At 67.5% G+C, this 57,671-nt stretch carries 49 protein-coding genes (1 of these 49 running past the window's edge); 21 read left to right on the top strand and 28 right to left on the bottom strand.

The window, feature by feature from the left end; translation table 11 throughout:
• Positions 1-1,129 carry the 3' portion of an acyl-CoA dehydrogenase family protein gene (locus GONAM_RS21905; protein ID WP_006868940.1) on the top strand. 554 nt of this gene lie to the left of the window's left edge, so 1,129 of the gene's 1,683 nt are visible here — the last part of the coding sequence; the start codon falls outside the window, past its left edge; it ends in the stop codon at positions 1,127-1,129.
• 19 nt (positions 1,130-1,148) lie between these two features.
• Here GONAM_RS21905 and GONAM_RS21900 read toward each other — a convergent pair whose 3' ends face one another.
• On the bottom strand, positions 1,149-2,060 hold the full coding sequence (locus tag GONAM_RS21900; RefSeq protein WP_006868939.1) for a LysR family transcriptional regulator: 912 nt from the start codon (positions 2,058-2,060) through the stop codon (positions 1,149-1,151).
• A 294-nt stretch (positions 2,061-2,354) separates the two neighbouring features.
• Here GONAM_RS21900 and GONAM_RS21895 point away from each other — a divergent pair, with 294 nt between their 5' ends.
• Entirely contained in the window at positions 2,355-3,563 is a 1,209-nt protein-coding gene (locus GONAM_RS21895; RefSeq protein WP_006868938.1) for a GGDEF domain-containing protein, read from the top strand.
• On the opposite strand, the gene GONAM_RS21890 is transcribed toward GONAM_RS21895, so the two are convergent.
• Positions 3,541-4,905, bottom strand: a complete 1,365-nt coding sequence (locus GONAM_RS21890) for an FAD-binding oxidoreductase (protein ID WP_006868937.1) — start codon at positions 4,903-4,905, stop codon at positions 3,541-3,543. The genes GONAM_RS21895 and GONAM_RS21890 overlap by 23 nt on opposite strands.
• 87 nt (positions 4,906-4,992) lie before the next feature.
• Between GONAM_RS21890 and GONAM_RS21885 the strand changes: the two genes are divergently transcribed.
• Complete coding sequence (locus tag GONAM_RS21885; RefSeq protein ID WP_006868936.1) at positions 4,993-5,418, top strand: nitroreductase/quinone reductase family protein; 426 nt, start codon at positions 4,993-4,995, stop codon at positions 5,416-5,418.
• An 86-nt stretch (positions 5,419-5,504) separates the two neighbouring features.
• A complete protein-coding gene (locus GONAM_RS21880; RefSeq protein ID WP_040537194.1) occupies positions 5,505-6,449 on the top strand; it encodes a serine/threonine-protein kinase in 945 nt (314 codons plus the stop codon).
• A 15-nt stretch (positions 6,450-6,464) separates the two neighbouring features.
• On the opposite strand, the gene GONAM_RS21875 is transcribed toward GONAM_RS21880, so the two are convergent.
• A complete protein-coding gene (locus GONAM_RS21875; RefSeq protein WP_040537204.1) occupies positions 6,465-7,592 on the bottom strand; it encodes an amidohydrolase family protein in 1,128 nt (375 codons plus the stop codon).
• A gap of 131 nt (positions 7,593-7,723) precedes the next feature.
• Here GONAM_RS21875 and GONAM_RS21870 point away from each other — a divergent pair, with 131 nt between their 5' ends.
• Positions 7,724-8,875, top strand: coding sequence for an FAD-binding oxidoreductase (locus GONAM_RS21870; protein ID WP_006868933.1), 1,152 nt, complete (start codon positions 7,724-7,726; stop codon positions 8,873-8,875).
• A 13-nt stretch (positions 8,876-8,888) separates the two neighbouring features.
• Here the strand turns inward: GONAM_RS21870 and GONAM_RS21865 are convergent, their stop codons facing one another.
• From GONAM_RS21865 to dnaK, 8 genes are all read right to left on the bottom strand, one after another.
• Positions 8,889-9,965, bottom strand: a complete 1,077-nt coding sequence (locus GONAM_RS21865) for a hypothetical protein (protein ID WP_006868932.1) — start codon at positions 9,963-9,965, stop codon at positions 8,889-8,891.
• Positions 9,966-10,048: 83 nt separating this feature from the next.
• Positions 10,049-11,143 (bottom strand): hypothetical protein, encoded by a 1,095-nt coding sequence (locus GONAM_RS21860; RefSeq protein WP_006868931.1) that lies wholly within the window; start codon positions 11,141-11,143, stop codon positions 10,049-10,051.
• A gap of 39 nt (positions 11,144-11,182) precedes the next feature.
• Complete coding sequence (locus tag GONAM_RS21855; protein WP_006868930.1) at positions 11,183-11,485, bottom strand: antibiotic biosynthesis monooxygenase family protein; 303 nt, start codon at positions 11,483-11,485, stop codon at positions 11,183-11,185.
• A gap of 75 nt (positions 11,486-11,560) precedes the next feature.
• A complete protein-coding gene (locus tag GONAM_RS21850) occupies positions 11,561-12,028 on the bottom strand; it encodes an SRPBCC family protein (RefSeq protein ID WP_005195170.1) in 468 nt (155 codons plus the stop codon).
• A gap of 54 nt (positions 12,029-12,082) precedes the next feature.
• Positions 12,083-12,481, bottom strand: coding sequence for a heat shock protein transcriptional repressor HspR (locus tag GONAM_RS21845; RefSeq protein WP_005195171.1), 399 nt, complete (start codon positions 12,479-12,481; stop codon positions 12,083-12,085).
• A 3-nt stretch (positions 12,482-12,484) separates the two neighbouring features.
• Positions 12,485-13,681 (bottom strand): molecular chaperone DnaJ, encoded by a 1,197-nt coding sequence (gene dnaJ / locus GONAM_RS21840; RefSeq protein ID WP_006868929.1) that lies wholly within the window; start codon positions 13,679-13,681, stop codon positions 12,485-12,487.
• A gap of 242 nt (positions 13,682-13,923) precedes the next feature.
• Complete coding sequence (grpE, locus tag GONAM_RS21835) at positions 13,924-14,547, bottom strand: nucleotide exchange factor GrpE (RefSeq protein ID WP_005195173.1); 624 nt, start codon at positions 14,545-14,547, stop codon at positions 13,924-13,926.
• Positions 14,544-16,391 carry a molecular chaperone DnaK gene (gene dnaK, locus GONAM_RS21830; protein ID WP_005195174.1) on the bottom strand — a complete coding sequence of 616 codons (1,848 nt, stop codon included), beginning with the start codon at positions 16,389-16,391 and terminating at the stop codon, positions 14,544-14,546. The genes grpE and dnaK overlap by 4 nt, the downstream gene beginning before the upstream one ends.
• Positions 16,392-16,742: 351 nt before the next feature.
• On the opposite strand from dnaK, the gene GONAM_RS21825 reads away from it, so the two are divergent.
• The 4 genes from GONAM_RS21825 (at position 16,743) to GONAM_RS21810 (ending at position 21,228) form a co-directional block, all read left to right on the top strand.
• On the top strand, positions 16,743-17,927 hold the full coding sequence (locus GONAM_RS21825) for a hypothetical protein (protein WP_245548657.1): 1,185 nt from the start codon (positions 16,743-16,745) through the stop codon (positions 17,925-17,927).
• Positions 17,924-19,009: a DUF1214 domain-containing protein gene (locus GONAM_RS21820; RefSeq protein ID WP_006868927.1), complete on the top strand. Its 1,086-nt coding sequence runs from the start codon at positions 17,924-17,926 to the stop codon at positions 19,007-19,009. The genes GONAM_RS21825 and GONAM_RS21820 overlap by 4 nt, the downstream gene beginning before the upstream one ends.
• Positions 19,009-20,274 carry a sulfotransferase gene (locus tag GONAM_RS21815; protein WP_040537203.1) on the top strand — a complete coding sequence of 422 codons (1,266 nt, stop codon included), beginning with the start codon at positions 19,009-19,011 and terminating at the stop codon, positions 20,272-20,274. Before GONAM_RS21820 ends, GONAM_RS21815 begins: the two co-directional genes overlap by 1 nt.
• A gap of 117 nt (positions 20,275-20,391) precedes the next feature.
• Entirely contained in the window at positions 20,392-21,228 is an 837-nt protein-coding gene (locus GONAM_RS21810) for a DUF1353 domain-containing protein (RefSeq protein ID WP_006868925.1), read from the top strand.
• Positions 21,229-21,289: 61 nt separating this feature from the next.
• Here GONAM_RS21810 and lon read toward each other — a convergent pair whose 3' ends face one another.
• From lon to GONAM_RS22800, 3 genes are all read right to left on the bottom strand, one after another.
• Positions 21,290-23,617, bottom strand: coding sequence for an endopeptidase La (gene lon, locus GONAM_RS21805; protein WP_006868924.1), 2,328 nt, complete (start codon positions 23,615-23,617; stop codon positions 21,290-21,292).
• A gap of 155 nt (positions 23,618-23,772) precedes the next feature.
• Positions 23,773-24,384, bottom strand: coding sequence for a VOC family protein (locus GONAM_RS21800; RefSeq protein ID WP_006868923.1), 612 nt, complete (start codon positions 24,382-24,384; stop codon positions 23,773-23,775).
• 191 nt (positions 24,385-24,575) lie between these two features.
• Positions 24,576-24,719 (bottom strand): hypothetical protein, encoded by a 144-nt coding sequence (locus GONAM_RS22800; RefSeq protein WP_167330284.1) that lies wholly within the window; start codon positions 24,717-24,719, stop codon positions 24,576-24,578.
• Between the two features lie 280 nt (positions 24,720-24,999).
• On the opposite strand from GONAM_RS22800, the gene GONAM_RS21795 reads away from it, so the two are divergent.
• Positions 25,000-25,419, top strand: a complete 420-nt coding sequence (locus tag GONAM_RS21795) for a DoxX family protein (protein WP_006868922.1) — start codon at positions 25,000-25,002, stop codon at positions 25,417-25,419.
• Between the two features lie 38 nt (positions 25,420-25,457).
• Here the strand turns inward: GONAM_RS21795 and GONAM_RS21790 are convergent, their stop codons facing one another.
• The 5 genes from GONAM_RS21790 to GONAM_RS21770 form a co-directional block, all read right to left on the bottom strand.
• Positions 25,458-26,945, bottom strand: a complete 1,488-nt coding sequence (locus GONAM_RS21790; protein WP_040537193.1) for a DHA2 family efflux MFS transporter permease subunit — start codon at positions 26,943-26,945, stop codon at positions 25,458-25,460.
• A gap of 143 nt (positions 26,946-27,088) precedes the next feature.
• On the bottom strand, positions 27,089-27,607 hold the full coding sequence (locus GONAM_RS21785; RefSeq protein ID WP_006868920.1) for an alpha/beta hydrolase family protein: 519 nt from the start codon (positions 27,605-27,607) through the stop codon (positions 27,089-27,091).
• Positions 27,608-27,991: 384 nt separating this feature from the next.
• Positions 27,992-29,302 (bottom strand): lipase family protein, encoded by a 1,311-nt coding sequence (locus tag GONAM_RS21780; RefSeq protein WP_245548660.1) that lies wholly within the window; start codon positions 29,300-29,302, stop codon positions 27,992-27,994.
• Between the two features lie 53 nt (positions 29,303-29,355).
• Positions 29,356-30,633 (bottom strand): hypothetical protein, encoded by a 1,278-nt coding sequence (locus GONAM_RS21775; RefSeq protein WP_085949565.1) that lies wholly within the window; start codon positions 30,631-30,633, stop codon positions 29,356-29,358.
• A 241-nt stretch (positions 30,634-30,874) separates the two neighbouring features.
• Positions 30,875-31,258 carry an SRPBCC family protein gene (locus GONAM_RS21770; RefSeq protein ID WP_174310991.1) on the bottom strand — a complete coding sequence of 128 codons (384 nt, stop codon included), beginning with the start codon at positions 31,256-31,258 and terminating at the stop codon, positions 30,875-30,877.
• 247 nt (positions 31,259-31,505) lie between these two features.
• On the opposite strand from GONAM_RS21770, the gene GONAM_RS21765 reads away from it, so the two are divergent.
• Positions 31,506-32,291, top strand: a complete 786-nt coding sequence (locus GONAM_RS21765; RefSeq protein WP_006868915.1) for a cutinase family protein — start codon at positions 31,506-31,508, stop codon at positions 32,289-32,291.
• Positions 32,292-32,303: 12 nt separating this feature from the next.
• On the opposite strand, the gene GONAM_RS21760 is transcribed toward GONAM_RS21765, so the two are convergent.
• From GONAM_RS21760 to GONAM_RS21745, 4 genes are all read right to left on the bottom strand, one after another.
• On the bottom strand, positions 32,304-33,653 hold the full coding sequence (locus GONAM_RS21760) for a cytochrome P450 (protein WP_006868914.1): 1,350 nt from the start codon (positions 33,651-33,653) through the stop codon (positions 32,304-32,306).
• A gap of 89 nt (positions 33,654-33,742) precedes the next feature.
• A complete protein-coding gene (locus tag GONAM_RS21755; RefSeq protein WP_006868913.1) occupies positions 33,743-34,387 on the bottom strand; it encodes a TetR/AcrR family transcriptional regulator in 645 nt (214 codons plus the stop codon).
• Positions 34,388-34,413: 26 nt separating this feature from the next.
• Positions 34,414-35,295: an LLM class flavin-dependent oxidoreductase gene (locus tag GONAM_RS21750; protein WP_006868912.1), complete on the bottom strand. Its 882-nt coding sequence runs from the start codon at positions 35,293-35,295 to the stop codon at positions 34,414-34,416.
• Entirely contained in the window at positions 35,292-35,717 is a 426-nt protein-coding gene (locus GONAM_RS21745; RefSeq protein ID WP_006868911.1) for a winged helix-turn-helix transcriptional regulator, read from the bottom strand. Before GONAM_RS21745 ends, GONAM_RS21750 begins: the two co-directional genes overlap by 4 nt.
• 106 nt (positions 35,718-35,823) lie before the next feature.
• Here GONAM_RS21745 and GONAM_RS21740 point away from each other — a divergent pair, with 106 nt between their 5' ends.
• The gene (locus tag GONAM_RS21740) at positions 35,824-36,882 is read left to right on the top strand and encodes a pirin family protein (RefSeq protein ID WP_006868910.1); all 1,059 of its coding nucleotides are present in this window, start codon (positions 35,824-35,826) and stop codon (positions 36,880-36,882) included.
• A 13-nt stretch (positions 36,883-36,895) separates the two neighbouring features.
• On the opposite strand, the gene GONAM_RS21735 is transcribed toward GONAM_RS21740, so the two are convergent.
• Positions 36,896-37,948, bottom strand: coding sequence for an alpha/beta fold hydrolase (locus GONAM_RS21735; RefSeq protein ID WP_006868909.1), 1,053 nt, complete (start codon positions 37,946-37,948; stop codon positions 36,896-36,898).
• Between the two features lie 213 nt (positions 37,949-38,161).
• Here GONAM_RS21735 and GONAM_RS21730 point away from each other — a divergent pair, with 213 nt between their 5' ends.
• Together GONAM_RS21730 and GONAM_RS21725 are read left to right on the top strand one after the other, a co-directional pair.
• Positions 38,162-39,289 (top strand): Rieske 2Fe-2S domain-containing protein, encoded by a 1,128-nt coding sequence (locus tag GONAM_RS21730; RefSeq protein WP_006868908.1) that lies wholly within the window; start codon positions 38,162-38,164, stop codon positions 39,287-39,289.
• A 36-nt stretch (positions 39,290-39,325) separates the two neighbouring features.
• The gene (locus GONAM_RS21725; RefSeq protein ID WP_006868907.1) at positions 39,326-40,411 is read left to right on the top strand and encodes an NAD(P)H-dependent amine dehydrogenase family protein; all 1,086 of its coding nucleotides are present in this window, start codon (positions 39,326-39,328) and stop codon (positions 40,409-40,411) included.
• An 82-nt stretch (positions 40,412-40,493) separates the two neighbouring features.
• Here GONAM_RS21725 and GONAM_RS21720 read toward each other — a convergent pair whose 3' ends face one another.
• From GONAM_RS21720 to GONAM_RS21705, 3 genes are all read right to left on the bottom strand, one after another.
• Entirely contained in the window at positions 40,494-41,426 is a 933-nt protein-coding gene (locus GONAM_RS21720; protein WP_006868906.1) for an oxidoreductase, read from the bottom strand.
• 155 nt (positions 41,427-41,581) lie between these two features.
• Entirely contained in the window at positions 41,582-42,940 is a 1,359-nt protein-coding gene (locus GONAM_RS21715; RefSeq protein WP_006868905.1) for a styrene monooxygenase/indole monooxygenase family protein, read from the bottom strand.
• Positions 42,941-43,200: 260 nt separating this feature from the next.
• On the bottom strand, positions 43,201-43,764 hold the full coding sequence (locus GONAM_RS21705) for a dihydrofolate reductase family protein (protein ID WP_006868903.1): 564 nt from the start codon (positions 43,762-43,764) through the stop codon (positions 43,201-43,203).
• A gap of 156 nt (positions 43,765-43,920) precedes the next feature.
• Here GONAM_RS21705 and GONAM_RS21700 point away from each other — a divergent pair, with 156 nt between their 5' ends.
• The gene (locus GONAM_RS21700) at positions 43,921-46,125 is read left to right on the top strand and encodes an acyltransferase family protein (RefSeq protein WP_006868902.1); all 2,205 of its coding nucleotides are present in this window, start codon (positions 43,921-43,923) and stop codon (positions 46,123-46,125) included.
• Positions 46,126-46,216: 91 nt separating this feature from the next.
• Here GONAM_RS21700 and GONAM_RS21695 read toward each other — a convergent pair whose 3' ends face one another.
• On the bottom strand, positions 46,217-46,729 hold the full coding sequence (locus GONAM_RS21695; RefSeq protein ID WP_051992645.1) for a SanA/YdcF family protein: 513 nt from the start codon (positions 46,727-46,729) through the stop codon (positions 46,217-46,219).
• Between the two features lie 246 nt (positions 46,730-46,975).
• Between GONAM_RS21695 and GONAM_RS21690 the strand changes: the two genes are divergently transcribed.
• The 6 genes from GONAM_RS21690 (at position 46,976) to GONAM_RS21665 (ending at position 57,643) form a co-directional block, all read left to right on the top strand.
• Positions 46,976-48,349 (top strand): WS/DGAT/MGAT family O-acyltransferase, encoded by a 1,374-nt coding sequence (locus GONAM_RS21690; RefSeq protein WP_006868900.1) that lies wholly within the window; start codon positions 46,976-46,978, stop codon positions 48,347-48,349.
• Positions 48,350-48,589: 240 nt separating this feature from the next.
• Positions 48,590-52,204: a (Fe-S)-binding protein gene (locus tag GONAM_RS21685; RefSeq protein WP_006868899.1), complete on the top strand. Its 3,615-nt coding sequence runs from the start codon at positions 48,590-48,592 to the stop codon at positions 52,202-52,204.
• A gap of 120 nt (positions 52,205-52,324) precedes the next feature.
• The gene (locus GONAM_RS21680) at positions 52,325-53,578 is read left to right on the top strand and encodes a pyridoxal phosphate-dependent aminotransferase (protein WP_006868898.1); all 1,254 of its coding nucleotides are present in this window, start codon (positions 52,325-52,327) and stop codon (positions 53,576-53,578) included.
• Between the two features lie 238 nt (positions 53,579-53,816).
• Positions 53,817-55,598 (top strand): SDR family oxidoreductase, encoded by a 1,782-nt coding sequence (locus tag GONAM_RS21675; protein WP_006868897.1) that lies wholly within the window; start codon positions 53,817-53,819, stop codon positions 55,596-55,598.
• On the top strand, positions 55,595-56,506 hold the full coding sequence (locus GONAM_RS21670) for a metal-dependent hydrolase (protein ID WP_006868896.1): 912 nt from the start codon (positions 55,595-55,597) through the stop codon (positions 56,504-56,506). The genes GONAM_RS21675 and GONAM_RS21670 overlap by 4 nt, the downstream gene beginning before the upstream one ends.
• A gap of 9 nt (positions 56,507-56,515) precedes the next feature.
• A complete protein-coding gene (locus GONAM_RS21665) occupies positions 56,516-57,643 on the top strand; it encodes a PDR/VanB family oxidoreductase (RefSeq protein WP_006868895.1) in 1,128 nt (375 codons plus the stop codon).
• The last annotated feature ends 28 nt before the right edge of the window (positions 57,644-57,671 follow it).

The following is a 57,671-nucleotide window of genomic DNA, read 5'->3' as shown; positions in this document are numbered from 1 at the left end:
CTTCGGGATGTCGATGACCGAGAAGCAGGGCGGCTCCGACGTCCGCGCCAACACCACCGTCGCCGTTCCCGCGGGGACCGGTGGGCCGGGGGCCGAGTACCTTCTCACCGGACACAAGTGGTTCTGTTCCGCGCCCATGTCTGACGCCTTCCTCGTTCTCGCCCAGGCGCAAGGCGCAGGAGGCGAAGGACTTTCGTGCTTCCTGCTCCCCCGCATCCTGCCCGACGGCACCCGCAACGTCTTCCGCATCCAGCGCCTCAAGGACAAGCTCGGCAACAAGTCCAATGCCTCGAGCGAGATCGAACTCGACGGCACCGTCGCCGTCATGATCGGCGAACCCGGACGGGGCGTGCGCACGATCATCGAGATGGTCGCGCAGACCCGCCTCGATTGCGTCCTCGGTTCCGCGGCGGGCATGCGCCAGGCTGTCGCCGAAGCAGCGTGGCACGCCCGGCACCGTGCGGCTTTCGGAGCAACGCTGGCCGACCAGCCAGCAATGACCGCCGTACTGGCCGATCTCGCACTGGAATCCGAGGCCGCGACCACCACGGCGATCCGTCTGGCCCGCGCCCACGACGAGGATGCCGACCCGCAGGAGCGCGCCTTCCGCCGACTTGCGACCGCGGTCGCCAAGTACTGGATCTGCAAGCGCGGACCGCACCACGCCTACGAGGCACTGGAGTGCCTGGGCGGCAACGGATACACCGAGGACTTCCCCCTCGCCATGCGCTACCGCGAGCAGCCGGTGATGGCCGTGTGGGAGGGCTCGGGCAACGTCATCGCCCTCGACGTCCTGCGTGCGATGACCCGCGAACCCGAATCGGTCGCCGCCTTCGACGCCGAGGTCTCCCTCGCCCGCGGCGCCGACCGGACTCTCGACGCGCACCTCGACCGACTCCGGGAGCAGCTCGGCGAACTGTCGCGACTCACCCCGGCCGACGCCCAGCGTCGGGCTCGGTCGACCGTCGAGTCGATGGCCCTGGCTCTCGAGGCGTCATTGCTGGTGCGGCACAGCCCGTCGGCCGTCGCCGACGCGTTCATCGCGAGCCGACTGGGCCCCGACCGCAGCTTCGAGTACGGCGCACTCCCCGGCGGCGCCGACCTCGCCGCGATCCTCGAGCGGCACTGAGACACCCGGTCTTCCGGCCTCACACCACCCCTTCCGCCGCGGCCAGGATCTGCCGGCGCAGCGTCGAGGCGGTGTTGGGCAGCCACATCGCCCGGACGGGCGCGAAGGGCGGGTCGGTGAACTCGACGATGCGGATGGAATTCGCGTAGATCCAGCCGGGCTCGTTGGTGACGAAGGCGCACGCCTTGGGATGGGCGATCACCGCTGTGTGCGGCGGTGTGCCGAGCAGCGTCGACAGGATGATGCGTGGCTCGAAACCGGCTCGCCGGCACAGCCCGACGAGGATGTCGGTGTACTCGTACTCGTGCTCGGGGCCCCACACGACGATCTCGTAATCGGCGAGGGCGGCCATGTCGACGCGGGCATGGGCGGCGAGCGGATGGTCGCTGCGGACCGCGAGGCGGAGTTCGTGTTCGGTGGCGATCGTGGTCGCCATGTCCGGTGGCGCCGACACACCGCGTCCCAACGCGAGGTCGATCGACCCCGACAGCAACTCCTCGCGCATGAAGTCGGCGAACACCGGGCGCACCGTGATCGGCACCGACGGGTCGGCCAGGACCACGGGTTCGATGATGCGGAAGACCTCCGACGACGCGAGGTCGGGTGCGTGCCCGATGACGAACGGCGCGGGAGCCCCCGCGTTCACACGTCTGACCTGCGTGGCGAGCTGCTCACCACCGGCCAGCAGCGGTACCGCGCCGCGGTAGAGGGCCTCCCCGGCCGGCGTCGGCGTCAGGCTGCGTCGCGAGCGGGAGAAGAGCTCGACACCCAGCTGCCGTTCGAGTTCACGGATCGCCGACGAGAGCGCCTGCTGGCTGATGAACAGGTCGTCGGCGGCGACGCGGAGACTCGGAGCCTCCATGACGACGACGAACATGCGGAGCCGACGCAGGTCGATATCGCGGAGTCCGGCGTCCCCAGAACCATTCATCAACCATCCCCTGTCAGTTATCCAGATTGATGTGATTGTAGGTTGACCTTCGAGGCAATATGCTCATTTTTGCATGGCATCGTATTCAGATGTCATTCGCGTTTTGGGCTACCTGCTGAGGTCCCCCCGCGGAGGGGACGGGAGGACCTCGGCAGGTGCTTCTTTCTACTCCTTTTCCCGTTTTCGCTGCCGCGCCCGGGTCTCGTCGGATATCACTTGCTCTGATGAAGCATCGCTAATGCTCGTCAAGACTTCGCATTGTCCGCCCCAACCCGATTTCCGGAGCTCGACCAGGTGGAAGAAACGATCGGCCGGCCGCCGAGTTCAACTCCGTTCAGCGGGTTCGCTCGCGACTCGATCACTGCGGAGATCGCACGACGCAGTGGGCTCTACGACGAAACACTCGACGTTCTCCGGCAGCTGCGTCTGCGCGAACGCCATATCCGGTACACCATCGCCGGGCTGGTGCTGATCTTCGGTGTCGTCGCGGCGCTCGGGTTGTTCACCCCGAGCGGAGGGCAGGGTTCGCTGTGGCGATCGCTGGTCCTCGGTACCGCCGCCGCCACCACCGTGCCCACCGCGATCGCGGTGAGCCGGGTCCATCTGGGCGTGATGTGGTGGACCAAGAAGTCACACGTCCGCGGTTTCAACAACGCCTTCGTGGCCTACGCGGACATCGGAGTGGCGGCGTGCCTGTTCGCCGTCACCGATCCACGCCTTGCACTGTACTTCTCGGCTTTGTTCGCCGTGATCGGCTCCTACAGCGCGCATTTCGTACGTGCCCGCGTCGTGTACGTACACCTGGCACTGGCGAGCGCGGTGACCTGCACCCTCGGCGTTCTCGCCTGGCTGGACGGCACTGCACCCGTGCCCGTCCTCGCCGCGACCCTGGCTCTACTCGTCGCCGTCAGCGGAACCGTCACCCTTCACCAGGGATACACATCCGATCTCCAGCGCACCCTGAAACACCAACTGCGGATGGCCAACACCGATCCGCTCACCGGCCTGTTGAACCGCCGCGGGTTCATCCTCGCGACGACCACGCTGCTGCGCCGGGGACACGGCGACCGGTTCGCACTCGTCATCGCCGACGTCGACCGCTTCAAACGGATCAACGACGACCACGGTCACGCCGTCGGCGACGCCGTGCTGCAGCAGGTCGCCGAGATCCTCCGGAGCGCCGTGACCGAACCGGCGGTCGTCGCCCGACTCGGCGGCGACGAGTTCGCGATCGCGATGCGGCTCGACGAACAGGCGGCGCGGGCCGTCGCCGAGGACATCCGCGGCCGGCCGGTCGACACCGGTGACGGCGAGTGGGCGACCGTCAGTCTCGGCATCGCCGTGGGCTCGCTGTACAGCGAGCACATGACCGATGAGGATGCCACCGAACGCATCCAACGCGACTTCGCCCTCGCCGACGGCGCCCTGTTCGAAGCCAAGGCGAACCGGCGCGGCACCTACGCCGTCGTGCCGACCACTCCTACAGGATCACGCCCGGATTGAGGAGCCCCTCCGGGTCGAGAGCGTTCTTGATGAGCGCCGTCAGCTCCATCACGTCCGGACCCACCTGATCGGGCAGCCAGCCCTTCTTGAGCCGGCCCACGCCGTGCTCGCCGGTGATGGTGCCGCCGAGCTCGATGGCGAGGTCCATGATCTGACCGAACGCCGTCTGCGCACGGTCGGCCTCCGCGGTGTCGGCCGGATCGAAGACGATCAGCGGGTGTGTGTTGCCGTCTCCGGCATGCGCGATCACCGAGATCATCACCTGGTTGTCCGCGGCGATCTTCGCGACGCCGTCGATGAGATCGGGTAGCGAGGGCAACGGGACCCCGACGTCCTCCAGCAGTAGCGATCCCAGCTTCTCCACCGCCGGGATCGCCGCACGTCGGGCAGCGGTGAACGCCTCGCCCTCGGTGGGGTCGTCGGTGGTGAAGACCTCCCCCGCGCCGTTCGACTCGAAGGCGTTCCGGATGAGTTCGACCTCCTGGGCACCGGCCGCCCCGGGCGCGTCGGACTGGGCGACGAGCAGTGCGCCCGCCTCCCGGTCGAGCCCCATGCGCAGCATGTCCTCGACCGCGTTGATCGCCACCGAGTCCATGAATTCCAGCATCGCCGGTCGGATCTCGCCCGTGACGGCCAGGACGGCACGACTGGCGTCGTGCACCGAGTCGAAGACTCCGACCACCGTGCTCGCCGGCCCCTGCGGCGGTAGCAGCCGCAGGGTCACCTCGGTGATGATGCCGAGGAGCCCCTCACTGCCGACGAAGAGTTTGGTCAGGGGGAGGCCTGCGGAGTCCTTGAGCTGCTTGCCGCCCACCCGAACCGCACGACCATCAGCGAGCACCACCTGCAGTCCGAGCACGTAATCGGTGGTGACCCCGTACTTCACGCAGCACAACCCGCCCGCATTGGTGGCGACGTTGCCGCCGATCGAACAGATCTCGAACGACGACGGGTCCGGCGGGTACCAGAGGCCCGCGGCCGCCGCCGCGGCCTTGACCTCGGCGTTGAACAGCCCGGGCTGGACGACGGCGGTGCGCGTCGCGGGATCGACGGCGATCTCGCGCATCTTCTCGGTGGAGATCATGATGGCGCCGTCCACCGCGGTCGAGCCGCCGGACAGGCTGGTGCCCGCGCCGCGCGTGATGATCGGGACCCGGTTCTCGGCACACCACCGAACCGTCGTCTGGACCTGCTCGGTCGAGGTCGGGCGGACGAGCGCGAGCGGGGTACCGGCGGCCGGGTCGAAGGCGCGGTCCTGGCGATACCCGGCGAGGATGTCGGGGTCGGTGATCACCATTCCGTCGGGAAGGCCGGCGGCCAGCGAACTCGTATCGGCACTCATGCGTTCAGCGTATTCTTCGACGCCCGGACCGCGGTTTCACTTTGACACACCTGCCGGTCAGGGCTCCGCAGGCGTATCAAGGAGATCGTGACCGACTTCAATTCGACCATCATCAACGAGTTCCGCGCCAACAACGGACATGTCGAGACCGCGGGTTTCGGGAAGAACCTCGTCCTGCTGCACACCCTCGGCGCCAAGTCCGGCGAGCCGCGCATCAGTCCCCTGTTCGGGCTCGCCGACGGCGGGTCGTGGCTCGTCATCGGATCTTTCGCGGGTTCACCGACGACGCCGGCCTGGGTGCACAACCTCCGCGCGCACCCCGACGCGGTTGCCGTCGAGGCCCCCGCTCCCGAGGGCATCGAGCGTCACGAGACGCAGGTCATCGAGATGACCGACGCCGACTGGGATGCCGCCTGGGCGAAGTTCACGGCGTTCACCGATCAGTTCATCAAGTACACCGAGACCGCCCAGGGACGGAAGTTCCCGATCTTCCGGCTGACACCGAGATCCTGACGGTCGAACCCGATTCCGCCGCCCCGGCCTCGACACCCTCGTCCGGCACCGCACCCGCGGATCGTCGTCAATCTATTCTGGGCAGGGTGTTCGAGGTTGGCGACCGTGTGGACGGGTTCACCATCGATGAATTCGTCGGCGGCGGTGCGAGCGCTGACGTCTTCCGCGCCCATCGTGATGACGGCGACGGGCCGGTCGCGCTCAAGGTGCTGCACCCGAACGCCGCCGATCATGCCCGGGTCCGCGAACGGTTCGAGCGCGAGTTCGGGATCGCGTCGCTTCTCGACCATCCGCACATCGTCCGGATGCGCGCCCACGGTGAGATCGCCGCGGCGCCCGGCTCTCTCGGCCCGCGCCACCAGCCGTCGATGTGGCTGGCGATGCAGTACGCCGCCGGCCCCGCGGCCACCGCACTCGTCCCCGGCGACGACGCCGAACCCGATGTGGCCACGATCCTGCGGGTCGCCGGGCAGATCGCCGACGCCCTGGACTATGCACACGGCCAGGAGATCCTCCACCGCGACGTCAAACCGGCCAACATCCTGCTCACCCGACCGCTCGGGCCGGACGCGGACGACTCCACCCCGGTGGACGCCTATCTCTCCGACTTCGGGATCGCCCAATTCCTCGACGACACAAGGCCGCTCGCGCGGAACGGTCGAGTTCAGGGCTCCATCGGGTACGCCTCGCCGGAACTGCTTCAAGCACATCGTCTTTCGCCGGCCAGCGACAACTACTCGTTCGCGTGCAGCCTCGTCGAGCTGTTCACCGGCACACCGCCATACCCGCGCCACACGTCGTTCGCGATCACCCACGCACACATCAACGACGACCCGCCGCGCCTGACCCGGCGCCGTCCGTGGCTGCCGTCGGCGATGGATTCGATCTTCGCCAAAGCGCTCGCCAAGTCACCGCAGGACCGCTATCCGACGTGCACGGATCTCGTCGACATCCTGGTCCGTCTCATGCGTGACGTGCCCGTCCCCGAACCGACCCGCTCGCGATGGTGGGGACGCCCGCGTCACCCGTGACGGACCGTCGGCAGGTCAGGTCTCGTCGAGCCCGTAGACGCGCACCGCCGTGTCGCGGAAGATGCGCCGCAGGGCCTCATCTCCCCACTGGGACACACAGTCGACGAGCGCGCCGATGAGGACGTCGACCGCCGCGTTGGGGCGGTCGATCGGGTAGTTCGAGCCGAACATGATGCGGTCCGAACCGAAGTGGGTGACGACGTGTTCGACGAACGGGCCGATCATTTCGCACAGCGTCGCCTGTCCCCCGATGTTGCCCCACCGTTCGTGGCCGTAACCGAGCACCGGCATGGCCAGCCCGGAAAGCTTCACCACCACATTGCGATACGACGCCAGGGTCGTCATCCGTTCCCGCCACAACCGCCAGATGTCCGCCCGCGCCGCGGCCGTCGCTCCCGTGCGCGTCCCGATGGGGCCGAACACCCCGGCCGGTATCCCGAAGTGGTTCAGGACGATCGTCGTGTCGGGATACTCCCGCGCCAGCACGATGACGTCGTAGAGCTGGTGGGAGTAGACCGCCGCCTCGAAGACGAGCTTGCGCGCCGCCAGCTCGGCGAAACCGTCGAGGAAAGCGGCCGAAGCCAGGATGTTGTCGGCGTCGCCGCCGTCGCGGACCCGCGGATCGGGGTGGCGCGTCGCCACCAGGCGGATACCCCGGACGCGCGGCGAGACCGCTGACTGTTGATCCAGCATCTCGGCGAAGTCGTGGTCGCGCGGGTCACCGTGGGCCACGATCGCCCCCAGACGCGGGGCACCGGACTGGCCGAACGGGAGTCTCTCCAGGTAGCGCGTCTCCTCCACGGCGGTGCTGTGCGCCGACGCCTGCTCCCCTGCGGGTAGTGCCTTACGCCAGTGCGACTCGACGTGCACCACGGTGTCGATGGGCACCCCGACGACCGTCGAGACGAGCGCCGCGTCGGTGGCGTACTGCCGTGGCTCGTACGGGCGCGCTACCGTTCGTGGGGTCAGCACGAACTCCCGGTCGGCGCGCGAGGCGATGAGCGGGAATGCCCGGTCCCCCAATCGGGGGACGAACCCGTACAGCCGCGACGAGCGTGTCACCGCCCATGGGGTGCGCCGCGGATTCCAGTGCTGCACATGCGCGTCGACGATGGCCGGGAGGACACCGTCGAGGGACGTCATGGTGGTACCTTGCCACACCGGATCACAGTCCGACATACGATGACGGATCCTGAATTCTGTACCGTCGGACGCTAGGGTTGAGCTCTCGGAACAGGCGGGGGACGAACGCCGACGGAGGTTGTCCACAGAGAATGGCGAGCCACTCACGCCACACGCTGCATCAGCTGCGAACAGCGGTGAACCGACAGCCCGACCGGTTCGTGACCAACGTCTATACCCGGATGTTCGCGATCGATCCCGACCTCCGGGATCTGTTCGGCGTTTCGATGGCCGCACAGCAGATCGCCTTCCATCGCGTGATCGATCACGTCCTCGAAGCCATTCCCGCGGAGTCCGGCCACGCCGACCTCGTCGAGTTCCTCGCCCAGCTCGGCCGCGACCATCGCAAGTTCGGGGTCGAACCAGAGCACTACCACGTGATGTACGCGGCCCTCATGGGAGAGTTCGCCAGTCTGATGGAGGGGTACTGGGACGACGAGGCGCAGCAGACCGTCTCGCAGGCGATGATGCTCGTCACCGGCGTGATGCGCGGAGCCGCCGAGACCGCAACCCATCCCGCCCGCTGGACTGCGGAGGTCGTGGAGAAGTACCGCATCAGCCGCGACCTCGCCGTCGTACGTCTCATCTCGCACGCACCACTGACGTTCCACGTGGGCCAGTACCTCGAGGTACACGTCCCACAGTGGCCCAAGCAGTGGCGCAACTTCTCACCGTCGATCCCGCCGAACCCGGCCGGTGAGCTGGAGTTCCACGTGCGGGCGATCCAGGGCGGGACGGTCAGCTCCGCCATCGTCAGCGAGACCAGCGTCGGCGACGTCTGGACCCTGGCGCAGAGCCACGGCACGCTACACGTCGACCGGGATCGGCCCGTCCTGATGGTGGCCGGCGGCACCGGCCTCGCCCCGCTGCGCGCACTGCTCATCGAGATGTCCAAGCGTGCGGATTCGCCCCCGACGCACATCTTCTACGGGATGCGCTACCCCGGCGAGCTCTACGACCTGAGTGTCCTGCGGCGGATCGCCTCCACCAATCCCTGGTTGCAGGTGACCGCGGTGTCGGAGGAGGAGAGCGACCCGTGGTGGATCACCGCGGTGGCGACGCCGGCCGAACTGGGGATCGACCACAAGATCGGCACACTCGCCGACGTCGTCGCCGACGCCGGGAACTGGTCGGACCACCAGGTGCTCATCGCCGGATCGGCTCAGATGATCGAGGCGACCAGACGCAAACTCATCATCGCCGGGGTCCGCGCGAGCCGCATCCAGCACGACCCCGTGTACTGACCGCGGGCCGGCGTCAGGGCGCCGGCGATCCTGCGGCGGGCACCTCGACCGTGGTCGTCTCGGTCTCGGTGATGGTGAACGGCCCCGGGATCTCCTCGGTCACCGTGGTCGTCCGGGTGACCGGGCGCGGCGCGCTGGTGACCGTCGTCGTGCGGGCCCTCTCGGTCTCGGTCTCGGTCCGGGTGACCGTTTTCGCGTCGGCGGTGATCGTGACGGCCGCGGGTGTCTCGGTGACCGTCACGGGAGCCGGTTCCGGGGTGTCGCCCTCGGCGGCCAGGAGCAGCGTCAGTCCGACTGCGCCGAGGAACACCGCGGCGCCGATCGCGGCGCCGACGAACCACCAGCGTCGTCCGGTCGACACCCGCGGGGCCGGGGTCGGGGCGGAGAGTGCCACCAGGGCGGCGTCGGCCGCGCCGATCGCGGACGCAAGAGGCGGGTTGTCTGCGACGGTGACGGGCCGCTGGGCAGCGTATTCGAAGGCCGGGGCGATACCCGGCATCTCTGCGCCGGGCCCGACCACGATGATCGAGGTGAGGTCGCGACCGCGCGGCAGCTTGGCGACCGCGGTCGCCAGCGCCGACGCCCCGTCCGGATCGGTGACGGGCGCGAGCCGGTGGGTGGTGAAATCGGCTGTTCCGAGGACCGCCCCCGAGGTCGTGTCGACCGTCGCCACCGTCGTACCGGATGCCGGTGCGGCCTCCCGATCGAGATCCACGACCGCGACGACGCCGCCACGGGTGGCATGAGTGCACGCGATCTCGGCGAGTGCCGAGGCGTAACCGGTGACGACGACACGGTCGTGCCAGGATTCGGCGGCGCCACTCGACCCGAAGGCCTGTGACAGGTGCTTGCGGACGTCCTCGCGGGACACGGAGACACCGATCAGGTCGACGACGACGGGCACCGAATCGACCAGCTCGACGATCGCGGCCTCTACCGCGGGAGCCGACGGATCAGGCAGGTCGACGAGGTTGCTGGCCAGGATGTGGCCATCGGCGTCGCGCACCACGGATGCGATCTGATCGTCCACGACGGATATCCCGAGAACCACGGATCCGGGCAGTCCCCCACTCGCCGGATCTTGGGTCATCGTCACCTCCACATCGACATTTGCCCATGCAGCCTAACGGCTGGGGCCGAATCTGTGGCAGCCGGACCGTCGGTGGTACCTCGTCAGACCGAGTCGGCGGGATGCTGGGTGTACGCGGCGTCGCGTACCGCCTCGTCGGTCTCCAACCCCGCACCGAGCGCCCCGCCGACGGTTGCCAGCGAGCACGTCAGCCACGCGACCTCCAGGTAGTCGGTGATTCCGGGGTCGTGACCGAGGGCGTCGCCGAAGACCTGAGGGACCACGAGGCACAGCGCGCCGACGGTCGCGAGGACGAAGAGAGCGGCATAGAACGCCGCGACCCCCAGCACGACGGTGATGACGGTGACGGTGTTGAACAGGACGATCTGTTCGCGCGACTGCCGGGACGATCCCCGTTCCCAGAGGTTGGCCCCGACGATCAGGGTGGCGGTGATGGCGACGATGGAACCGACGGCGACGCCGGTGAGGCGGACCCAGCCGAAGGTGTCGGCCAGCAGCCAGATGTCGGCGGTGACCAGTGCGAAGACGCCGGCGGCAATGGCGCCGGTCAGGGCCCGGGTCAGCCCGAGCGCGAGGCGCCACGGCCGGTTGGCGCGCACCATCCCCGAGAGGAGCCGGAGATTGCCGGTGAGCACCCGGGCGGTGAAGGCGGTGCCCTCGTCGTCGACGTCGGTGCCCAACTGGCGGACGCGGTGCCGCAGCGGCGACTTCGACGGGGCCTTCTGGTGGTCCCGGAGGTCGTCGGCGTCGGCGCCGAGGAGACGGCCGATGAGGCCGGTGACAGTCGCCCGCGCCCGCTGCCGTAGTCCGGTCGGGCCGAGGGCGGGTACCGACAGGACCGCGACGCCGTGTACCGCGTTCGCATGCGCGACGACGGGGCGTCTGCCGACATGCAGGGGCAGGTCTGTCAGACATACAACCAGGTCCCATTCACGTTCGAGGAGAACATCTCTCGCGGCGTCGACGATCTGGGCGTCGGTCGCGGGTGGCTGCACCACGGATGCCTCGACGACCTCGATCTGCCATCGGGCTCCGGGGAAGCTGGTCTGGACGTGCTCGGTCAGGTCTGCGTCGACGAGCTTGCGCGCGAGCCCGATCGGTTGTCCGGGAGCGGCCACGACTCCGAGGACGACCACCGCTTCCTCGCCGGATGACGGCGAATCGTCCTCGAATTCCATGGAGAGGCTTCCTTTCGCGGCCGCCCCGGGACGGCCTGATCAGGCGTTGAAGGTCTCGATCAGGGTGTGCTGTTCGACGGCAGACGGAGCCTGCATGCCCGGGGCCTGGTCGTCGGAGTGCGATGCGCGGAACGAATCAGACTTCAGCCACGCCAGGAAGTCCTCCTTGGCGTCGAACTCCATGGTGGAAACGTAGGGCAGGCCCTCGGCCTCCGGACGCATCAGGGTGGCGCGGTGCAGACCGGGAACACCCTTGAGCGTGGTGCGCATGGAGTCCGAGAATGCCTTCTCGAAGGCCTCGGCGTTCTCGGTGACATCGATGCGGTTGGTGATCACGAACATTTCGTCGACTCCTGGTTCGGGTCTGATAGGTCTCCGCCATCTTATCGACATGTTGTCGGCAAGATGGCGGTGGCATCAGCCGAACCGGTTTGCGAGCGCGCGGAGCGTGCCCTCGATGCCCTGCCCGTTCTTCTTGTCGTAGCCGATCAGCTCCATGATCTTCGGGAACTTGAGCGTGGAGTAGTCGAAGGTCTCGGTGACCTGCGTGGTCGTCGGCGACGTGGCGACGAGCTCCCAACGCCAGTGATGGCCCATGGGGTGCTTCCACTCGACGACGCGGTCGGTGTCGACGTCGGTCGCGGTGGAGGTGATCGTGTACGGAACACCGAACTGCTTCATCCCGACGCTGAATCGCGCGCCGGGGGTGAGCTTTTCCGGACCCTTGACAGGCGTGTCCCGCACCGTCCCCGAACCGTCCAGTTCGGGATGACGATGCGGGTTGGCGATGAGAGCGAAGACCTCGGCAGCCGGCGCGTCGACGACGATGCGCCGTGAAACGCGGTGCGGGCCCGTGTCAACGGTGGTGACGGTGTCGGAAGCCATACCTCCAACGTACGCGGGACCTACCGATCGCCCTGACGGAACGAGCCGGACCGTTCAGTCGCCGGAGCGCTTCCGCCGCGGCTGCCACACGACGAGGGCATTGGTCCGGGGCACCGGGACGAGCTCGCCCCCGCGACGATTCCGCGACGCAGCGACCTCGTCGGAGAGCTCACGGACACGCTGCTGCAGCGCCTCGACCTGATTGCTCAGGTCGATGATCCGTTTGATCCCTGCGAGGTTGACGCCCTCCTCCTGCGAGAGACGCTGGATCTCACGCAGGAGGTCGACGTCGCGAGACGAGTAGCGGCGACCGCCGCCACTCGTGCGTTGCGGGGTGACCAGACCGAGACGGTCATAGGTCCGCAGGGTCTGGGCGTGCATGCCGGCGAGCTCGGCGGCCACCGAGATCATGAAGGTCGCGCCGTCGGCGTCGAAGTTCTTCTGACCGGCCATGACTCACTTCCCCCAGTTCGCCCGTGGATCGAAACCGCTTGCCCGCTCGGCCTGATCGTAGGCACGCATCGCCTCGATCGCAGCGTCGTCGAGCTTGTCCGGCACCGCGACCTTGACCGTCACCAGCAGGTCGCCTGCACCGCCGGACCGCTTGGGGACGCCGCGGCCGCGCACGCGGAGCGTGCGGCCGTCGGTCGTGTTCGGCGGGATCTTGACCCCGACCGAGCCCTCGAGTGTCGGTACCGACACCGTCGCGCCGAGAACCAGTTCCGAGATCCGAACCGGGAGCTGCACCCGAAGGTCGTTGCCGCTGCGCGTGAACTGCTTGTGCGGCGTGACGTGGACGACGACGTAGAGGTCGCCCGACGGCGCTCCGCGACGTCCGGCCTCGCCCTGGCCGGCCAGCCGGATCCGTTGTCCGTCTTCGACTCCCGCCGGGATACGCACGTTGATGGTGCGCGTCCGGTTCTTGACTCCGCTGCCGGAGCAGTCGGTGCACGGGTCGTCGATCCGCGAGCCGGTGCCCTGGCAGTCCTGGCAGGGTTCGCTGAACCCGAAGGCGCCCTGGTTGCGGCTGACGAAGCCGGAGCCGTTGCAATTGGGGCACACTCGCGGGCTGGTGCCGGGCTTGGCACCCGACCCGTGACAGGTGGTGCACGGGGACGGGCTGGTCACCCGCAGCGGGACCGTCGTGCCGAGTGCCGCGTCCTTGAAGGACAGCGTCGTCTCGGTTTCGAGGTCCTTGCCGCGACGGGGACGGCTGGCCGTCGATGTGCGTTGGGATCCGCCGCCCCGGTTGAAGAGTCCGTCGAAGATGTCGCCGAATCCGCCACCGCCGCCGGCCTGACCGCCGCCGAACAGGTCGCCGAGGTCGAAGTCGCCCCCGGTCGTGTACGTCGTACCGCCGCCGGGGAAACCGCCGCCCGGGAACCCGTTGCCGCCGCCGCGGAATCGTCCGCCGGCGAACATCGCACGGGTCTCGTCGTACTCCTTGCGCTTCTCCGGATCGCTCAGCACGCTGTGGGCTTCGGACACCCGCTTGAAGCGCTCTTCGGCCGCGGAATCGCCGGGATTGGCATCCGGGTGCAGCTCGCGTGCGAGCTTGCGATAGGCCTTCTTGATCTCTTCAGCCGAAGCGTCAGAAGCAACGCCCAGGTCCTTGTAGAAGTCGTGTTCCAACCACTCACGTTGTGGAGCCACCAGACGTCACCTCCTTCAAGTCTTCTGTTGTCTGGATGGGTATTTCAGTTGTTCCCCCGCCCCCTGAGGTGCGAGCGGAGAGCCACCCGCTCCCTGAGGTGCGAGCGGAGAGCCACCCGCCCCTGAGGTGCGAGCGGAGCGAGCCACGAAGGGTTCCTCGCCCTTCGTGGCTCGTCGCTTGCGCTCCTCGCACCTCAGGGATCGGTGGTCGGATCGCCCCTCATGCACGGGCGATTGTTGCCTTATTGTGCACCGGTCTGGTCGCCGGCGGGCTCGGGATCGGTGACCGTCACCATGGCGGTGCGGATCACCTTCTCGCCCAGTCGGTAACCGCAGCGGTACACCGCGCCGATGACCGGGTGGTCGCCGGTGCCGTCGTGCTGAACCGCTTCGTGGAGTTCGGGGTTGAACTCCTCACCCGCGGCGCCGAAGGACTCGAGGCCCTCGGCGTTCAGCACTGCGGTCAGCTTGTCGGCGACCGCCCGGAGCGGGCCGGTCTCGAGATCGCCGTGCTCGCGGGCACGGTCGAGGTCGTCGAGGACCGGGAGGAGCTTGTCGATCAGGATCTGCTTGCCGTAGGCAACCGATCCCTGCTTCTCCTCGGCAGCTCGCCGCCGGAAGTTGGCGAACTGAGCGCGTTCCCGCTGCAGGTCGGCCGTCAGCTCGGCGAGCCGGGCGTCCGGGGATGCCTCGTCGGCCGGCTGTTCGGTGTCGGACTCGTCCACGACGGGTTCGGCGTCGGCCGGGCCGGGGCCGGCGGCCGGCTCGTCGCGCACCTCACCCGTTTCCGGGTCGATGCGACGACGGTCGGTCACCGTCACCGGCTCCTCGCCGGACCCATTCGACGAATGGGATCCTGCGGTCACTTGTTCTCCTTGGTGTCGGCGTCGTCCACGACCTCGGCGTCGACGACATCGGGATCACTGTCGGCGGCAGCGCCGGCCTCACCGTCGGCGGACTCCGCAGCGGCGTTGGCGTAGATCGCCTGGCCGAGAGCCTGCGACTCCTCGGACAGCTTCTCGATCGCGGTCTTGATCGCGGCCGAGTCGGTGCCCTTCAGTGCTTCCTTGGCGTCGTTGACCGCGGCCTCGACCTTTTCCTTCACGTCGGCCGGGACCTTGTCCTCGTTGTCCTTGAGGAACTTCTCGGTCTGGTGGACCAGCGACTCCGCCTGGTTGCGGGTCTCGGCCTCCTCGCGACGCTTGCGGTCCTCGTCGGCGTGCGCCTCGGCGTCCTTGATCATGCGGTCGATCTCGTCCTTGCTCAGGCCGGAACCGTCCTGGATGCGGATCGAGTTCTCCTTGCCGGTGCCCTTGTCCTTCGCGGTGACGTGCACGATGCCGTTGGCGTCGATGTCGAAGGTCACCTCGATCTGCGGGACACCCTGCGGCGCAGGCGCGATGCCACCCAGCTCGAAGCTGCCGAGCAGCTTGTTGTGCGAGGCGATCTCACGCTCACCCTGGTACACCTGGATCTGCACCGACGGCTGGTTGTCCTCGGCCGTGGTGTAGGTCTCCGAGCGCTTGGTCGGGATGGTGGTGTTGCGCTCGATCAGCTTGTGCATCACGCCGCCCTTGGTCTCGATGCCGAGGGACAGCGGGGTGACGTCGAGCAGCAGCACGTCCTTGACCTCGCCGCGGAGAACGCCGGCCTGCAGGGCGGCGCCGACGGCGACGACCTCGTCCGGGTTGACGCCCTTGTTGGGCTCGCGGCCACCGGTCAGCTCCTTGACCAGGTCGGTGACGGCCGGCATACGGGTGGAACCACCGACGAGCACGACGTGGTCGATGTCGCCGACGGAGATGCCCGCATCCTTGATGACGGCCTGGAACGGCGCGCGGGTGCGCTCGAGCAGATCAGAGGTGATCCGCTGGAACTCGCTGCGCGACAGCTGCTCGTCGAGGAACAGCGGGTTCTTGTCGGCGTCGACGGTGATGTACGGCAGGTTGATCGAGGTGCTCTGCGAGCTCGACAGTTCGATCTTGGCCTTCTCGGCAGCCTCACGCAGACGCTGCAGGGCCATCTTGTCCTTGGTCAGATCGATGCCGTTCTGAGCCTTGAACTTCTCGACGAGCCAGTCGACGACACGCTGATCCCAGTCGTCACCACCGAGGTGGTTGTCACCGGAGGTCGCGCGGACCTCGACCACACCGTCGCCGATCTCGAGCAGCGAGACGTCGAAGGTACCGCCACCGAGGTCGAAGACCAGGATGGTCTGCTCCTTCTCGCCCTTGTCGAGACCGTAGGCCAGGGCGGCCGCGGTGGGCTCGTTGACGATGCGCAGCACGTTGAGGCCGGCGATCTGGCCGGCTTCCTTCGTGGCCTGACGCTGGGAGTCGTTGAAGTAGGCGGGCACGGTGATCACGGCGTCGGTGACGTCCTCGCCGAGGTACGCCTCGGCGTCGCGCTTGAGCTTCATGAGCGTGCGCGCGCTGATCTCCTGCGGGGTGTACTTCTTGTCGTCGATCTCGACCGTCCAGTCACCCTCACCCATGTGACGCTTGACCGAGCGGATGGTGCGGTCGACGTTCGTGACCGCCTGGTTCTTGGCCGGCTGACCGACGAGCACCTCGCCGTTACGCGCAAAGGCGACCACGGACGGCGTGGTCCGCGAGCCCTCGGCGTTGGCGATGACCGACGCTTCGCCACCCTCGAGCACCGAAACCACGGAGTTGGTGGTGCCGAGGTCGATTCCAACAGCACGAGACATGTTTGGCTTCCTCCTAGTTTGTGGGTGTGCACCCAAGTCCTTGGCCCCGCGGTTCGATGACGCGGGGATGATGTCCGAAACCCGGCGGGACCGGACTTCAGTGCGTCCGACTCATGTCCTACTCACAATGGAGCGTCGAGTCAAACTTACTTGAGTCAGTGTCACTCAGGTTTCTCGAAGTGTGTAACGGGAGCCCATTCGGGTTTGTTCCCGGATGACTGGAAAAAGTTGAGCGAGTTTCGCTCAATCGGCGACCTGATGATGTGGTCCTTGACACACCTGGGCCCGCCGGGCAGATTCACCAGCAACAGGAAGCACACGATTCCACTTGACCGTTGCCGAGGATCGCCCATGACGCAGACCAGTCCTACACCCACGAGGGGCACCAGGGACTCCCCGCCCTGTCGTCCGTATCGAATCGCCGTCTGGGGTCCCGGCGAGGTGGGCGGTGCCGTCATCCGGGCCGCACTCGCCGACCCCGCCTTCGAGGTGGTGGGCGCCCTCGTCCACAACCGTGAGAAGGACGAGAGGGACATCGGCGAACTGGTGCGGACCGATCCCATCGGGATCGCCGCCACCCGCGACCGCGAGGCGTTCAAGGAACTCGACGTGGACTGTGTCGTCCTCACCCCGGCGCCGGCCGCGGTGATCAAGGGGCTCGACGACGACGTCATCGATCTGCTGGAGGCGGGGAAGAACGTCGTGGCGACCGCGGCGTACCACAATGTGTCGATGCCGAACTGGCTCAGCCCGTTCCGCAAGTCCCCGCAACGGATGCTCGAGGCCTGCCATGCCGGCGGCGCCACCTTGCACGGCACCGGCGTCCATCCCACGTTCATCGTCGAGCGGGTCGCGATGACGATGGCCAGGGCGATGTCGTCGGTCAGTCATGTGCGGTCGGTGGAGGCCGTCGACTTCTCTCGTGCCGGATCGATGTGGGGCGGGTTGGGAGCACTCGGCTTCGGCGCCGAACTCGACTCCCTCAGTGCCGAATCCCCGGTCGCACGCGGCGGCGACATCTACTACGGCGATCTCACCGGCAACGTCGCCCATGCGCTGTACGGCGCGGACAGTTCCGAGGTGAGGGTCGAGACGTCGCTACGCGGAATCCCCGCCGAACGTGATGCGCAGGTGGGCGCGACCACCATCAGGGAGGGCACTGCGGCCGCCCTGCACCTGACGCATCGCGGTTACCTCGGTGACCATCGTTTCTTCACCAACGAGGAATGCTGGTATCTCGCTTCGGTACCCACTCGGCCCGCTCCAGGCGCCGAAGCGGTGTATCGAGGCGACGATCTGCCGTTCGGCGGGTTCACCAGCCCGATCGCGTACACACTGGTCATCAGCGGTGAACCGGCCGAGATGCGCACCCAGCTCGAGTTCGGCGTCGGGTCCGGCCACACCAACCCGATCACGACCGCGTCGGTACGGGCCGTGCTCGACGCCATCCCGGCGGTGGTCGACGCCGAACCGGGCATCCTCATCGACGACATCGGACCCCACTACCGGCACGACGACCGGGTCCGGCTGCCGTGACCGAGGACGCCCGACCAGAGGTCGCCGCGTGGAACGGTCTGGTCGACGCACTCCGCTCCGCCGGTGACAAACTCGCCGCCGACACCGCGGGTTTGGACCCGACAGAACAGGCCGACGGATTCCGCGCCCTGGTGCGCGGGTTGTCGAATCAGTTGTCGCGCTTCGAGGTCGACCGAGAACGCCCGGAGCTCGTGCCGTTCAACGGGTGGCGGCACAAGTTCCTGATGGACAACCCCGATTTCCGGTACTGGGTCACCGAGGTCCGAGGTCACCGTGCCTACCGCCTCCGCGGGAACCGCGGCGATGCGTCGTACATGTCGGTGACCGTCTACCGCCGGACCGGCGGCATCGGCGCCGAGGCAACGGCCCGCATCGACAGCGACACCATCGGATTCGACGACGACGGCGCCTTCGAGATCGTGCTCGGCGGCACCGCGCCGGGAGCCGGTGACCGGCTGGAGCTACCGGAGAAGGCCGGCGTCGTCTGGGTCCGGTTCTTCCACGACGACGTGGCTCGGGACGAAATGGGTTGGTGCAGTATCGATCCGGTCGTCGAACCGCCGGTGCCGCCGTCCATCGACGCGGCGAGATTCGCGTCCTCGCTCGGCACTCTGGCGGCCACGACCTCGATGCTCCCGACGATCTTCGAGATGTCGACCAAGGACGATCTCGATCCACCGAACGTGTTGCGGCACTGGTCGGAGATGGCCGGTGGCGCCGTGTTCACCGAACCCGGAATCCACTACGTCCGCGGCGGCTGGCAGCTCGGCCCCGGCGAGGCGCTGGTCGTCGAAGGGGATGTCGTCGAGTGTCGGTACTGGAACATCCTGGCGTACAGCCGCTTTCTGAACTCGCTGGACTTCCGGTACCGACCGGTCTCGTACACGGGCACGACCGCGACCGTCGTCGACGGACGGTATCGGTTCGTGGTCGCGACGGAGGACCCGGGCGGTTCGGGTGACTGGATCGATTCCGAGGGGCGCGACTTCGGGATCATCGTGATGCGTTTCCTCCAACCTGCCGACGCGCCTCCTCTGCCGTCCGCTCGGGTGGTCCGGCTCGACGAACTGCGAGGCGAGTGATCGTGACGTGGACGCCACCGCAGCGGAGTGAGGTCGCCGAGAGCATCTACGCGGCCGCAGAAGCCGATCGGATTGCCCGTCCCGAGCGGTACCGGCTAGGGGTCGAGGCAACCGACACGATCGTCGAACGGGCCACTGCCGAGCACGGTGTCGAGGGATTGGGCGACCCGACACTGTGGCGGCCGGGCCTGGAGCAGTATCTGGCGTCGGCGGCCGAGGACGGGCGTCTGAACGCTGTCGGCATCCGTAATGCGCAGGACGCGGTGATCGGGAAACTGCGGGCTCGCTCCATCTTCGACAAGACCCTGCGGGAGAGCCCGGAAGTGGCCGAACGCGAGGTACTCCCGCCGATCGTGATCATCGGCGGCTGGCGCACCGGGACGACGTTCCTGTACCGGCTCATGGCGCGCGACCCCAGACTCCGCGCGCCGCGTCCGGTGGAGCTGTACGCCCCGTGGCGGGTTGCAAGGCTGTCCCCGGAGGAACGCGAACGGCTGATCGAAACGCAGGCCGCCGAGCCCAACCCGCTCCACGTGCTGAATCCGGCGATGGCCGCCGTCCACGATTCCGGACCGGCCCTCCCGGAGGAGTGCGTCCTCGGCATGGGAACGACCATGCGCAACTGGGGCTTCAGCTCGACGATGCGCCTCGACAGCTACTCCCGATGGCTGGCCGACCACGACTTCACCGGCGAATACGCAGCACATCGGACGATGCTGCAGATCCTCGACGACGGTTCCCGGCGGCGATGGCTGCTGAAGGCACCGGCCCACACGCCCGAACTGGCCGCACTGACCCGGACATACCCGGGTGTCTGCATCGTCCATCTGCATCGCGACATCGTGGAGTCCGTGGCGTCGGGCGCCAGCCTGTTCGCGACCTACCGGTCGACCTACAGCGACGAGGTCGACGGCCACGACGTCGGCCGCTTCCAGATCGAACAGTCGGAGTTGTGGTTCCGTCGAGCGCTCGAGTTCCGCGCCTCCCCAACGGCTGGTTCGGCGACCGTCGTCGACATCGACTACCGGGACCTGGTGTCCCGCCCTGGGGAGACCGTCGAACGGGTTTACGCAGCAGCGAATCTCGATGCCCCGGATGTGGCGGCGATGCTCGCCCAGCACAATGCGGAGCAGCCGCGGCACGGCAAGGGCAGACACCGGTACAGCCCCGAGGAGTTCGGGATCGAGCCTGATGCCCTACGCGAACGGATGGCGTTCTATACCGATGCCGTCGCGGAGTGGACGTCGAGCGCTGCCCCACGGTGATCGACGGCTCGCGGTTCACGCACCGTCGGGTTGCACTTGGATCTCTGTCCCCCGGTTACTGCTCGGCGCTCTACCGTGCGGCGCTACCGTCGGAGGCGCCGAGGTCGGGAGGTCGAGATGGGCGACGCCACATCGAGCACCACCCGCTGGGTTCCATGGCGAGTGGCGCCGGCGTCGGGTTTCGAGGTCGACGATCCGACCGGTAGGGGCAGCGTCGGGATCGTTCAGATCGACGAGCGGCAGTTCGTCGTCCTCAACACCTTTCGATACTCCGACCAGGGCGTCGAGAACGATCTGGTGGCCAAGCTGGTACGCGGTGGCATGGAGCAGTCGCAGGCCCGTGCGGCGGTCGACCGGGCCCGGACGTTCGTTCCGCGCGAGGACAATCCGACGGATCTGGCATCGGTCCCGCGCTTCATGCGCTGGTTCGAGGACTCCTACGGAAAGCACTCGCTGGCGGCGTTGATCCACGACGAGCTCATTTCCGACGCCGTCAACTCAGGTGCGCTCGGCAGCGACACCCTGTCCGATCGGTTCTTCCGCGAGATGATGCGCACGTCCGGCGTGCCCTGGCTGAAGCGTTGGCTGATGTGGTCGGCCGTCGCGCTCCGTACCCGTTGGGTCGCAGGCGGTTACCGTCGTCTGAGCATCGTGCTGTGGCTGCTGCTCAGCGTCGCGGGGGTCATCGCGACCATCGGCTCCGCGGGTGCGCTGCTGTTCGATTGGCCGTGGCTTTTCGATTGGCCGTGGCCGGTGTCGTCGCCGGGTTGGTCGCTCACCGTGGCTCTGCTCATGATCTTCATCGCCGCGCCTCTGTGGGGACGGCAGTGGGCCGCCAGTCTCATCGCGGCGGTCGGCGCGTTGTGGCTGGTGCCCGCCGCTGCCGTCACCAGTCTCGCCTGGATCGTCTACCGCGTGTTGGAGGGGATCGCCCGCACTCTGCGGCTTCGTTGACACGACCAAGCGGGGCGCCGTCCGGTGGTCCGGACGACGCCCCGCTCGATCGTTACCGACGTCAGGCTGCGCTGACCTGTTCTCCCGCTGCGGGTTCCAGTGCCTGCGCGACGATCTCGGCGACGTCGGTCATCGGGCGCACATCGAGTGCGTCGAGGACCTCGGCCGGCACGTCGTCGAGGTCGGGTGAGTTGCGCTGCGGGATGAAGACGGTCTTCAGCCCGTTGCGTTGTGCGGCAAGGAGTTTCTGCTTGACCCCACCGATGGGCAGGACGCGGCCGTTCAGCGTGACTTCGCCGGTCATGCCGACCTCTGCGCGCACCCGTCGACCCGTTGCCATGGACACCAGCGCGGTGACCATGGTGACGCCCGCACTCGGACCGTCCTTGGGCACCGCTCCGGCCGGAACGTGCACGTGGATGGTCCTGTTGAGCAACTCGGGGTCGACGCCGAGCTGCTCGGCATGCGCCCGCACGTACGACAGCGCGATCTGCGCCGACTCCTTCATCACGTCACCGAGCTGACCGGTCAGCTTCAGGCCGGGCTCGCCGTCGGTGGCGTTGACCTCGATGAAGAGGACATCACCACCCATTCCCGTGACGGCGAGACCCGTTGCGACACCGGGCACTGCGGTCCGCTCGGCCGATTCCGGGGTGAACCGGGGCCGGCCGAGGTAGTCGCGCAGGTCCGGCTCGTCGATGGTGACCGGTGCGGTGGCAGTCCCCTGTGCGAGGTTGGTCGCCGCCTTGCGGAGCGCCTTCGCGAGAAGCCGTTCGAACTGTCGCACACCGGGTTCCCGGGTGTAGTTCGCCGCGATCTCGCGGAGCGCCGCGTCGGTGACGCTCACCTCGTCGGTCGTCAGTGCTGCCCGCTCGGCCTGTCGGGGCAGCAGGTAGTCGCGGGCGATCGCCACCTTGTCGTCCTCGGTGTAGCCGTCGAGGGTGACGAGCTCCATGCGGTCGAGCAGGGCCGACGGGATGTTCTCGATGACGTTGGCGGTCGCGAGGAACAGGACGTCGGACAGGTCGAGGTCGAGATCCAGGTAGTGGTCGCGGAAGGTGTGGTTCTGCGCGGGGTCGAGGACCTCGAGCAGGGCCGCGGCCGGGTCACCCCGGTAGTCCGAGCCCACCTTGTCGATCTCGTCCAGCAGCACAACGGGATTCATCGATCCCGCCTCACCGATGGCGCGCACGATGCGGCCGGGCAGGGCCCCGACGTAGGTACGACGGTGACCGCGGATCTCCGACTCGTCACGCACACCGCCGAGGGCGACGCGCACGAACTTGCGGCCCAGCGCCCGGGCGACGCTCTCGCCGAGCGACGTCTTGCCGACGCCGGGCGGGCCGGCGAGCACCATGACGGCACCCGATCCGCGTCCGCCCACGACCTGCAGGCCGCGTTCGGCGCGTCGAGCACGCACGGCCAGGTATTCGACGATGCGGTCCTTCACGTCGTCGAGACCGTGGTGGTCGGCGTCGAGGATCTCGCGAGCACCCTTGATGTCGGTGGAGTCCTCGGTGCGCGTGTTCCACGGCAGGTCGAGAACGGTGTCGAGCCAGGTACGAATCCACCCGGTCTCCGGCGACTGGTCGCTGGCGCGTTCGAGCTTGCCGACCTCTCGCAGTGCAGCTTCGCGGACCTTCTCGGGTAGTTCGGCCTCCTCGATGCGCGACCGGTAGTCGTCGGCGCCCTCGGGCTCGTCCTCACCGAGCTCCTTGCGAATGGCGGCGAGCTGCTGCCGGAGCAAGAACTCCTTCTGCTGCTTGTCCATCCCCGCGCGGACGTCCTCGGCGATCTTCTCGCTGACCTCGGACTCGGCGAGATGGTCGCCGGTCCACTCGATCAGCAGCCGCAGGCGCGCGGCGGTATCCGGTGTCTCGAGGAGTTCGCGCTTCTGCTCGTCGGTGAGCCAGGATGCGTAACCCGAGGTGTCGGCAAGGTTCGACGGGTCGGACATCTTGTTGACCGCGTCGATCAGCTGCCACGCCTCGCGGCGCTGCAGCATGGCCAGGACGAGCTTCTTGTACTCGCCGGCCAGAGTCCGCACCTCGTCGGTGACCTCTTGGTCCTCGACCTCGGTGGCCTCGACCCACAGCGCGGCCCCGTGGCCGGGTGTCCCGGTCCCGATCTGCGCGCGCTTCTCACCCTTGACGACGGCCGCGAGACCGCCGCCCGGGATACGCCCGACCTGCACGATCGAGGCGACCACCCCGTACGTGGGGTACCGGTCGTCCAGCCGTGGGGCGACCAGCAGTTTTCCGCTCTCACTCGCCCGCGCAGCGTCGACGGTGGCCTGAGCTGCATCGTCGAGCGGGATCGGCACGACCATGCCGGGCAGGACGACGACGTCCGGGACGAAGAGGACCGGCAGTGAATATGTCTGCGACATGAAACCTCCAGAGTTAAGTCTGATCGACTCAACTGAGGTGGCTGGAAGTTTGTTCCCGCGTGATTTATGCCAGGGGCGAACGGGTGACGATCAACGTACGGGCACCGCCTCGTCAACCAGTTGCTCGCCATGCGCTGACCCTTGCTTACCACCGCTCAGGTGTCAGCACTCCACATGAATCCATCCGGGTCGCTGAACTGCCCGGCGTCACCGCCGATCACCAGCCGATGCGAGCCGGAACCCGCGGCGTCGACACCGGCATCCTTCGCCGCGGCCTTGCGGCCGTACAGCGCGAGCTTCACCGCGTCCGGGCCGCTCTCGAACTCGACGTATTTGCGGCCGTAACTCTTCCCGACCGTGAATCCGTGGTCGGCGTAGAACCGCTTGGTGGCCGCGACGTCGTCGACGCCGAGCAGGAGGACCAGGTCGTCGACGGTCCGGGCTGGTGCGCCGGTCGGTTTCTTCGACGAGCTGGCAACCTTCCAGATCGCACCGTCAGGCGCCTGAACCACGCCGCCGTACCCCCAGAAGGACTTCTTGGCAGGCTTGAGCACGGTGGCACCGGCGTCGATCGCGGGTCCGAGGAAGGAGTCGGCGACTGTCGGGTCGGCGACCACGAGCGAGATCACGAAGGCACGGAAACCCTGGCTTGGCGCCTCTGCGGCCCGGAACCGCAGGCGGTCACCGAGCCCGAAGGCCTTGTCGTAGAAGACCTCCGCTGCGCTGATGTCGGGAACTTCGAGGGTGAGTGCGTTGATGTTCGTCATGCTTCGACGCTATGGCGCGTCGAACCGTCCCCGCTTCTCGATTCCTGATCGATCGTGCGTCACCGCCAGACTCTCCTCGGCTGGCTTCGATACGGCTCGTCGCAAGCTCCTCGCCTACTCAACCAGCAGGCAGGGACGCCTCGTCGCGGGCTCCTCGCCTACTCAACCAGCATGCGAGCGCCGCGGTTTGGTCAGCCGGGGAGGTCGACGAGGCGGGTCGCGAAAACGACAACCTGGGCGACGACCAGCACCGCCAGCGCGACGGCGAACGCCGCCGCCGTGATGACCACTCCCGCGGAGGCCTTCAGCGCATCCCACACACTCTGTAGCGTCATGACCGCGCTCCGAGGCGCGTCGTGGCGAACAAGTGGCCTGAGGACAGGTGTCGGCGTACCGACATCGAGTCGAGGGGCATGGGCTGACCTCCGTGCGGACAGGTACCCGGACGACGGTGTCCGGGGTCACACTTATGTACCACACACATCCGGGTCGATGCGACATATCGGACCCCCTGATCAAGCGACCAAATCGCGTCGGCCCCTTGGTTACTGGCCAGTCCGGAACCCGATCGGCCACGAACTGCGGATACACAACCGGCGATCCCGAGGAGCCTGCATGTCGATCCTGTCCCCCACCACCACCCGGCAGCCGCTGGGCCGCGCTATCGCCCGGATCGCGCTGGGAGCCGTCCTGGCGACCGCCGGCGTCGGCCACCTGACCGCGCAGCGCGACGAGTTCCAGGCGCAGGTCCCCGACTGGGTGCCCTTCGGCAAGGACTTCGTGGTCCTGGCGTCGGGCGGGGTGGAGATCGCGTTGGGCGCGGCCCTCATCGCGCTGCCGCGGTATCGCAAGGTCGTCTCATGGATCGTCGCGGCCTTCTTCGTGGCGGTGTTCCCCGGCAACATCCATCAGTACGTCGAGCACATCGACGCCTTCGGCCTCGACACCGACCAGAAACGACTGACGCGCCTGTTCTTCCAGCCCGTTCTGGTGCTGTGGGCGATCGCAGCGGGCACGGGCGAACGCAGGGACTGATTTCTATAGCTCGAAACCGCGGTGAGCGCGGGTTCGAGCTATAGATCGGCGGCTAGTTCGCGACGGGTGCAGGCATCCTGGCAGGCGGTGTCCACCCCGGCCCGGACCTGCGGCCGGAAGCCCGTGCCAGAGCTGATGGTGAATGCAGCAACAAGCCCGCCCACAGCGCAGAACGCCGCACAGATGTACATCGCAGTCTGGAATCCGTCGCCCAGCGGCTCACCGGGACCGGCGTCGATGCCGGCCACCGCTGGCAGCACCGCCACGGCCAGCAGCCCGGCGACGCGAGCCACCGCATTGTTCACGCCCGACGCGGTCCCCGCGAGCGCGTCGTCGACCGCTCCCAGTGCGGCCGCCGTCAGCGGCGCGACGGTCACCGTCATACCGAGTCCGAACAGCAGGACACCGGGAAGCACATGCGCCAGGTAGTCCGTCCCCGGTTGCACCCGAGCCATCAGCGCGAAGCCTCCGGCGGCGATGAGCGGGCCGACGGTCATCGGCGGCCGTGGCCCGGTGGTCTGGGCGAGCTTCCCCACCAACGGAGACCCGAACAGCATGATGAACGTGCTCGGGAACATCGCCGCACCCGCCTCGAAGGCCGAGTAACCCAGACTCTGCTGCAGCTGCAGGGCGAGCAGGAACAGCGCGCCGCCCAGAGCCGCATACACCAGCAGCGTCGTCAGGTTGGCGCCGGTGAACTGCGACGACCGGAACAACCGCAGCGGCAACAGCGGTGACCGTACCCGCGTCTCGATGACCGCGAACGCCACGAGCACCGCCACGCCCACAAGGCCCGCGGTGATCGTTGCGGTCGACCAACCACGCGACGGGCCCTCGATCAGCGCGTAGACGACTCCGGCGAGACCGAAGGCCATCGTCACGGCTCCCGCGACATCGAGCCGACGCGGCGCCGACGGATCGCGCGACTCCGGCACGTGCTTCATCGCGATGACCAGGGCACCCAACGCCAGTGGAACGCTCAGGAAGAACGCCCAGCGCCACGACGCCGCGTCGACGAGCCAGCCGCCGACGAACGGTCCCAGCGCACTGGTCGCGCCGGACATCCCGGCCCACAACCCCACCGCCGCACCGCGATCCGAGGGTGCGATTTCCGCATTGATCAGCGCCAGGCTGCCGGGTACGACCGCTGCGGCCGCCACACCCTGGACGAGTCGGGCGGCCACGAGCCACTCGACGGTCGGCGCCACCCCGCACCCGACCGTCGCCACCGCGAACGTCGCCAGCCCGACGGTGAAGACGAGCCGACGCCCGTATCGATCACCGGCGACACCGCCGAGCAACAGGAGTGAGCTCAGGGTCAGCAGATAACCGTCGAGGACCCACTGTTGTCCTCGGAGTCCGGTGTCGAGGTCACGTGCGATGGCCGGCAGTGCGACGTTGACGACCGTGCCGTCGAGAAAAGCGACGCCCGATCCCAGCACCGCTGCGACGATCAACCATCGACCCGCCGTCGACGCAGCCGGTATCCCGCCTGATGCTGCATCCGCCGGACGGTTCGCGGTCATGTCTGCCTTCCCGGACGCCTCGGGTCTGTCTACCCAGGGTCGGGGTCGGAACGCCTACGCGCAACCACCGTTGTCACGGGCAGACGCGTGGCAGGTGGGCAACCGGTCCCTTCGATACGCCCCTCCGCAAGCTCCGGGGCTACTCAGGGAGCAGCGGCGCGCAAGTCAGCGGCGACGGCCTCGACCTGGCCGACCAACTGGTGACCGCCGACCTCGTGACGGTGCACCTGCGCGTCCGGGAGCAGTGCGGCGTTGAGGTCCAGGTGCCCGAACGGGACCTCCTCGTCGTCGACGCAGTGATGTAGGGACAGCTCGACACCACTGGGTGGCGTACCGGCGAAGTCGTACTCCTCGACGCCCCACCCGTTCGGCCCCCAGTTCGGCATCGCCAGGAGAACAGCGCGTCTCGGTCCGGCATACCCCGGCTCGGCAAGCACGTGCAGCAGGATCGACGCGCCGAACGAGTGGGCTACCAGAAGGTCGTCGGCGCCCATCGTCGACAGCCGGGTGCGCAACGGATCAGCCCAGGCCCGCAGGGACATGTCATCGCTCGAGAACTCGGGCATGTCGATCGGCACACCGAGCGCCTTCCCGAGGCCGTCGGCGATCGGGCGGTCGTCGGCGAAACCACCTGCGCCGTGGGCGAACAGCAGCCGACGCATCGTTGGTCCCTTCGTAGTCGTACAGCTACAGGGACCGACTCTGTCCGATGCGATTTCTCATCGAGGGTCGCGAGCCCTTCGAGGGTCGAAAGGGTCCGCTCCCTGAGAAGCGCCCGGATCCCGACTGCCGAACCTCAACTCGACCGGCAGACGTCGATCGAAGTCTGCCGGTCGGGTTGACGTCGACCGGTAGTCAGGTGAGCGACGGTGCCTCACCAGGCCTTCGAGGCTCGTTGCTTGCGCTCCTCGCACCTCAGGCAGCAGAGCTGGGTGCGTCGCGTTCTTTCGGATCAGGGAGCGAGAGGGGCACGCACGCCCGCCCCAACAGCGAGAGCGGCGACCCCCTCAGGGAGTGAGAGGCGTTCGCCCGCCCCCAAGCGGGACTCACTTTCCCTTGAGCGGCTTCTCGGCGAGCTTCTCGGCCAGCCAGTCGACGGTCTGCATGCCGAACAGGTCGGTGCCCCAGCCGTAGAGGTTGGTGAGGAACCGGACCATGCTGCAGTCGGTGGGCTGGTAGTCGACCTCGGTGCCGCCGCGGCGGTAGTCGGCGGCGAGCTTCCGGGAGTCCTTCGCGGGCACCAGTGACATCGGCGAGTCGTCCTTCGCGCACGACGCGATCAGCACGGGCGCGGTCGGCGACTTGCGGCCCAGCTTGTTGTCCTCGTAGACCGGCTGGAAATCGGCGATCTCGGCGGGGTTCTCACCACTCTTGAACAGCGTGTTCATCGGCACGAACGGCATGGTGAAGTAGGCCGGGGTCTGGCATTGGGTGCGGAAGACGTCGGCGATGGCCTTGCCTGCCGGGGTGAACTTCTCGTCGAGTTTCATTGCCGGGTAACGCGGTTCGAGACCGAGCAGCGTCGCGAGGACGAAGGCCGAGCCGACCGACCCGTCGGCGGTGGCGATGAAGTTCTTCTGGTCGACGACCATGCCCTCGAGGACGACGCCCTTGATATCCAGTTCGGGCGCATAGTTTTTCGCATTCTCTGCGGCGAAGGCCGCGCCGACACCGCCGCCGGCGATGCCGAACATGCCCAGCGGCGATGCCTCGGAGAGCTCGTTTCCGTCGTGCCGCAGCGCTGCTCGCAGACCGTCGAGTAGCGCCTTGCCCGCGAACTTGCCGGCGAAGACGCCGTGCGGCTTGGGATCACCGTCGTTGCCGACGTCGCTCATCATGACCGCATAACCCTTGCCGAAGAACTGGCCCAGCGGGCCCAGCGCCGACCACGACGCGCCGTCCATCGGGTCACCGCCGGTCCACATCGTGGACGGATGGCAGTAGGCGCCGACGCTGTCGTTGGCGAGCTGGTAACCGATCAGCGGCCGGGTGGCATCGGGCTTGCCGTCGCGCGGGATCATCAGCAGACCGGTCGAGATCTCCGGCTCGTCGTGCAACCCGCGGGTCACGTACATCAGCTTGTAGGCGTCGAGCTTCGCCGGACGCCAACCCATGAACTGGACGGCAACCTTCTTGGCCTTCAACACATCTCCGGGCTTCTCGCGCCCCGACAGGCGAGGCTCGGCATAGAAGGGATCGCCGGCGACCAGCGGGTCGATGACCTCCTGCGGGCTCGCGGCACGACCATCTCGCAGCGCGCCGACCACGAAACCGTTCAGCACCTCGTTCAGTCCCGGTGTCCGGTTGGGTGCGGCGGTGGCGGCCGGCGCAACCAGTGCGATACCGGAGACGAGCATCGCCAGAACGGCCGCGAGCGTGACCCGTCGGGACACACGCGAGAAGGATGAAATCACTGGTAGGTCACCTTGATCGAGGTCAGAACCGACTCCATCAGCGGCAGCAGGTTGCGGGTGGGACGATGTGTTTCCATCTGCTCGAAGTACGGAACGCTCATGGCCGCACGCAGTGCGGGCCAGTGGTACTCGACCTGGGTGCGGTACTTCGGCAGAAGTTCGGTGGAGATGTAGACCCAGCGGTCCTCGTAGACCGACCAGTTCCACTCGGGCAGCGGCAGACTCACGGTCACCTTGCGACCGTCGAGCGCACGGCCCGGGACCTTCAGTTGACGGATGTCGCGCGGCGGGACCACACCGGCGACCGACGGCGCGGCGGCCACGGTGCTGCCGTAGGTCATGGCCTCACCGACGTCGCCCTTGTAGTTGCGGGTCGCGTCCCACTGCTTGTTGATGACCTCGCCCTGCTCACGCTGCAGCAGACGAGCATTGCCTGCGGCGACCGCGGCGGGCTTCTTGGAGGCGATGCCCTCCCAGGCGCTCATGATCTCGTCGTCGAAGATGCCCGCCTCGTGCATCTCCCGGAGTGCCGGCAGACCGCCGACGACGTAGGCCCGGTGCATCGGCATCAGGTCGGAGAAGATGTTCTTCTGCATCACCAGGATCTGGCCCTGGACCTGCCGCAGGTCGTCGGCGGTGATCTTGGCGCCGACGCGGGCCAGGGCGCGGAGTCCGTCGGGGAGGCTGTTGACCGCCTGCGGTCCCGCGAGTTCGTTGACGCGGGCCACGATGGCGTGGGCGACGGGCTGCAGTCGGCTGAGTTCGAAGATCTCGGTGGCGTCCTTGTAGTCGAGCAGGCCGCCGCCGAAGTCGGCGCCGACCAGGCCGCCCATGCCGGCCCACTGCAGTTCGCGATGCGCGAGCTGCAGGTCCTCGTAGTAGCGGTAGGACTTCAGCAGGTTCTGGTGGTTGGCGCCGACGCCGGCACGCGGGTTCCACGACGCGAGGTCGATTCCGGCGCGCGTCGTCGTCTCGACGAGCCAGTACTGGAACAGCAACGCCTGGTACGAGGACGGGGCGAGTCCTTGGCCGCGGGCCTGCCCGACCAGCCGCTGCAGGGTTGCGGGGTCGGTCGGCAACGCCGGGTGCACACCGCCCGGGCCTTGCGAGGCATCACGATTGACCAGCGGCAGGTTCAGATACCGCGACAGGGAGTCGGCCGATGCCGTACCCCCGCTCACCAGCGAACCGAGCGCGACGACCACTGCCACCGCCGCGCAGACCGATACCCGTACGACCTTCTTCACGATGCTCCCGTTCAAGGAACCGACCATCACGGCCGAGTCACATTCCCATAACCGAAGTGAATCTAATGCTTGAGGTCGTCAGCCAGCAATTCGGCATCGCCAGAACCGCAGGAATCCTCCGTAATACGTCCGATCAATCGAACGTCGCAGCGCAACACCGTTTTCAGGCGATGCTCGGAATCCTCGAAACCGCCCTGGTCAAGGGTGGTCGAAACAGGCCTCCGCGACGATCTCCGCGACCTCCGCGGATCGAGGATCGACGAGTAGGTCAGAACAGCGCCCTGAGCCGCGCCAGATCCTCCTCGACCATGCGGGTATCCCGGTCGAACTCGTCGTCGGGCATGGACAACTGTCGGAGCGTGAACACAACCTCGGCCCCGTCCGGATGCGGCAGAACGCGCAGCGGATTGTGCACGGTGTCGCCGTTCGGGAGGATCACGTCGTGGTCGACGACCCCGAGGGTGTTCCGCGGAACGAACCGGACCGTCACGGTGCCCATCGGCGACTCCGCCAGGAGATCGTCACCGCGTCGGACCACCTCGGAACTCGCGAGCCCGGCCGCCCACTTCGGGAGATTGTCGGGATCGGAGATGAATTCGTACACATCCTCGGCTGATGCACCGATCACCGTGCTCACATGACGACTCCGCATGACCGAACTGTAGATCGGGTTTCGGGCAGGTGGGGCCGGGGAACGTCGAATCTCATCCGAAGTCCCGCCATCCGACAAGGGAGTCACGACGAATGACAAACGAACCCACCCATGGGCCGACCGACCCCGAGGATCAGCACGACCCGGACGGCGACCCCGAGATGCTCACATCGAAGGCGACACAACCAGATCAGGCCGAGGGCGAAGACGACGCTACGGAAACGAAGGACGACGAAGGGTCCGACAGATGACACAAGACGCGGCGAACCGAGACGACTCGAACCAGCACGTGAACTTCCGAAAGCCCCGGCGGAGAGGTCTGATCACGCGCTTCGGCATCGTGGCCGCGTCACTGATCGCGGCCGTCTCGGGATCGGTCATCGCAGGTGACACGACAGCGGAGGCCCGGCCGGCGTGTTCCGACGTCGAGGTCGTCTTCGCTCGCGGGACCGTCGAGCCCGCGCCCCCGCTGGGACTGACCGGCCTGTCCTTCGTCGAGGCCGTCCGTAGCCAGCTACCCGGCAGGTCCGTCGCCGGCTACGGCGTCCCGTACCCGGCGAGCGACCAGTTCGGCAACCGCCTGAAGTTCGCCAAGACCGTCGCCGACGAGGTTCGTACGACGCAGAACCGGGTGAAGTACCTGGCCGCCAACTGCCCGCGCACCAAGGTCGTCCTCGGCGGTTACTCGCAGGGTGCCGTCGTGGCGGGGTACGCGGTCCACGCCGGACTCGATCTCCCCGCGCAGTACAAGGCCTACGACCGTTTCGTCCCGCCGCCGCTGCCCGCATCGCTCTCGCGCAATGTCGCGGCGATCGTCTTCTTCGGCGCTCCGTCGGACCGGTTCATCACCGACATCGGCGCGCCCCCGGTGCGGGTCTCCACCCCCTATCGCGGCAAGACCGTGCGTTACTGCGTGGCCGGTGACACCATCTGCGACGGCGCTCCGGTGGGCGGCCCGAACGCCCTGCACACGCTCTACGCGGTCAACGGGATGACGCTCGACGGCGCACGGTTCGTCGCCCGTCGAATGTGATGCCAGCGGGGGTCATCGGTCAACCGGGACCAGCTCGATCGTGAGGTCGAAATGGTTGAACGAATGCGGCATGTCGGTGACCCCCGATCGCACGCGCGGCGTCAGGGTGTCGTCCCGTAACCCGTGCTGCCGCAACAATGCTGCGATCACCAGCGAGCTGAACAGCATCACGACATTGCGGCCCGGGCACTCCCCCGGGCCGTCGCTGAACGGCACGACGCCCGACAGCTCTTGGGTGCGACCGTCCAGCCAGGCGTCGGGGGTGAAGTGCTGCGCGAAATCCATTGCCTCATCGTCCCGCTGGAAGTGCTCGCCGATCACGACCGTGGTGGCACCCGCAGGTAGGACACCGCCGACCCACTGCACATCGCGTTTGGTCTCACGCAGGATCGCCAGCGTGGTCGGCCACAGCCGAAGCGATTCCAGGACCGTCGCACGTATGAAGGGGAACCGGGGTGGCCCTCCGCCGTCCTGGGTGCGAACATCCTCCCGTGCCCTCTCGAGGGCGTCCGGATGTGCGGCGAGCAACGCGAGCGACCGGTGCACGGCAACCGCCACGGCGTCGAACGCGAACAGCCACTGGGGAATCTGGCCTATCGGGTCGATGTCGACCCGGTCCACGACCGACGCGTCCCGAATGAGGCCGGCCAGGGAATCCGCCGGCGCTCGTGCGACCAGATGCTCGAGACGGCGTCGGAAACGAGAGTAGGTCGACTTGCGGCGAGGAAACGCATACGCCCAGTTGGCATCGCGGCGCAGCACCGTCAGGAGGTCGGTGACCTCGTCGTCGTCACGGGCATCGTCGCCGAAGACGAGACGGCGCACCATCCGCCAGTGGGAGATGACATAGGAGTCCCAGGTGAGTCGCCCGTCCGGACACGAGCCGAGGAGGTCGTCGACCTCGGACGCGACGATCTCCGCACACCGTTGATGCAGCGTGTGGACGGGCGAGGAAGTCTGTAGCGCCCGCTCGTTCAGCTCGCGGCGCACGGTTCGCATCTTCCCGTCGGAGATCAGGACGCCGGTCGGCTGGAATCTGCCGACCGCCGACACCTTCTCCCGGGTCGCGGAGGTGAACGGGTCAGGGGTGTGAGAGAGGATCTCCCGTACCGCCGGTGGCCGGAGGGCCACGACCATCGCCCGCGGAAATCGAAGTCGCAGCGCGTCAGCCTCGTACTTGTCGCGAACGTCGTCGAGTATTCGTGCGGCTCGCCCGTGCGTGTTCAGGCGGCCGCCGAGGCGCACCATGACTTCACGCCTGGCCAGGACGCCCTCGGAAACGATCGGGGTCAACACCCCGGCGAGGATTCGCGCAGTGTCGAGCACCCCGGCTTTCCCGATACTGGGCATCGCCTCTGACATGACCTGCTCCCTTCCACAACCGGCGTACTGTCCGACGCCTACCCGGGCAGGAAACCGAACAAACAGTCACCGGCCCGTCAAGGCCGCATTCACGGTGCGAGGAGCGCCACGATCGCTCGCGCGAGTCCGCGTCGCGCCAGTTCCTGATCCTGGAAACTGCCGAGCTGCTTCTCCGACACCAGACCTCGCATGGCGCCGGGCAGGAACGCCGCGACCTCGCGGACGCGTTCCGGGTCGACGTCGAGGTCGGCGAAGGCGCGCTGACAGGACTCCACCCACGACGGACCCCAGGAGGCGAACTCGGCGGCGGTCTTGGGGAACAGTCGCCGGAGTTCGTCGGGATCGCGGGGTAGTGCCGCCCGCAGGGTCTCGATGGCGCGGGATTCCGGCGCGGTCAGCCCCGCATACATGAGTTCGATGATGGCCTCGACCCGCTCGGCCAGTGGCGCTTCGGGTTTCACGCTGACCGGCAGATCGCCGCGCTGCTCGGCGGTCCGGTGCAACACCGCCGCCCAGAGGCCGTCGATGTCGTCGAACTGGTACTTGACAGCACCCCAGGTCGCGCCGATGTCCTTGGCGATCCGGTTGCCCGACACCGACGCCGGATCACCCGAAGCCAACGAACTGATCGCCGCGTCGAGCATCGCATCGCGGGTCGCCTGTCCCCGACGATTCGCACGCCGAGCACCGGGCGCCGGTGTACCGGCCGGGGTGCGAGCGTCGACGGGGGTCATGGTCTCCGATGGTAGCCGCTAGGCGTTCACGCCTGGCGTTCTGCGGCCACGAGTTCACGGACCGCCGGGGCCACCTCGTCGGCGAACCTCGCCAGATCGTCGGGGTCGTCGGTGGCCAGGATGAATGTGCTCATGCCGAGGGAGACGGTCAGGTCCGTCAGCTGTTCCGCCCACTGCGCGGGTGGACCGGCGAGCAGGCCGGCGTCGGAACCGAAAGTGCCCGCGATGTTGTAGATCCGGGTGATGTCCGCGGGGTCCCGGCCGGCCGCACGCGCCGCGTCGTCGATGATCGCGGCCTTCTCGGCCACCTGATCCGGCGGGACGAACTGCAGGCTGGGAACCCACGCGTCGGCCACTTCTCCGGTCAGCCGCAGCATCCGCGGCCCCAACGCACCCAGCCAGATCGGAATGTCGTGCGCCGGAGCGGGTCCGGCGTGGAGTCCGTGGACGGGATAGAACTCACCGTCGAGATCGACCGTGCCTCCTGCCCAGAAGGCCCTGATCACGGTGATCGCCTCGGCGAGGGCATCGACCGCCTCCCCCGGCGAGCGGCGTGGCCCACCCGCGGCGACCACCCCGTCCCAGAACGCTCCGGCCCCCAGACCGAGTTCGACGCGGCCGCCGGTCAGGATGTCGAGAGTCGACGCCGCCTTGGCCAACATCACCGGCGGACGCAGCGGCAGGTTGGCGACGTTGGGCGACAACCGGATCGACTCCGTCCGAGCACCGATGACGGACAACAGCGTCCAGGTGTCGAGGAAACGCCGCTGATAAGGATGGTCCTGGACACTGACGAGATCGAGCCCGGCCGCCTCTGCGACGTTCACGAGACGGAGCAGGTCGTCGATCCGGTCGGCCCGCGGACTCGGGAAGAAACCGAAACGCAACGGTTGTCCGTAGTCGGTCATGATGACTCCTCGTCGGATCGGCGATCGAACTCTTTCCGAGCGGCGGCCACCCGCGGCGCCAGCCCGATGACGACCGACGCGAACTCGGCGACGGCCGCCCGCACTTCCACACCGAGATCGGTCAGGACGTACTGCACACAGGAGCGCCGACTCGGCATGACCCCGCGAGCGACCAAGCCGTCGCGAACGAAACGCCGCAACGTCTGCGACAGCATGCGGTCGTTGATACCCACCACGGCCCGGCGCAGTTCGCCGTAGCGTCGGGGTTCGGTGTCGAGCGCGATGAGCACCGTCATGGGCCAGACGCCCCCGATGGTCTCGAGCGCGGCGCGAACAGTGTCGGAACCGGCGAGGAGGTCGTCGATCGTGACCGAACCCTTGATCGTGACCGAACCCTTCGATCCGCCCTGCCCCGTGTCCATGCTGCGAGCGTACGCCTCTCTGGAAACAAGAGCACTCTTGAAATAAGAGTGAATGTGGATGCGTTGTGGACGGCAGGATCAGAAACCACAACGAGAAGGAGTCGTCATGACCTCCCCACAAACGAGCCAGTCGCCCGCGGCGAACCACTCTCGCGCCGGCCGTGTCGTCGAACTGGGCCATCCCTGGCGCGGCATCGGCCCATTCCTCTTCGCAGTCCATCATCTCGACGCCTACCCGGCCGGCAATGCCGAGATGGGTCCCGCCACCGGCGTCGACGACAGGCAGCTCGGCAGCGACTTCGGCCACCCGTCGGGCTGGAACATGTACCACGGGACCACAATTCCGGGCTTTCCCGCGCACCCACACCGTGGTTTCGAGACCATCACCGTGGTCCGCCGGGGCGTCGTCGACCACGCCGACTCGACGGGCGCCAGTGCGCGGTACGGCAATGGCGACGTGCAGTGGGTGACCGCAGGCAAGGGCGTCTCCCACTCGGAGGTCTTCCCCCTCGTGAACGCCGATCGCGACAATCCGTTCGAGCTCTACCAGATCTGGCTGAACCTCCCGGCGCGCGACAAGACCGCCGATCCGGAGTTCACGATGCAGTGGTCCGAGGACATTCCCGTCGTCGTGCACGACGAGGACGGGGCGAAGGCCACCGTCCGGGTGATCGCCGGAGCCTTCGGATCCGCCACGGCACTCGAGCCGCCGAAACACTCCTGGGCATCGGATCCGGCAGCGGACGTGGCGATCTGGCTGATCGATCTCGAACCGCACGCGAGGGTCGATCTACCGGCACCGGCCTCGACGGACACCCGCCGGATGCTGTACGTCCACGGAGAGGCGGCTCGCGTCGAGATCGACGGTGCCACAGTCGAATCGGGACTCGGCTTCGAACAGAGCCGGGCGTCGGCGTTGGCCCTCGCCAACGGGGACGAACCGTCGACGATCCTCGTACTGCAGGGCGCAGAGATCGGCGAGCCGGTCGTCCAGTACGGCCCGTTCGTCATGAACAGTGCCGAGGAGATCGATCAGGCCTACAGCGACTACCGCCGCACGCGGTTCGGCGGTTGGCCGTGGGGTTCCGACGCCCCTGTCCACCCACGGACCGAGGGACGCTTCGCCCGGTTCCCGAGTGGACGGGTCGAGCGGCCCGGGCAGTGATTCCCGGGTCGGCTCAGCTGGCGGCATCCTCCAGCTCGGTCAGCTCGGTCGGCGTCGAGAACGAGTACATGACGCGATCGATCTCGGCGGTGAAGTCCTCGGCGGCCTCGATGTTGGAGGCATGCCCGGTGTCCAGCACGACGAGTTGATCCAGATAGCCGCGGATCGAAAGCGTGTGGGCGATGCGCTGGGTCATCGCATGCGGGAGCAGCAGGTCGTGACGTCCACCGATGACCGTGGTCGGCACGGTGATGGCCTCGGCCCCGACCGGCCCCAGAGCCAGCTCGATGAGCGCGACCGCGGCTTTGGCCCGCGCGACCGGATTGCACGACCGGCTCATCGACAGAACGAACTCGGCGTGATCCGCCGTCGCCGAGCGGCCGTTGAGGATGCGGGTCCGGACGAGACTTCGGGCGAATCGGCCGCCGGGGAACGGGAACGGGACCGACAGTGCGGCCTGACCGAGCCAGATCGGCGCCTTGAACATGCTGTTGAGGAACGGCAGGACCCGGGTCTCCGCGGCGATCCCGCCCCAGGTCGTGTTCGCGAGCACCAGTGCGGCCGCACGCTCCTCGACCTGGTCGGGATGACGGTGCGCCCATGCCTGCACGGTGATGCCGCCCATGCTGTGTCCGACGAACACGGCCTTCGAGTCACGCGGCACAGCCTGATCGACCACCGTGTGAAGGTCGTCGGCCAGGACGTCGGCGTCGAAACGGCGCTTGCCCCACATGCTCTCGCCGTGACCCCGCTGGTCGTAGGCGATCACGTGGTAGCGCTCGGCGAGGGCGTTGATCTGCGGGTTCCAGTACTCGATGCAGCACGACCATCCGTGGACCAGCACCAGAACCGGCGCATCCGGCGATCCGTAGTGGTGAACGCGGAGACGGGCGCCATCGTCGGTGAGAGCCCAGGTGGCACGCTCGGGCTCGCGCGAGTTGAACATCGCATCCGCGAACTGCCGGCTGCGGAGACGGCGCCGGGCCTCAGCCGGTCGTACAAGTCCCGTCAGCATCGACTGGGCTTCCGCCAGTCGTGCAGTGCGCAGCGCACCACCTGCGTTCATCTCGGCCTCCCGGCGTCATTGCTGTAAGCCACGTCACAGCGCCGGAGCAATGATACAAACCGGCGTCGGATGTTCCAACAGTTTCGAAGGAAATTTGTTGGACACACGAGTAACCGGATGGGAGCCCCCTCAAACCTCCACTTGAACGCGTGTTTTCAACCTTTTTCACAGAACCCTCTTGTATTCCGGTTCTGCGCGTCCTACCGTGACCGCATGGCGCAAACGCCGCTGTCGATGACACCCACCGGATGGTTTCAGGTCGCATGGTCGACCGAGATCGCCGTCGGGGCCGTGCACACGATGAAGTATTTCGGTCGCGAGATGGTCGCCTGGCGATCCCGGTCCGGCCGGATCTCCGTATTCGACGCCTACTGTGAGCATCTCGGCGCCCACCTCGGCCACGGCGGCCACGTCGAGGGCGAAAATCTGGTCTGCCCCTTCCACGGTTGGGAGTGGAACCAGGAGGGACGCAACGTGTGCATCCCCTACGAGAACCACCCCAACAAGGGTCGACGCATCCGCAGCTACCCCGTCGTCGAACGCAACGAGGCCGTCTGGATCTGGCACGACGTCGACGGGCGGGCACCACATTTCGACGTGCCGGACATCTTCGCCGACTTCGACGACGACGTGACCGCGGCCGACTATTACCCACCAATTCCCGGCGCGACGCTGTTCCGGCCGGGCCTCGAGATCCACCCGCAGTACATCATGGAGAACGGCGTCGACTTCGCCCATTTCAAGTTCGTCCACAAGACACCGTTCATGCCGGACTTCACCCGGCACGACTTCTCCGGCCCGGTCTCCTACGTCGACTTCACCATCGCTTTCGACGAAGGTGCGACCCTCGAAAGTGCCACCAGCGGTGTCGAATCCATCAACGCCGGCCTCGGTTGCTCGGTCACCAAGAGCTGGGGCATGGTCGACAACCGGACGATGCCCGCGGTCACCCCAATCGACGAGCACACCTCGGACGTACGCTTCACCGTCTGGATCGGGCGCAAACCCGGCGAGGAGACCGGCGAGATCACCCGATACGGAAAGACCATGGCCGAGTTGGTCATCGAACAGTTCGCCGCCGACATCGACATCTGGGCACATCAGCGTTACTCCGACCCACCGGCCCTGTCCCGCAAGGAGTACGCGGGATTCACCGCGCTGCGGCAGTGGGCCCGGCAGTTCTATCCCGACGGCGGCGCCTCGGCCGACGAGTTCGTCCGGATCCGCCGGTCCGAGCTCGAAGCACTCCGCGCGGCAGCGCACGTCGACACCGGCGCGGCAGCGCACGTCGACAACCGTGCGGCAGCGCACGTCGACACCGGTGCGGCAGCGCAGTCCTGACCCGACTCTTCTCCCTCGTCCCGAAAGGACCTCACGATGACGGCACCCGAAAAGATCCGGGTCTTCCAGGTGGCCACCGGCAATCTGGGCACCGAGATGATCGACCGCATCCGCAACCATCCCGATCTGGAACTGGCTGGCCTGCACTGTTATTCGCCGGACAAGGTGGGCCGGGATGCCGGTGAGATCGTCGGTATCGGCCCGATCGGCGTGGTTGCGACCGGCTCCGTGGAAGAGATCATCGCCGCACGACCCGACGTGCTCACCTTCCACGGCGTCTTCCCCGACGAGGACCTCTACGTGCAGGTCCTCGAGGCCGGTATCGACATCGTGACCACCGCCGACTGGATCACCGGCTTCCACCGGGACACCAACCATCCGCACCACTCCGGACGCAAGGTCAGCGAGGTCATCGCCGAGGCCTGCGCCAAGGGCGGCGCCACCTTCTACGGCACGGGCATGAATCCCGGTCTGGCACAGATCCTCGGCATCGTGCACACCGCCGACGTCGCCGACATCGAGAACGTCACGGTCACCGAGTCGGTCGACGTCTCCTGCCATCATTCGGTCGACACCTGGAAGGCCGTCGGTTACGGCCTACCGGTCGATGACCCGTCGATCCCGGACTCGCTCTACAAGTACACCGCCGTCTTCGCCGACTCGGTGTACCTCATGGCCGACGCCTTCGATCTCGAACTCGACGAGGTGACGTTCTCCTACGAGCTGGGCGCCTGCACCAAAGACGTCGACCTCGGTTGGTACCAGCTGCCCGCCGGGTCGTTGGGCGGCAGCTACATCAAGTACCAGGGCATGGTCGACGGCGTGCCGCGCGTGGAATCCCATCTCGAATGGCAGATGACTTCGCACACCGATCCGTCGTGGAACATCCAGGCCTGCTACATCACCCAGGTGACCGGCGACCCGAACATCTACTCCAAGCACATGATCTTCCCGCGCAAGGGATTCGACCTGTCGAACCCGGAGAACTTCGCGTCGATCGGCATGACCGTCACCGGTCTGCCCGCACTCAACTCGATACGATCGGTGGTCGCGGCCCCGCCGGGGATCGTGACCAGTACCGACCTCCCGCTACGGAGCTTCGCCGGCCGCTTCAAGATCTGAGCCGGCGCGGTGTCGGTATCGACCTCGGTGAACCCACTCCTCGAGAATTCCTCCCCTCGAGAACGCCTTTCGGGAATCCCCTTCAGCCGAGGTCGATACTGATGCCGGTGAGCTCGGCGCCGACATCCCACAACCGTTCGGCGACGGCGCGGTCCTTGGCCTTCGGCGACGGCTCGACCAGCACCGGCGGACCGGCCAGACCGAAACTCCCTGTGGGACCGTAATACTGGCCTCCCGAGACCTTCGGGTCCGTGGCTGCCCGCAGGATCGGCAGGGCGCCCTCGGGCGGATCCATGATGAAACGATCGGTGAGCCACCGCAGCGACGGCGCGTGATACGCCCACTGCAGGAATTTGTTCTGCTCGCGCATCACCCCGGTCCGAGTGCCACCCGGGTGCGCGGCCAGCGAGATCGCCGGTGCGTCAGCGGCTCTCAATCGACGGTCGAGTTCCAGCGAGAACAGCATCTGGGCGAGCTTGGCCCGCGAGTACGCTCCGGCGCTGGTGAACGTGCGGTCCATCGGGATGTCGGAGAAATCGATGTTGCCCGCACGGTGAGCGTGACTGCCGACGGTGACGATGCGCGCGGCGTCGGCGGCGAGCAAGCGGTCCATCAGCAACCCGGTGAGCGCGTAGTGGCCGAGGAAGTTGGTACCGAAGTCCATCTCGAAGCCATCGGGCGTCAGATCGCGCTGGGCGCGCATGACCCCGGCGTTGTTCACCAGGACGTCGATCCGCGGATGGCGTCGCCGGATCTCCTCGGCGGCAGCGCGGACGGAGTCGAGACTGGCGAGATCGAGGTCGAGGATCTCCACCTCCGCACCGGGTACCTCGGCGACGATGTCGTCGCGTGCGGCGGCAGCGGTCTCGGCGTTGCGGCATGCCAGCACCACCGTGGCGCCGAGAGTGGCGAGCCCCCGGGCGGCTTCACGTCCGATTCCCCCGTTGGCCCCGGTGACCACGGCGACCCGCCCGGTCTGTGGAGGCGCGTCGGCCAATGTCCAACCCGTCTTCACGTGCTCCCCCTCTGACTCCGGCACAACGGACGCTGTTGTTCGTATCACATCTCCTGTGACAGTTCCGGTTCGGGTGTCACACGCGACCGCACCCCGATCGCGTTCTGGAGAACGCAGTCGGGGCGCGGTGCAACCAGTGGTCTGCGACGTACAGGTCAGACGGTCAGGGGCGCCGGGGCGGCGGCGCTGAACTGTCCGGCCGGCGCGAACCTGGCGAGGACCTGGTCGAACGGCTCTCCCGCCACCGCGGTGATGAAGTTCTCGACATCCTCACGGGTCCGCAGACCGAGGAGCGGATTCGGGTCGGACAGCAGACCGAGCAGGGCCTGCGCGACGTTCGGATCGACGGCGGCAGCCGGAAACGACAACTCGAGGTGGGTCGCGAAGTCGGGGTCACCGAGGAACAGTCGGGTGACCTCGGTGGCCGCGTGACCGCGGCGCTCCCAATGCTTCTCGAACTCGTCGGCGAGCCAGTCCGCGGTGAACTCGCCGTCGTGGGCGCGGGCGGCCTTGACCAGCTCGGCGACCTGGATGAGCGTGTTCTGGGCCCCCTGGCCGGCGACGGGGTCGACGGCGATCGCGGTGTCGCCGATCGCAGCCACCGGATGACCGCTCTTGGTGGTGGCGACCGCCTGACGCACGGTCGGGGTGACCGCACCCTTCAGCCACGACACCGGGTCGGATTCGATGACCTCGAGCTGCTCGATGACCGGCGCGTCCTCCGGGAAGAACTCGGCGAAGATGCCGGCGATGGTTCGCCGTGCGGTCACCGCGTCGTGGACGTCGTCGATGCGCGGCGCCCAGGCACCCGACGGCTTGGCGAAGACGATGAAGGACCAGGTCGCTCCCTCGTCCTTGTGCAGGAACGGGCCGACGAACAGCTCGCCGTTCTCGCTGTCGAGGTTGTACAGCGAGTGGCCGGCGCCCGCCTGCGAGCGGTAGGAGAACACGTCCGGTCCGTGATCGACGCCCTTCAGCGTGACCTGCAGCAGTCGACGCTGCGGCTCGCGGTACTTCGTCCGCGACTCGTCGACCGGGAACAGCGTCGACAGTCCACCCTTGCCGGTGGCGACGAGGGTGAGGTCGGCGCCGCCGGCGATCTCGTCGAGGTTGTCGAGACCGACGGTGGTGACCTCGAAGCGTCCGCCGCGATCCAGGAAACGACCCAGCCGGTCGTCGGCGCGCAGGCGGAGGTCGACGGCCGCGGCGACGTAGCCGTAGTCGGGGTCGTATTCGAGTACGGGGGCGCGATCCTCGCCGGCGCCCCCGTACAGGCGCACGCTCATGCCGGTGGTCTTGCCGACGTCGTACAGGTCCTCGATGATCTCGGCGTCCCACTCCTGGGACTTGCCGAAGAGCACGCCGACGCCCGTCGGCGGCACCTTGTTGCGCAACGAGTCTCGGTCGCGGTCGCTGTAGATCGTGACGTCGAAGCCTGCGTCGAGAAAGCCGAGACCGGCGGTGGTCCCGGCGAGTCCGGCGCCGATGATCGCGACGGATCGTCGTGTGGTCATGTGTGTCTCCTGAGATCGGATGCGAATGGTGCATGTGATGACTGGGAGACAGCGTGCCGGGGGGATCGTCGTGGCTGAAGGTTTAGACGCAGCACGAACGAATGGGTGGTCGCGGGGCTGACCTCGATACGCGTCGGCCTCGCCACGCTCGGTCGGCGCTACTCGGCCGGCGAAGGATCCCAGCGCGGCCTCGCCATGCTCGGTCGGCGCCACTCGGCCGGCGAAGGAGCCCAGCGCGGCCTCGCCGCGCTCGGTCGCCGCTACTCGGCCACCGGAAGCCCGTGCACCTGGTAGCGCTCGTATGCGACGACACCGAACAGCCGGGTCTCCACCAGATCGAGGTCGACACGATCGGTGACCGGCGGCAGCATCGGGGTACCCCCGCCCACGACGACCGGGTACCGGAAGATCCGCAGCTCGTCGATCAGGCCGAGCTCGAAGGCCTGCGACGCCAGGTCCGCTCCGCCGATCTCGATGTCCCGGTCCGTCGCGGCGCGAACCTCCGCGACCTCGTCGGCGACGGACGCACGGGCGAGTCGGGCGTTGCCGTCGACCGCGTCGAGGGTCCGACTGAATACGACCTTCGGCAGGGCGGCCCAGATGTCGGCGAAGACGGCGCCCGCCTCGGTGTCGCGCATGGCCGGGTCGGTCTCCCAGACCCGCATCGTCTCGTACAACCGACGACCGAGGATCGTGCCGCCGAGGCTCCCGACGCGATCGGTGTGGAATGCGAAGAGTTCGTCGCTGTGTCCCGGCCACTGGAAGTCGCCGTCGCGATCGTGGATGAAACCGTCCACCGAGACACCCATCGTGTAGATCAGCATGCAACTCCTCACAGTCGGTTTCGAGGGGATTGTCCGAGGCTACGGCCGTTTTTCGAGGTAGACCCGGTAACGGGAACCTTCGAACATCCTGTGGGTCCGCCGACACCCGCCGCGGCGGCGGCGACGCACCGTCGCCGACAAGTACCATCGCCCTCTGTGCGCACGCCCGTTCCCGAAGTAGCCCCGGTCGTCGCGACGCCCAACGAGGACGCCGCGACCGGTAACACCTCGGGCTATCGGCTCGACCTCGACGGCCTGCGCGGCATCGCGATCGCATTGGTCGCCGTCTTCCATGTCTGGTTCGGGCGGGTGTCCGGCGGCGTGGACGTCTTCCTGACGCTCTCGGGATATTTCTTCGTCGCATCGCTGCTCAAGCATGTGCTCGCCACCCAGCCCGCCTCCGCGTCGTGGGGGAGGGCGCTCAACCCGGGGCCGCGGTTCTGGCGCCTGGTCCGACGGCTGCTGCCCGCGCTGCTACTGGTGCTGGCCTTCACCGCTGCGCTGATCGCTCTCGTGATGCCGACGACCCGGTGGGGTCCGCTCGGCGCCGAACTGCAGGCCAGCGCGCTGTACTACCAGAACTGGCATCTCGCGTTCGAGTCGCAGGACTATGCGGCCGCCGACTCCGCGAACAGCCCGATGCAGCATCTGTGGTCGATGTCGATGCAGGGTCAGTTCTTCCTGATCACCTTGCTGAGTGCACTCGCCCTCGGTGGTCTGCTGCGCGCTCTGGCTCTCAAGGTCGAGTTCTTCCGCCGCCCGCAGGTCGTGCGCGGCATCGTCGGGTTCGCGCTCCTGGGCGTCGCGCTGGTCTCCTTTGCGTGGGCCAACTACCGCCACGGCATCAACCAGCCGTTCACCTATTACGACACCGTCGCCCGACTGTGGGAGCCGCTCGTCGGCGGCCTGCTCGCGGTGTGGATGCCAAAGCTCGCGCTCTCCGCGCGCATGCGCAATCTACTGAGCCTCATCGCCCTCGGGCTGATCATCACCTGCGGCTGGTGGATCGCCGGTGTCCAGGAGTACCCCGCGGCCTGGGCGCTCGTGCCCGTCGGCGCGACACTCATCCTGATCTGGGCGGGCTCCCCGGCCACCGCCCGCCCCGCCGAGGGACAGGCCGAGGTGACTCGTGGTCTCGCCTATCCGCAGCTGGTGTGGCTCGGTTCCATCGCCTATGCGCTCTACCTGTGGCACTGGCCGCTGCTGATCTTCTACATGGCGTGGCGCTATCAGGACGAGGTGTCCTGGCTGGAGGGCACCGGGATCCTGGGCGTCTCCGTTCTGATCGCGTGGCTCACCACGAAGTACGTCGAGGCCCCGCTGCGGTCCGGGTCATTGCGGCGCAAGAAGACCGCGGCGTCGGAGACTCCGTCCAAGCCGACGAAGCCGAGCAAGCCCGGCTTCCAGAACTCCCGCGGCTACCGGGTGGCCCTTCTCGCGGTCCTGCTGATCGTCAGCGTGGCCGCCGGCAGTGCCGCGGTGACCTGGCAGCGCGACGCCGCCAACGCGACCCTCGACACCGAGAATCTCGACCCCCGCCTCTATCCGGGTGGTCGCGCGTTCCTCAACGGTGCGCCGGTACCGAAGGTGACCGCCCAGCCGAGCCCCGACGTCGTCGACATGGACTGGCCGATCACCTCCTACGACTCGATCATCAGCGGCTGGAAGGACCCGTCGATCAAGGTCGGGTACTACGGCGACGTGAACGCCACCCGCACCATCGCCCTGGTCGGCGGCTCCCATGCCGAGCAGTGGATCACCGCGCTGAACGACATCGGCAAGCGGCACAACTTCCGCGTCACGACCTACCTCAAGGTGGGTTGTGCGCTCACCACCGAGCACGTCTTCACCTGGTTCGGGCAGAAGTACTACCAGTGCAACGACTGGTCGAATCGCGTGATGGAACGACTGGCCGTGGACAAGCCCGATTACGTGTTCACCACTTCGACGCGGCCTCCCGAGGGGGCGGCCAAGGGCGACTACGTACCCAAGGATTACGAGGAGATCTTCGCCCAGTTCCGCGACCGCGGACAGAAGGTGATCGGCATCCGCGACAACCCGTGGTCGACCGGCAAGCTCAAGCCGCCGGAGTGCCTCGCCAGCGGCCGCAAGCCCGAGGTGTGCGGAGTCTCGCGTGCACAGGCCATGGCGCCGACCGACCCGGCCGCTGCGCTCGCCGACGAGTTCCCGAACATGACCTTCCTGGACTACACCGACGCCATGTGCGACGACACGTACTGCCCGGCGGTGGTCGGGAACATCCTCATGTGGCACGACTACCACCACCTGTCCGCCACGTTCGTGCGCAGCCTCATCCCGGCGATCGAGGCCGACCTGCAGAAGGCCACCGGCTGGTGGTGACCGGCTGGTGATGACCTGGCTACGCCCCTCGGCGCTACTCGGCCAACAGACCGCTGGTTGAGTAGGCGAGGAGCCGTATCGAAGCCAGCTCTCAGCTGATCCGGCTGAGCACCGCCTTCGGACCCGCGAACACCGCCTCGCGGATGTGGTTGCGCACCAATGTCCATGTCGGGCAGTCACAGTGGGCTTCGACGCCGCGGGCGTCGACCCCCTCGCCGCGGCACAGCGCAATGGCGCGCCGGAGGTGGAAATCCTGGGTCACGATGACCAGCCGGTCCACGCCGAACACCTCCCGCGCCCGACGACAACTGGCCGCGGTGTCGAGTCCCAGCGGGTCGTCGACCATCACCCGGGCCGGCACCCCCGCGGATTCGAGGTAGCCGCGCATCACTGCCGGTTCGTCACCCGCCGCGGGAGAACCGTTGCCGGAATTGATGATTCGTGCAGCGCGCCCATCCCGGTACAGTTCCGCCGCGACGTCCAGCCGGCCGCGGACGTAGTCGCCGGGAGTGCCGTCGTCGACCAGCGAACCGAGCACCAGGAGCGTCGATCCGTCCGGCACCTGCTCGGCGTCGAGGACCCGGTCGCCGGCCACGACGTACATCCAGGTGGCCGCGACGGTGATCCACAGTTCGACGACCACCAGCAACACCGGTGCGACGAGACGGGCTGCTGACCTCACCTGTACAACCTAGGTGTACGAACACATCTCACCCAAGATGACGATTTCACGCCGCTCCCGTGGCACCGGACCGATACTGAACTCATCTGCTGCGCTCAGCCCCGACGCGTATCCGACACCCGCGTACCCGACGCCCCGCGTAACCGACAACCGTGGAAGAGAGTGTGCATGCAGTACATGCCGGTGACCTCGTCGATGTTCCTGCTCGCCGAGACACGTGAGCAGCCGATGCACGTCGGTGGACTTCAGCTCTTCGTGCCGCGCGAGGGGCAATCGTCGGCCGACCTCGCCGAGGAGGTCATCGAGGCCTTCTCGTCCTGCAGCGAGATCCACCCCTTGTTCCGCAAGCGCCCGGCGCCGCCGGTCACCATCCTGGGCAATGTCGCCTGGACCTACGACGACGAGATCGACTTCGACTATCACGTCCGGCGCGCAGTACTCCCCCGCCCGGGACGCATCCGCGAACTACTGCGCTATGTGTCGCTGAACCACGGCACCCTGCTCGACCGGAACCGGCCGATGTGGGAAGCCCACGTCATCGAGGGCCTCGACGACGGGCGGGTCGCGATCTACAGCAAGATCCACCACTCGATCGTCGACGGGGTGTCGGCGCTCCGCCTGCTGCAGCGCATGCTCACACCCGATCCCGACGACCGCTCCGGGTCGGCACCGTGGGACCCGACGCTCATCGGGAAGAAGCGTCCACGACCCGCACCGACCCTGCGCTCGCGGATCGCCGGGATCGCCGACGCCGGCCTGCAGGTGGCGGGGATCGCCCCCGCGGCCGCCAAGGTCGCCGTCGCCGGCCTGCGCAAGCCCGGCTTCGTGCCGCCCGTTCCCCGCGCCCCGCGGACCATCCTCGACGTGGCGATCGGGAGCGCACGCCGGTTCGCCGCCCAGCAATGGGAGATCGAGCGACTACGTGCGGTCGCCGACGCCCTGGACATCACGCTCAACGACGTCCTCGTCGCGATGTGTTCGGGCGCCCTGCGCTCGTATCTGATCGAGCACGACGCGCTGCCCGATTCGCCACTGATCGCGGCCGTTCCCGTGTCGATGCACACCGAGGACGACTCCGACGGCAATGCCGTGACCGCCATCATGGTCGACCTCGCGACCGACAAGCCCGACCCCGAACGCCGGCTCAACTCGCTCGTGACGTCGGCCCGGCAGGCGAAGAACGTCGTCCGCGGACTCAGGCCGTTGCAGGCACTCGCGCTGGGCGCCGCGAATTTCGCGCCGCTCGCGTTTGCGACCGTGCCGGGCTTCGTCCAGTACGTCCCACCGCAGTTCAACATCATCATCAGCAACGTGCCCGGACCGTCCGAGGAGCTCTACTGGAACGGCGCCCGACTCGACGGCGTCTACCCCGTGTCGATCGCCATGGAGGGGCTGGCGTTGAACATCACCGTGACCAGCTCTGCGAAGCACCTGAACTTCGGGCTGATCGGTGCCCGTGCGCAGGTCCCGAGTCTGCAGCGACTGCTGACGCACCTCGACACCGCCCTCGAGGAGCTGGAGAAAGTGGCCCGCGTCCGCTGACCCCGGCGCCGGCCGGGAGGCCAATTGGGATCCTCCCCACCCTGACTCGACAGTAAGTTACTGGCGAGTATCATTCGGTGTGAGTTTAGACCAGCAAGAATTAGGCCAACCTTGGCAGCGCGCCACCGGCGCGAAGAATTACGGTTACCTGTAGTACACCGCTCCGTGGGGGCAGCCCTGCGCACTCTGTGCGCTTCCCCCGGTGGCGGGACGACCTAGACGAAAGGCCGGTACGCGCCCGTGACAGCCACGACGATTGCCATCGGCACCACAGCAGCGGTGATCAGCCTCTTCTGTTGGTACCTGTTCCTCGCCGGGGTGGTGCGGATGTTCCGCACCATCAAACTCGGCCAGAAGGTCGACGGATCCCGGTTCTGGCCGGTGATCCCGCGCCTGACGACCATGATCAAGGAATTCATCGCCCACACGCGGATGGTGAAATTCCGGACGGTGGGTTGGGCCCACTGGCTGGTCATGATCGGCTTCATGGGCGGCGCCCTGCTGTGGTTCGAGGCCTACGGCCAGTCGATCGACCCGAAGTTCCACTGGCCGGTCTTCGGTGACACCTTCGCGTGGCACCTGTGGGACGAGCTCCTGGGCATCGGCACCGTGGTCGGCATTCTCGTGCTGATCGTGATCCGCCAGCTCAACCACCCGCGCGTCCCCGAACGCATCTCGCGGTTCTCCGGATCCCGCTTCGGCGCGGCCTACTTCGTCGAGGCCGTCGTCCTGCTCGAGGGTCTGGGCATGATCCTGGTGAAGGCGTCGAAGATCGCGACCTACCACCACTACAACGCCTACTCGGACTTCTTCACCATGCAGGTGGCGAAGATCCTGCCCGCGTCACCGACCCTGGTGTCGATCTTCGCGGTCATCAAGCTCATGAGCGGCATGGTGTGGCTGGCCGTCGTCGGCCTCAACACCGACTGGGGCGTTGCGTGGCACCGCTTCTCGGCGTTCTTCAACATCTACTTCAAGCGTGAGGCCGACGGCGGCGTCGCCCTCGGTGCGGCCAAGCCGATGATGAGCCAGGGCAAGGTCCTCGACATGGAGACCGCCGATCCGGACGTCGACGCGTTCGGTGCGGGCAAGATCGAGGACTTCTCCTGGAAGGGCTGGCTCGACTTCAGCACGTGTACCGAGTGTGGCCGCTGCCAGTCGCAGTGTCCGGCCTGGAACACCGGCAAGCCGCTGTCGCCGAAGCTGCTCATCATGTCGCTGCGCGACCACGGGAACGCCAAGGCCCCGTACCTGCTGGCCGGCGGCCGCAAGGACATGGGCGGCGACGAGGTCGGTCTGGTCGACGCCGAGGGCAACGTCCTCGAGGACAAGCTCAACGCGATCCCCGAGGCCGCACGTGCCGAGGCCTCCCGCAAGCTGGTCGGCGAGTCCAAGGGCCGGATCGGCGGCGGCGAGGGCATCGAGTCGGCCGACGGTGAATTCGATCCCGAGGCGCTGGGTGCGGTCATCGACACCGAGACCCTGTGGAGCTGCACCACCTGTGGTGCCTGCGTCGAGCAGTGCCCGGTCGACATCGAGCACGTCGACCACATCCTCGACATGCGCCGCTACCAGGTGCTGATCGAGTCGGACTTCCCGACCGAGCTGGCCGGCATGTTCAAGAATCTCGAGAACAAGGGCAACCCGTGGGGTCAGAACGCCTCCGCGCGGACCGCCTGGATCGACGAGATGGACATCGAGATCCCGGTCTTCGGCAAGGATGTCGAGTCGTTCGAGGGCTTCGAGTACCTGTTCTGGGTCGGTTGCGCCGGCGCCTACGAGGACCGCGCGAAGAAGACCACCAAGGCCGTCGCCGAGCTCCTCGACATGGCCGCGGTCAACTTCATGGTCCTCGGCGAGGGCGAAACCTGTACCGGTGACTCCGCACGACGCGCCGGCAACGAGTTCCTCTTCCAGATGCTCGCGCAGCAGAACATCGAGATGCTGGGCGAGGTCTTCTCGACCGCTCCCGAGCAGCGCAAGAAGGTCGTCGTCACCTGTGCACACTGCTTCAACGCACTGGGCAACGAGTACCCGCAGCTGGGCGCCAAGTACGAGGTCGTCCACCACACGCAGCTGCTGAACCGTCTGGTCCGCGAGAAGCGCCTCGTGCCGGTCGCTCCGCTCGGCGAGGGCGTCACCTACCACGACCCGTGCTACCTGGGCCGTCACAACAAGGTCTACGACGCCCCGCGTGAGCTGATGGGTGCGGCCGGATCGACTCTCACCGAGATGCCGCGTCACGGCGAACGGTCCATGTGCTGTGGTGCCGGTGGTGCCCGCATGTGGATGGAAGAGCAGATCGGCAAGCGCATCAACATCGACCGGGTCGACGAGGCGCTGGACACCCTCGGCGACACCACCGGCGAGGTCAAGAAGGTCGCGACCGGCTGTCCGTTCTGTCGCGTGATGCTGACCGACGGCGTGACCGCCCGGACCAGTGGCACCGAGTCCGAAGGCAAGGTCGAGGTCGTCGACGTCGCGCAGCTGCTGCTCGACTCGGTCAAGCGCGGCAAGACCGAGGTCAAGCTCGGCGGCCGTTACCTCGGACCGCGTCCGAGTGCTCCCGAGCCGGAACCCGAGCCCGAGAAGGTCCCGGCCGCAGCGGCCGCTACCGCGACGGCGACCACCGAGGCAGCTCCGAAGCCGAAGGTCGGACTGGGCATGAAGGGCGGCAAGAAGCCCGGTGCCGCAGCCAAGACCGAGGCGCCTGCGGAGGCTCCTGCCGAGAAGAAGCCCGCGTCCAAGGGCTTCGGCATGAAGGGCGGCAAGAAGCCGGGCGCTGCGGCTGCGGCACCGGCCGCCGCGTCGGCGCCCACGGAGGCTCCTGCCGAGGCACCGGCCGAGAAGAAGCCCGCATCGAAGGGCTTCGGCATGAAGGGCGGCAAGAAGCCGGGCGCGGCGGCGAGCAAGCCTGCCGCGTCGGCAGCTCCTGCACCCGCCGAAGCCGAGTCGTCGGAGGCCGTGAAGGCCGAGGCACCGGCAGAGGCGAAGCCGGCCAAGGCCAAGGGCTTCGGCATGGCTGCGGGCAAGCGTCCCGGGCAGAAGACGGCCACCCCGAACGCGGCAGCAGCCGACGCCGGTGTGACCGCCCCCGCCGAGAACAAGGTCGACGAGGCGGAGTCGGCACCCGATGCCGCCCCGACCGTCGACACCGAGTCGGCGACCACCGCGGCCACGGACACATCGGTCGCTGCCGCGACGGGCACATCGGTCGCTGCCGCGACGGACACATCGGTCGCTGCCGCGACGGAAGAAAAGCCGGGCAAAGCCAAGGGCTTCGGTATGGCTGCGGGCAAGAAGCGTCCGGGCGGGATCGGCAAGGCCGCTCCCAAGCCGGCCGCGGAGGCTCCGGCAGCAGCTCCCGCCGCGGAGGCATCTGCCGCCGAGGCATCGGAGACCGAGGCACCGGCCGCCGAGGCACCGGCAACCGAGGCCGAGCCTGCGGCCGAGGCGCCCCAGGGCGGTTCGGCTGCGGTGCTGACCGAGGAGAAGCCGGCCAAGGCCAAGGGCTTCGGCATGGCCGCGGGCAAGAAGCGCCCCGGTGGCGCGAGCAAGGCCGCTCCGAAGGCCGCGGCACCTGCTGCAGCCCCCGCAGAGGCCACCCCCGCTCCCGAGGCAGCCCCGGAAGCCGAAGCGCCCGCCGAGGCACCCGAGGTCGAGGAGACCCCGGCAGCTGAAGCACCGGCAGCTGAAGCACCGGTGGCCGAGGCACCGGCCGAGACGAACGGGACCGAGGTCCCGACCCCGTCGGACAACGGCTCGGGCGACGCCCGGACCATCGCCGAGACCGGGGCGTCGAAGGCCAAGGGCTTCGGCATCGCGGCCGGCAAGAAGCGGCCCGGCCACAAGTAGTCACAGCAGTACCGAAACGGGCTCCGACCACCACGGTCGGGGCCCGTTTTTCGTGCGCTGGACCACGGTCGGACAGCACTGGCGGAAACCCATTTGCATCCGGCTGCGACAATTGAACTCGTGAGTAGGCCCCATGTGTCGCATCTGAACCAGAACCTCAAGCCGCTCGAGCAGTCGCTCAAGCTGCAGAACGTGTGTTACGAGATCCGCGGACCCGTACACGCGCACGCGCAGCGGCTCGAGGCGGAGGGCCACCGCATCCTCAAGCTGAACATCGGCAACCCGGCTCTGTTCGGATTCGAGGCACCCGACGTGATCATGCGCGACATGATCCACGCGCTCCCGTACTCGCAGGGATACTCCGAGTCCGCCGGTGTGCTGTCCGCTCGTCGTTCGGTGGTCACGCGGTACGAGCTGATCCCCGACTTCCCCTTCTTCGACGTCGACGACGTCATCCTGGGCAACGGCGTCTCCGAGCTCATCACGATGACCATGCAGGCGCTGCTGAACGACGGCGACGAGGTCCTGATCCCGGCACCGGACTACCCGCTCTGGACTGCGATGACCTCGCTCTCCGGCGGCACCCCTGTCCACTACCGCTGCGACGAGGCGAACGGCTGGAACCCCGACATCGCCGACATCGCGTCGAAGATCACCGATCGCACCAAGGCGATCGTCATCATCAACCCCAACAACCCGACGGGTGCGGTCTACTCACGCGAAGTCCTGCAGCAGCTCGTCGAACTGGCCCGTCAGCATTCGCTGCTGATCCTGGCCGACGAGATCTACGACAAGATCATCTACGACGATGCCGAGCACGTGAACGTCGCGTCGTTGGCTCCCGATCTGCTGTGCCTGACCTTCAACGGCCTGTCGAAGGCTTACCGGGTGTGCGGGTACCGCGCCGGCTGGGTCGTGATGACCGGACCGAAGGACCACGCCAAGGGATTCATCGAGGGCATGGGCATCCTCGCCTCCACCCGACTGTGCGCGAATGTGCCCGGGCAACATGCCATTCAGGTGGCGCTCGGCGGTTATCAGTCCATCGACGCGCTCGTCTCCCCCGGCGGCCGGCTCTTCGAACAGCGCAACGTCACCTGGGAGAAGCTCAACGAGATTCCCGGCGTCAGCTGCGTGAAGCCCAAGGGCGCCCTCTACGCCTTCCCGCGCCTCGATCCCGAGGTGCACGAGATCCACAACGACGAGTTGTTCGTCCAGGACCTCCTGCTGCAGGAGAAGATCCTCGTCGTGCAGGGCAGCGGGTTCAACCTCGGCGACACCAACCACTTCCGCATCGTCACGCTGCCGTGGTCGAGGGACCTCAAGGAGGCCGTCGAGCGGATCGGCAATTTCCTGTCGTCCTACCGGCAGTGAACAGGCTCGGCCACCTCGCCCCCTGAGGTGGCCCGAAGCTCGCGGAAGGCCGTCTCGAAGGGGGAAGACCGTCTCGAAGGGCCCGGGTCTCACCGACCCGGGCTTTTTCGTACCCGTCCGGTTTCAGCCCGTGTAGACGGGGAATCCGCGGTGAGACGGGTTCTCACAAGGGTCTAGACATTTGTGTAACCGTTGGTAACGTGTAACTCCAATCGGGGTCTACAGCGAGGTGACACGGATGACCGAACAGGCAGTGCAGGTGCGGCCCGAGTGGCGGCGGGGGACGGTGTCCGGCGACGGCGTCACGCTGGCGACCTTCGAACTGGGCGACCCGGGAAATCCGACGGTCCTGCTGGTTCACGGCTGGCCCGACACCCACCACCTCTGGACGCACATCGCGCCCCGGTTGGCCGAGAAGTACCACGTGGTGGCCTACGACTGCCGTGGCTTCGGCGAGAGCGATCGTCCCCGCGAGGTCGGGGCGTACCGGTTGGCCGAACTCGCCGACGACCTCTTCGCCGTCGCCGAAGCGGTGAGCCCGGATGCTCCCGTCCACGTCGTCGGCCACGACTGGGGTTCGGTCCAGGCCTGGGAGGCCGTGAGTCGGCCACGGGCGCACACCCGCATCGCGTCCTTCGTCTCGGTTTCCGGACCGAATCTCGATCACCTCGGCCAGTTGCTCCGTGCAGGGCTGACCCGCCCGACGCCCCACCGCGTGCGAACCATTGCGACGCAATCGCTCTCGTCGGCCTACACAGGATTGTTCCAGCTTCCCGTCCTCCCGAACGCCCTGCTGACCGCGCTCGGGAACCCCCGGGCGTGGAAGCAGTTCCTGCACACCGTCGAGGGCACACCACCGGAGAACGTCGTCGTCGCCGGAACCCTGCGTCGCGACATGATCACCGGACTCGCGTTGTACCGGGCCAACATCCGCCAGAAGCTGAGCCGTCCCGATCCGCGCCCGACGACGGTGCCGGTCCTGCAGGTGGTCAACGAACGCGACATCGCCCTGCGCCCGGCCATCTACGACAACACCCCGGACTATGCGGCGAAATTGTGGCGACGCGACACCCCCACCGGCCACTGGCTGCCGTACACCCACCCCGCCTACCTCACCGACACGGTCCTGGACTTCCTTGCCGCACAGACCGGTAGCGACGCACCGCCGACCGTCGAACGGTTGCGGGTCTTCGCCGAACCGAAACCCCTTGCCGGGAAGCTGGTGGTGATCACCGGTGCGGGCAGCGGTATCGGTCGCGAGACCGCTCTGCTGCTCGCCGAGCGGGGTTGCGAACTCGTGCTCGCCGACCGGAATCTCGACACCGCCGCCGAAACCGAGCAGGCCTGCAAGGTCGCCGGGGCGGTGGCACACGCCTATCTCCTCGATGTCTCCGACACCGGCGCGTTCGTGTCCTTCGCCGCGACGGTCCGAGAGCAACACGGCGTCCCCGACGTCGTGATCAACAACGCCGGAATCGGCTTGGCCGGTGGAGCTCTCGCCGCCACCGATGAGCAGGTCGACCGACTCCTCGACGTCAACCTGCGCGGCGTCATCACCGGGAGCCGCGAGTTCGGCCGGCAGATGGTGGAACGCGGGGTCGGCGGGCACATCGTCAACGTGTCGTCCGCTGCGGCGTTCACGCCGTCGCGCAGCCTCGGCCTGTACTCGGCATCGAAGGCCGGCGTCCTGCTGTTCTCCGAGTCGCTGCGGGCCGAGCTCGCCGAACACCGCATCGGCGTGAGCGCCATCTGCCCGGGCATCGTCGACACCAACATCGTGTCGTCGACACCGATCGCCGGTCTCGACTCGGATTCCGAACGGACGCAACGTGATCGCCTGGACCGCTTCTACCAGCGTCGTGGTTTCACCCCGGATCGCGTGGCGACCGAGATCGTCTCGGCCGTCGAGCACAACAAGGCCGTCGTCCCGGTGACACCCGAGGCGAAGGTCGGCTATCGCATCTATCGTTTCGCGCCGTGGTTGTCGCGCATCGGCGCCCGACAGAAGGTCACCGGATGAGCACCGTCGAACGCCCGCGTACTGATCTGTCCCAGACCGACCAGGCCGATCCCGGACCCGTCGAACTACACGCCCGCAATGTGGCCTTCGACTGGGACGACGTGCCCCTGCACTGGATTCCCGGCCACCCCGTGGCGTCGAACTTCATCAGCGTCCTGAATCTCCTTCTGCCGGAAGGTGAGCGCTGGTTCGTACAGACCTACAACGAGGCGCTGCCGCTGGTCGCCGACGAGGAACTCGCCTCCCGGATGCGGGGTTTCATCGGCCAGGAGGCCATGCACGCCGAGGCCCATGATCACGTGCTGTGGGAGTTCCTCGATCACCACGGCATCGATCCGCGCCCGTACCAGTTGCAGATGGAGTGGATCTTCCGCCGGGTTCTCGGTCCGGCGACGGGCGGTTCCACCGAGGCCCGACACAAGCACCTCGTCGAACGGCTGTGGCTGATCGCGGCGCTCGAGCATTACACCGCGGTGCTCGGCGATTTCGCGTTGAACAACAACTGGGTCGAGGCCGGCGCGCACCCGACGATGGCCGACCTGTTCATGTGGCACGGCGCGGAGGAAGTGGAACACCGCGCGGTCGCACACGATGTCGCGGCCTACTTCGGGGACAGCTACCTGCGGCGGGGACGCGCCATGCTCGTGGTCCTGCCGATCCTGCTGTTCCTGGTACAGCGCGGCTACCGGTTCATCATGAAGCAGGACACCTCGGTGTCGTACAACTACCTCCAGAAGAAGTGGCAGTTCCACCGAGGCGTACGCGCCAACGTGCTCCCACCGCTGCGAAGCATCGTCTTCTCCACCTTCAGTTACTTCCGTCCCGGGTTCCGCCCGGAGCAGATCGGCAGCACCGCCCAGGCCGTCGCCTACCTCGCGTCGTCGCCGGCCGCGCGCAACGTCGCGTGAGGGATTCCGATGAACCAACGCGCACATCCGCATTCGACGAGCCTGACCCAACCACCCCCGCATCTCTACGGGCGGTGGCGACACGATCCGATCCTCACGGTCGGCACCGCGTTCATGCGGGCCTGGTGGCCTGCGTGGCGCCCGTTGTCCCCGTTGAGGCCGGCACCGGCCAATCCCGGGATCACGCAGGTGCGCATCGTGAAGCGCGAAGTCGTCGCGCGTGACGAGAACGTGATCGCGTTGACGCTCGCCGCCGCCGAGGGCGGAGTGCTGCCGTCGTGGCATGCCGGTGCCCACATCGACGTGCTGCTTCCGTCCGGACGGATGCGCGAGTACTCGCTCTGCGGCGACACCGCTGACCGCGAGCACTACCGCATCGCGGTGCGTCGTATCCCCGACGGCGGCGGCGGTTCGATCGAGGTCCACGACGCCCTGAGGGTCGGGGACGTGGTGTCGATCAAAGGACCGCGCAACGCTTTTCCGCTGGCCGTTCCCGGCCACGGCTCCCCGGCTCGCCGGATCCGTTTCATCGCCGCCGGGATCGGCATCACCCCGATCCTGCCGATGCTCGCGGTCGCGGAACGTTTCGGCCTGGACTGGTCGATGATCTACACCGGGCGCTCCGCCGACTCGATCCCGTTCCTCGACGAGGTCGCGAAGTTCGGCGACCGCATCACCATTCGCACCGACGATCAGCACGGACTCCCGACCATGTCGGAACTGGTCGGGCCTGTACCGGATTCCGACGCCGACCTCGCCGTGTACTGCTGTGGGCCGGTGCCGATGCTGGAGAACCTCCGCCACCATCTGTTCGACCGCGCCGACATCGAGCTGCACTACGAGCGCTTCAGCCCGCCACCGGTGGAGAACGGTTCACCGTTCACCGTGACGCTGGCGTCCACGGGTGCGCAGATCCCGGTCGCCGCCGACGAGTCGGCGCTCGCGGCGATCCGGCGGGTGATGCCGTCGGTGCCGTACTCGTGTCAGCAAGGCTTTTGTGGCACATGCAAGGTCAGGACGTTGTCCGGCGACGTCGATCACCGCGACAACATCCTGACCGAGCCCGAACGCGAGGCCGGGACCATGCTGACCTGCGTCTCACGCAGTGCCGGCGGGAACCTCACGCTCGATCTCTGACTCCTCTCCCCGCGGACGGGCGGGCCCT

The organism is Gordonia namibiensis NBRC 108229 (assembly GCF_000298235.1).
In the GTDB taxonomy this organism is placed as follows: domain Bacteria; phylum Actinomycetota; class Actinomycetes; order Mycobacteriales; family Mycobacteriaceae; genus Gordonia; species Gordonia namibiensis.
This window is presented reverse-complemented; position numbering and strand designations above follow the sequence as displayed.

Bases quoted from the DNA above. Each gene is read 5' to 3' on its own strand.
- GONAM_RS21845 (WP_005195171.1), bottom strand. From the start codon at position 12,481: ATGGCCGGTCAGAAGAACTTCGACGCCGACGGCGCGACCTTCATGATC.
- GONAM_RS21760 (WP_006868914.1), bottom strand. From the start codon at position 33,653: ATGTCAGAGGCGATGCCCAGTATCGGGAAAGCCGGGGTGCTCGACACT.
- GONAM_RS21790 (WP_040537193.1), bottom strand. From the start codon at position 26,945: ATGACCGCGAACCGTCCGGCGGATGCAGCATCAGGCGGGATACCGGCT.
- lon (WP_006868924.1), bottom strand. From the start codon at position 23,617: ATGTCGCAGACATATTCACTGCCGGTCCTCTTCGTCCCGGACGTCGTC.
- GONAM_RS21875 (WP_040537204.1), bottom strand. From the start codon at position 7,592: ATGACGTCCCTCGACGGTGTCCTCCCGGCCATCGTCGACGCGCATGTG.
- GONAM_RS21750 (WP_006868912.1), bottom strand. From the start codon at position 35,295: ATGACCGACTACGGACAACCGTTGCGTTTCGGTTTCTTCCCGAGTCCG.
- GONAM_RS21695 (WP_051992645.1), bottom strand. From the start codon at position 46,729: ATGTACGTCGTGGCCGGCGACCGGGTCCTCGACGCCGAGCAGGTGCCG.
- GONAM_RS21855 (WP_006868930.1), bottom strand. From the start codon at position 11,485: ATGTTCGTGATCACCAACCGCATCGATGTCACCGAGAACGCCGAGGCC.
- GONAM_RS21900 (WP_006868939.1), bottom strand. From the start codon at position 2,060: ATGAATGGTTCTGGGGACGCCGGACTCCGCGATATCGACCTGCGTCGG.
- GONAM_RS21795 (WP_006868922.1), top strand. From the start codon at position 25,000: ATGTCGATCCTGTCCCCCACCACCACCCGGCAGCCGCTGGGCCGCGCT.
- dnaK (WP_005195174.1), bottom strand. From the start codon at position 16,391: ATGTCTCGTGCTGTTGGAATCGACCTCGGCACCACCAACTCCGTGGTT.
- GONAM_RS21890 (WP_006868937.1), bottom strand. From the start codon at position 4,905: ATGAGTGCCGATACGAGTTCGCTGGCCGCCGGCCTTCCCGACGGAATG.
- GONAM_RS21705 (WP_006868903.1), bottom strand. From the start codon at position 43,764: ATGCTGATCTACACGATGGGTGTCTCGGTGGACGGTTTCATCCACGAT.
- GONAM_RS21730 (WP_006868908.1), top strand. From the start codon at position 38,162: ATGGCGCAAACGCCGCTGTCGATGACACCCACCGGATGGTTTCAGGTC.
- GONAM_RS21675 (WP_006868897.1), top strand. From the start codon at position 53,817: ATGACCGAACAGGCAGTGCAGGTGCGGCCCGAGTGGCGGCGGGGGACG.
- GONAM_RS22800 (WP_167330284.1), bottom strand. From the start codon at position 24,719: ATGACGCTACAGAGTGTGTGGGATGCGCTGAAGGCCTCCGCGGGAGTG.
- GONAM_RS21770 (WP_174310991.1), bottom strand. From the start codon at position 31,258: ATGCGGAGTCGTCATGTGAGCACGGTGATCGGTGCATCAGCCGAGGAT.
- GONAM_RS21765 (WP_006868915.1), top strand. From the start codon at position 31,506: ATGACACAAGACGCGGCGAACCGAGACGACTCGAACCAGCACGTGAAC.
- GONAM_RS21715 (WP_006868905.1), bottom strand. From the start codon at position 42,940: ATGACCACACGACGATCCGTCGCGATCATCGGCGCCGGACTCGCCGGG.
- GONAM_RS21780 (WP_245548660.1), bottom strand. From the start codon at position 29,302: ATGCTCGTCTCCGGTATCGCACTGGTTGCGCCGGCCGCCACCGCCGCA.
- GONAM_RS21690 (WP_006868900.1), top strand. From the start codon at position 46,976: ATGCAGTACATGCCGGTGACCTCGTCGATGTTCCTGCTCGCCGAGACA.
- GONAM_RS21725 (WP_006868907.1), top strand. From the start codon at position 39,326: ATGACGGCACCCGAAAAGATCCGGGTCTTCCAGGTGGCCACCGGCAAT.
- GONAM_RS21800 (WP_006868923.1), bottom strand. From the start codon at position 24,384: ATGACGAACATCAACGCACTCACCCTCGAAGTTCCCGACATCAGCGCA.
- GONAM_RS21850 (WP_005195170.1), bottom strand. From the start codon at position 12,028: ATGGCTTCCGACACCGTCACCACCGTTGACACGGGCCCGCACCGCGTT.
- GONAM_RS21870 (WP_006868933.1), top strand. From the start codon at position 7,724: ATGGCGAGCCACTCACGCCACACGCTGCATCAGCTGCGAACAGCGGTG.
- GONAM_RS21775 (WP_085949565.1), bottom strand. From the start codon at position 30,633: ATGGTCGGTTCCTTGAACGGGAGCATCGTGAAGAAGGTCGTACGGGTA.
- GONAM_RS21755 (WP_006868913.1), bottom strand. From the start codon at position 34,387: ATGACCCCCGTCGACGCTCGCACCCCGGCCGGTACACCGGCGCCCGGT.
- GONAM_RS21665 (WP_006868895.1), top strand. From the start codon at position 56,516: ATGAACCAACGCGCACATCCGCATTCGACGAGCCTGACCCAACCACCC.
- GONAM_RS21825 (WP_245548657.1), top strand. From the start codon at position 16,743: ATGACGCAGACCAGTCCTACACCCACGAGGGGCACCAGGGACTCCCCG.
- GONAM_RS21745 (WP_006868911.1), bottom strand. From the start codon at position 35,717: ATGGACACGGGGCAGGGCGGATCGAAGGGTTCGGTCACGATCAAGGGT.
- GONAM_RS21810 (WP_006868925.1), top strand. From the start codon at position 20,392: ATGGGCGACGCCACATCGAGCACCACCCGCTGGGTTCCATGGCGAGTG.
- GONAM_RS21865 (WP_006868932.1), bottom strand. From the start codon at position 9,965: ATGACCCAAGATCCGGCGAGTGGGGGACTGCCCGGATCCGTGGTTCTC.
- GONAM_RS21735 (WP_006868909.1), bottom strand. From the start codon at position 37,948: ATGAACGCAGGTGGTGCGCTGCGCACTGCACGACTGGCGGAAGCCCAG.
- GONAM_RS21670 (WP_006868896.1), top strand. From the start codon at position 55,595: ATGAGCACCGTCGAACGCCCGCGTACTGATCTGTCCCAGACCGACCAG.
- GONAM_RS21740 (WP_006868910.1), top strand. From the start codon at position 35,824: ATGACCTCCCCACAAACGAGCCAGTCGCCCGCGGCGAACCACTCTCGC.
- GONAM_RS21860 (WP_006868931.1), bottom strand. From the start codon at position 11,143: ATGGAATTCGAGGACGATTCGCCGTCATCCGGCGAGGAAGCGGTGGTC.
- GONAM_RS21785 (WP_006868920.1), bottom strand. From the start codon at position 27,607: ATGCGTCGGCTGCTGTTCGCCCACGGCGCAGGTGGTTTCGCCGACGAC.